Origin of the sequence: Luteolibacter sp. (assembly GCF_039920825.1) — a bacterium.
Lineage (GTDB): Bacteria > Verrucomicrobiota > Verrucomicrobiia > Verrucomicrobiales > Akkermansiaceae > Luteolibacter.
The window spans coordinates 115,344-173,014 of the sequence record NZ_JBDSCX010000042.1; the positions used below are offsets into that span (position 1 = coordinate 115,344).

At 59.2% G+C, this 57,671-nt stretch carries 45 protein-coding genes (2 of these 45 cut by a window edge); 18 read left to right on the top strand and 27 right to left on the bottom strand.

The window, feature by feature from the left end; genetic code table 11:
* From ilvN to ABIQ96_RS12985, 3 genes are all read right to left on the bottom strand, one after another.
* On the bottom strand, window positions 1-456 hold the 5' portion of the coding sequence (ilvN, locus tag ABIQ96_RS12975) for an acetolactate synthase small subunit (RefSeq protein ID WP_348215024.1). 87 nt of this gene lie to the left of the window's left edge; the window shows 456 of its 543 coding nt (coding positions 1-456); the start codon lies at window positions 454-456; the stop codon falls past the left edge of the window.
* Window positions 457-575: 119 nt separating this feature from the next.
* A complete protein-coding gene (gene ilvB, locus ABIQ96_RS12980) occupies window positions 576-2,303 on the bottom strand; it encodes a biosynthetic-type acetolactate synthase large subunit (RefSeq protein WP_348215025.1) in 1,728 nt (575 codons plus the stop codon).
* A 68-nt stretch (window positions 2,304-2,371) separates the two neighbouring features.
* A complete protein-coding gene (locus tag ABIQ96_RS12985; protein ID WP_348215026.1) occupies window positions 2,372-2,566 on the bottom strand; it encodes a hypothetical protein in 195 nt (64 codons plus the stop codon).
* A 111-nt stretch (window positions 2,567-2,677) separates the two neighbouring features.
* Here ABIQ96_RS12985 and ABIQ96_RS12990 point away from each other — a divergent pair, with 111 nt between their 5' ends.
* Complete coding sequence (locus ABIQ96_RS12990) at window positions 2,678-3,994, top strand: TIGR03118 family protein (RefSeq protein ID WP_348215027.1); 1,317 nt, start codon at window positions 2,678-2,680, stop codon at window positions 3,992-3,994.
* Window positions 3,995-4,010: 16 nt separating this feature from the next.
* On the opposite strand, the gene ABIQ96_RS12995 is transcribed toward ABIQ96_RS12990, so the two are convergent.
* Window positions 4,011-4,763 (bottom strand): Rieske (2Fe-2S) protein, encoded by a 753-nt coding sequence (locus ABIQ96_RS12995; RefSeq protein ID WP_348215028.1) that lies wholly within the window; start codon window positions 4,761-4,763, stop codon window positions 4,011-4,013.
* A gap of 272 nt (window positions 4,764-5,035) precedes the next feature.
* On the opposite strand from ABIQ96_RS12995, the gene ABIQ96_RS13000 reads away from it, so the two are divergent.
* Together ABIQ96_RS13000 and ABIQ96_RS13005 are read left to right on the top strand one after the other, a co-directional pair.
* Window positions 5,036-6,940, top strand: coding sequence for a hypothetical protein (locus ABIQ96_RS13000; protein WP_348215029.1), 1,905 nt, complete (start codon window positions 5,036-5,038; stop codon window positions 6,938-6,940).
* A gap of 51 nt (window positions 6,941-6,991) precedes the next feature.
* Window positions 6,992-7,615 (top strand): NF038129 family PEP-CTERM protein, encoded by a 624-nt coding sequence (locus ABIQ96_RS13005; RefSeq protein ID WP_348215030.1) that lies wholly within the window; start codon window positions 6,992-6,994, stop codon window positions 7,613-7,615.
* A 121-nt stretch (window positions 7,616-7,736) separates the two neighbouring features.
* On the opposite strand, the gene ABIQ96_RS13010 is transcribed toward ABIQ96_RS13005, so the two are convergent.
* Window positions 7,737-9,107, bottom strand: a complete 1,371-nt coding sequence (locus ABIQ96_RS13010) for an IS4 family transposase (RefSeq protein ID WP_348215031.1) — start codon at window positions 9,105-9,107, stop codon at window positions 7,737-7,739.
* A 239-nt stretch (window positions 9,108-9,346) separates the two neighbouring features.
* Between ABIQ96_RS13010 and ABIQ96_RS13015 the strand changes: the two genes are divergently transcribed.
* From ABIQ96_RS13015 to ABIQ96_RS13045, 7 genes are all read left to right on the top strand, one after another.
* Window positions 9,347-11,323 (top strand): ankyrin repeat domain-containing protein, encoded by a 1,977-nt coding sequence (locus ABIQ96_RS13015; protein WP_348215032.1) that lies wholly within the window; start codon window positions 9,347-9,349, stop codon window positions 11,321-11,323.
* Window positions 11,320-12,954: a HAMP domain-containing sensor histidine kinase gene (locus ABIQ96_RS13020; protein ID WP_348215033.1), complete on the top strand. Its 1,635-nt coding sequence runs from the start codon at window positions 11,320-11,322 to the stop codon at window positions 12,952-12,954. The genes ABIQ96_RS13015 and ABIQ96_RS13020 overlap by 4 nt, the downstream gene beginning before the upstream one ends.
* A complete protein-coding gene (locus tag ABIQ96_RS13025) occupies window positions 12,951-13,628 on the top strand; it encodes a response regulator transcription factor (protein ID WP_348215034.1) in 678 nt (225 codons plus the stop codon). Before ABIQ96_RS13020 ends, ABIQ96_RS13025 begins: the two co-directional genes overlap by 4 nt.
* Before the next feature lie 77 nt (window positions 13,629-13,705).
* Window positions 13,706-14,788, top strand: coding sequence for a GNAT family N-acetyltransferase (locus ABIQ96_RS13030; protein WP_348215035.1), 1,083 nt, complete (start codon window positions 13,706-13,708; stop codon window positions 14,786-14,788).
* A 28-nt stretch (window positions 14,789-14,816) separates the two neighbouring features.
* Window positions 14,817-16,217: an MBL fold metallo-hydrolase gene (locus tag ABIQ96_RS13035; protein ID WP_348215036.1), complete on the top strand. Its 1,401-nt coding sequence runs from the start codon at window positions 14,817-14,819 to the stop codon at window positions 16,215-16,217.
* 81 nt (window positions 16,218-16,298) lie between these two features.
* Window positions 16,299-16,562 (top strand): phosphopantetheine-binding protein, encoded by a 264-nt coding sequence (locus ABIQ96_RS13040; RefSeq protein ID WP_348215037.1) that lies wholly within the window; start codon window positions 16,299-16,301, stop codon window positions 16,560-16,562.
* Window positions 16,559-17,767, top strand: a complete 1,209-nt coding sequence (locus tag ABIQ96_RS13045; RefSeq protein WP_348215038.1) for an FAD-dependent oxidoreductase — start codon at window positions 16,559-16,561, stop codon at window positions 17,765-17,767. The genes ABIQ96_RS13040 and ABIQ96_RS13045 overlap by 4 nt, the downstream gene beginning before the upstream one ends.
* Here ABIQ96_RS13045 and ABIQ96_RS13050 read toward each other — a convergent pair.
* Together ABIQ96_RS13050 and ABIQ96_RS13055 are read right to left on the bottom strand one after the other, a co-directional pair.
* Window positions 17,748-22,163, bottom strand: coding sequence for an autotransporter-associated beta strand repeat-containing protein (locus tag ABIQ96_RS13050; RefSeq protein ID WP_348215039.1), 4,416 nt, complete (start codon window positions 22,161-22,163; stop codon window positions 17,748-17,750). The two genes, ABIQ96_RS13045 and ABIQ96_RS13050, sit on opposite strands and share 20 nt — an antisense overlap.
* Window positions 22,164-22,291: 128 nt before the next feature.
* Entirely contained in the window at window positions 22,292-23,626 is a 1,335-nt protein-coding gene (locus tag ABIQ96_RS13055; protein WP_348215040.1) for a hypothetical protein, read from the bottom strand.
* A 104-nt stretch (window positions 23,627-23,730) separates the two neighbouring features.
* Here ABIQ96_RS13055 and ABIQ96_RS13060 point away from each other — a divergent pair, with 104 nt between their 5' ends.
* Window positions 23,731-24,066 (top strand): zinc ribbon domain-containing protein, encoded by a 336-nt coding sequence (locus ABIQ96_RS13060; protein ID WP_348215041.1) that lies wholly within the window; start codon window positions 23,731-23,733, stop codon window positions 24,064-24,066.
* A gap of 6 nt (window positions 24,067-24,072) precedes the next feature.
* Here the strand turns inward: ABIQ96_RS13060 and rlmN are convergent, their stop codons facing one another.
* Genes rlmN through rmuC form a run of 4 tightly spaced genes read right to left on the bottom strand, consistent with a single transcriptional unit; the run spans window position 24,073 to window position 27,595 of the window.
* Complete coding sequence (gene rlmN / locus ABIQ96_RS13065) at window positions 24,073-25,179, bottom strand: 23S rRNA (adenine(2503)-C(2))-methyltransferase RlmN (protein ID WP_348215042.1); 1,107 nt, start codon at window positions 25,177-25,179, stop codon at window positions 24,073-24,075.
* Window positions 25,176-25,631 carry a TA system VapC family ribonuclease toxin gene (locus tag ABIQ96_RS13070; protein WP_348215043.1) on the bottom strand — a complete coding sequence of 152 codons (456 nt, stop codon included), beginning with the start codon at window positions 25,629-25,631 and terminating at the stop codon, window positions 25,176-25,178. The genes rlmN and ABIQ96_RS13070 overlap by 4 nt, the downstream gene beginning before the upstream one ends.
* Window positions 25,612-25,908: an antitoxin gene (locus ABIQ96_RS13075; RefSeq protein ID WP_348215044.1), complete on the bottom strand. Its 297-nt coding sequence runs from the start codon at window positions 25,906-25,908 to the stop codon at window positions 25,612-25,614. Before ABIQ96_RS13075 ends, ABIQ96_RS13070 begins: the two co-directional genes overlap by 20 nt.
* A gap of 43 nt (window positions 25,909-25,951) precedes the next feature.
* Window positions 25,952-27,595: a DNA recombination protein RmuC gene (rmuC, locus tag ABIQ96_RS13080; protein WP_348215045.1), complete on the bottom strand. Its 1,644-nt coding sequence runs from the start codon at window positions 27,593-27,595 to the stop codon at window positions 25,952-25,954.
* Window positions 27,596-27,644: 49 nt separating this feature from the next.
* On the opposite strand from rmuC, the gene ABIQ96_RS13085 reads away from it, so the two are divergent.
* Window positions 27,645-28,268, top strand: coding sequence for a superoxide dismutase (locus ABIQ96_RS13085; RefSeq protein WP_348215046.1), 624 nt, complete (start codon window positions 27,645-27,647; stop codon window positions 28,266-28,268).
* Between the two features lie 66 nt (window positions 28,269-28,334).
* Here ABIQ96_RS13085 and ABIQ96_RS13090 read toward each other — a convergent pair whose 3' ends face one another.
* Window positions 28,335-29,972 (bottom strand): alpha/beta hydrolase, encoded by a 1,638-nt coding sequence (locus tag ABIQ96_RS13090; protein ID WP_348215047.1) that lies wholly within the window; start codon window positions 29,970-29,972, stop codon window positions 28,335-28,337.
* A gap of 170 nt (window positions 29,973-30,142) precedes the next feature.
* On the opposite strand from ABIQ96_RS13090, the gene ABIQ96_RS13095 reads away from it, so the two are divergent.
* On the top strand, window positions 30,143-30,955 hold the full coding sequence (locus tag ABIQ96_RS13095; protein WP_348215048.1) for a TIGR00730 family Rossman fold protein: 813 nt from the start codon (window positions 30,143-30,145) through the stop codon (window positions 30,953-30,955).
* A 149-nt stretch (window positions 30,956-31,104) separates the two neighbouring features.
* On the opposite strand, the gene ABIQ96_RS13100 is transcribed toward ABIQ96_RS13095, so the two are convergent.
* Complete coding sequence (locus ABIQ96_RS13100; protein ID WP_348215049.1) at window positions 31,105-31,998, bottom strand: uracil-DNA glycosylase; 894 nt, start codon at window positions 31,996-31,998, stop codon at window positions 31,105-31,107.
* Between the two features lie 128 nt (window positions 31,999-32,126).
* Here ABIQ96_RS13100 and ABIQ96_RS13105 point away from each other — a divergent pair, with 128 nt between their 5' ends.
* Together ABIQ96_RS13105 and ABIQ96_RS13110 are read left to right on the top strand one after the other, a co-directional pair.
* On the top strand, window positions 32,127-32,522 hold the full coding sequence (locus ABIQ96_RS13105; RefSeq protein ID WP_348215050.1) for a YkvA family protein: 396 nt from the start codon (window positions 32,127-32,129) through the stop codon (window positions 32,520-32,522).
* Between the two features lie 47 nt (window positions 32,523-32,569).
* Window positions 32,570-33,364, top strand: a complete 795-nt coding sequence (locus ABIQ96_RS13110) for a hypothetical protein (protein WP_348215051.1) — start codon at window positions 32,570-32,572, stop codon at window positions 33,362-33,364.
* 13 nt (window positions 33,365-33,377) lie between these two features.
* On the opposite strand, the gene xerA is transcribed toward ABIQ96_RS13110, so the two are convergent.
* From xerA to ABIQ96_RS13130, 4 genes are all read right to left on the bottom strand, one after another.
* Entirely contained in the window at window positions 33,378-34,262 is an 885-nt protein-coding gene (gene xerA / locus ABIQ96_RS13115; RefSeq protein ID WP_348215052.1) for a site-specific tyrosine recombinase/integron integrase, read from the bottom strand.
* A 45-nt stretch (window positions 34,263-34,307) separates the two neighbouring features.
* Entirely contained in the window at window positions 34,308-34,880 is a 573-nt protein-coding gene (locus ABIQ96_RS13120; RefSeq protein WP_348215053.1) for an ATP-binding protein, read from the bottom strand.
* A gap of 101 nt (window positions 34,881-34,981) precedes the next feature.
* Entirely contained in the window at window positions 34,982-39,211 is a 4,230-nt protein-coding gene (locus ABIQ96_RS13125) for a LamG-like jellyroll fold domain-containing protein (protein ID WP_348215054.1), read from the bottom strand.
* A 239-nt stretch (window positions 39,212-39,450) separates the two neighbouring features.
* The gene (locus tag ABIQ96_RS13130; protein WP_348215055.1) at window positions 39,451-40,677 is read right to left on the bottom strand and encodes a 6-phosphofructokinase; all 1,227 of its coding nucleotides are present in this window, start codon (window positions 40,675-40,677) and stop codon (window positions 39,451-39,453) included.
* 136 nt (window positions 40,678-40,813) lie between these two features.
* Here ABIQ96_RS13130 and ABIQ96_RS13135 point away from each other — a divergent pair, with 136 nt between their 5' ends.
* Together ABIQ96_RS13135 and ABIQ96_RS13140 are read left to right on the top strand one after the other, a co-directional pair.
* Window positions 40,814-41,374, top strand: a complete 561-nt coding sequence (locus tag ABIQ96_RS13135; protein WP_348215056.1) for a hypothetical protein — start codon at window positions 40,814-40,816, stop codon at window positions 41,372-41,374.
* 34 nt (window positions 41,375-41,408) lie between these two features.
* Window positions 41,409-42,722, top strand: a complete 1,314-nt coding sequence (locus ABIQ96_RS13140; RefSeq protein ID WP_348215057.1) for a hypothetical protein — start codon at window positions 41,409-41,411, stop codon at window positions 42,720-42,722.
* A gap of 24 nt (window positions 42,723-42,746) precedes the next feature.
* Here ABIQ96_RS13140 and ABIQ96_RS13145 read toward each other — a convergent pair whose 3' ends face one another.
* The 5 genes from ABIQ96_RS13145 to ABIQ96_RS13165 are packed head-to-tail and all read right to left on the bottom strand — an operon-like array spanning window position 42,747 to window position 47,717.
* Window positions 42,747-44,147: an efflux transporter outer membrane subunit gene (locus ABIQ96_RS13145; RefSeq protein WP_348215058.1), complete on the bottom strand. Its 1,401-nt coding sequence runs from the start codon at window positions 44,145-44,147 to the stop codon at window positions 42,747-42,749.
* Window positions 44,148-44,150: 3 nt separating this feature from the next.
* Complete coding sequence (locus ABIQ96_RS13150; RefSeq protein WP_348215059.1) at window positions 44,151-44,774, bottom strand: NUDIX hydrolase N-terminal domain-containing protein; 624 nt, start codon at window positions 44,772-44,774, stop codon at window positions 44,151-44,153.
* Entirely contained in the window at window positions 44,771-45,730 is a 960-nt protein-coding gene (locus tag ABIQ96_RS13155; protein ID WP_348215060.1) for an efflux RND transporter periplasmic adaptor subunit, read from the bottom strand. The genes ABIQ96_RS13150 and ABIQ96_RS13155 overlap by 4 nt, the downstream gene beginning before the upstream one ends.
* 9 nt (window positions 45,731-45,739) lie before the next feature.
* Entirely contained in the window at window positions 45,740-46,486 is a 747-nt protein-coding gene (locus ABIQ96_RS13160; RefSeq protein WP_348215061.1) for an ABC transporter ATP-binding protein, read from the bottom strand.
* Entirely contained in the window at window positions 46,479-47,717 is a 1,239-nt protein-coding gene (locus ABIQ96_RS13165) for an ABC transporter permease (RefSeq protein ID WP_348215062.1), read from the bottom strand. The genes ABIQ96_RS13160 and ABIQ96_RS13165 overlap by 8 nt, the downstream gene beginning before the upstream one ends.
* A 436-nt stretch (window positions 47,718-48,153) precedes the next feature.
* On the opposite strand from ABIQ96_RS13165, the gene ABIQ96_RS13170 reads away from it, so the two are divergent.
* Window positions 48,154-48,684 carry a hypothetical protein gene (locus ABIQ96_RS13170; RefSeq protein ID WP_348215063.1) on the top strand — a complete coding sequence of 177 codons (531 nt, stop codon included), beginning with the start codon at window positions 48,154-48,156 and terminating at the stop codon, window positions 48,682-48,684.
* A 5-nt stretch (window positions 48,685-48,689) separates the two neighbouring features.
* Here the strand turns inward: ABIQ96_RS13170 and ABIQ96_RS13175 are convergent, their stop codons facing one another.
* The 5 genes from ABIQ96_RS13175 to ABIQ96_RS13195 all read right to left on the bottom strand — a co-directional run.
* A complete protein-coding gene (locus tag ABIQ96_RS13175; RefSeq protein ID WP_348215064.1) occupies window positions 48,690-49,823 on the bottom strand; it encodes a hypothetical protein in 1,134 nt (377 codons plus the stop codon).
* Between the two features lie 69 nt (window positions 49,824-49,892).
* Entirely contained in the window at window positions 49,893-51,362 is a 1,470-nt protein-coding gene (locus ABIQ96_RS13180) for a PLP-dependent transferase (protein ID WP_348215065.1), read from the bottom strand.
* A gap of 160 nt (window positions 51,363-51,522) precedes the next feature.
* Window positions 51,523-52,569, bottom strand: a complete 1,047-nt coding sequence (locus tag ABIQ96_RS13185) for a SurA N-terminal domain-containing protein (RefSeq protein WP_348215066.1) — start codon at window positions 52,567-52,569, stop codon at window positions 51,523-51,525.
* Between the two features lie 17 nt (window positions 52,570-52,586).
* Window positions 52,587-55,763 (bottom strand): transcription-repair coupling factor, encoded by a 3,177-nt coding sequence (gene mfd, locus ABIQ96_RS13190; protein WP_348215067.1) that lies wholly within the window; start codon window positions 55,761-55,763, stop codon window positions 52,587-52,589.
* A 52-nt stretch (window positions 55,764-55,815) separates the two neighbouring features.
* Window positions 55,816-57,671, bottom strand: partial view of a lamin tail domain-containing protein gene (locus ABIQ96_RS13195; protein ID WP_348215068.1) — the final stretch only. It continues 3,391 nt past the right edge of the window; only the last 1,856 of its 5,247 coding nucleotides appear in the window; the start codon falls outside the window, past its right edge; it ends in the stop codon at window positions 55,816-55,818.

Consider the following 57,671-nt stretch of genomic DNA (forward strand, 5'->3'; position numbering starts at 1 on the left):
AGCGTCGATCTTCGTGGAATTTCCCGAAACAAGCGCGATCATCGAGGTGGGCGTAAGATCGACGGTTTTGCCGCCAAAGTGCTCGATGATCTGGAGCGCTTGGGTGCGTTGTGAATCGTCGGCGAGGAATTTCAGAAGGATCAGTTCCTTGACGACGGCGTCCTCACTGTCGTGCTCCGAGCAATGAATCACATCGATCAGTTTTCCGACCTGCATGATGATTTGCGAAAGGCCTTGAGGATCACCAGAGATACCGATGGTCATGCGGGAAAAATTCGCATTGCGGCCTTCGGAAACGACGAGGGAGTCGATGTTGAAAGCACGGCGCGAGAAGACCTGGCAAATGCGCATGAGCACTCCGGGCTCGTTGTTCACGAGGATGGAGAGGGTGTGCGACGGTCCGCGGGCGATCACAGTTGCTGGAATGGGAGTGTCGGTGGTGACGATGGAAGGCATGGGAGATTGGGGATAGGAGATCGTAGATACGGGATTGAAGTTGATAAGGGGCGGGAACGGGAAAAATCGACCGGCAAACTCTTCGTTTCCGATCCATCATCCCCGATCCGCGATCAAAATCACGTGGAACCGACGGGTTTCGCCATCTTCGTTTTCGGAGCTTCGGTGATCATGTCCTCCAGCGCGGCGCCGGCAGGGATCATCGGGAAAACGTTGTCGGTTTTCACACACTCGGCGTGAATGAGGATCGGGCCGTCGTTGTATTCGAGGGCCTTTTCCAACTGCTTGGTGACATCGGCCGGACGCTTGATATAGACGGACGGGATGCCATAGGCGGCGGCGAGTTTGCAGAAATCGGGGTTGCCAATGAGATCCACACCCGAGGTGCGGTCTTCATAGAAGAGTTCCTGCCACTGGCGAACCATACCGAGGTAGTGGTTGTTGAGCACGACAATCTTGATCGGCAACTTGTGGATCGCGGCTGTGGCGAGTTCGAACAAGGTCATTTGAAATCCGCCGTCGCCGGAAATGGAGATGACGGTTTTGTCCGGGCAGGCAAGCTGCGCGCCGATGGCCGCCGGAAATCCGAAGCCCATCGTGCCCGCACCGCCGGAGGAGAGCCAGTGGTAGGACTCGTGGTTCTTGTAAAACTGCGCCGCCCACATCTGGTGCTGGCCCACGTCGGTCGAGACGATGGCCTTGCCTTCCGTAAGCTGATAGAGCTCGTCGATCACCTGTTGCATGCGGAGACCGCCCTGCTTCTTGTAGGAAAGTGGGAATTTCTTTTTGTAGCCGTCGAGTTTCGCAATCCACTCGGTGGTTTCCAGCGGGCCGATCTTTTCGTTGATCTCGGTAAGGGCGGCTTTCGCGTCGCCGACGATTTCCACGTGGGCTCGGACCATTTTGCCCATTTCCGCAGGGTCGATGTCGATGTGGATGATGTTGGCGGTGGCGCAGAATTTCGAAGGCTGGCCGATGATCCGGTCGTCGAAACGCGAGCCGATGTTGATCAGCAGGTCGCATTCCACCATTGCCTTGTTCGCGTAGGCGGTGCCGTGCATGCCGAGCATGCCGAGCGAAAGCGGGTGGGTTTCCGGGAAAACGCCTTTGCCTAACAACGTGGTGGTCACCGGGCAGTTGAGCGTTTCCGCAAGGTGCATCAGCTCCTTGTCCGCACGGGCGATCATGCAACCCTGACCGGCAAGAATGACCGGGCGCTTCGCCTTCGCGATCAACTCGGCAGCTTGGGAAACGGCCTTGCCACAGATCTGGAAAGCGGTCTCCGGATGATAGCCGGGAAGGTTCACCGGAGGATTCATGTCGCCGGAAAACGGGCCTTGGGAAATATCCTTCGGTACGTCGATCAGCACCGGACCGGGGCGGCCCGTGGTCGCGATGTGATAGGCCTCGCGGGCGATGCGCGGGAGGGAGTTGGTATCCTTCACCAAGTAGTTGTGTTTCACCACCGGGATCGTGATGCCGAAAATGTCAGCTTCCTGAAACGCGTCCTTGCCGAGCATCCAAGTCACCGTCTGGCCGCAGATCACCAGCATTGGCACGGAGTCCATCATCGCGGTCATCAGACCGGTGACGGTATTTCCAGCACCAGGGCCGGAAGTCACAAGCACGGCAGCCGGACGGCCGGTCGCACGAGCATAGCCATCGGCCATATGGACCGCGCCTTGCTCGTGACGGACGAGGATGAACTTCATCTTGGTCTTGACCGTTTCGAGCGCGTCGAAAATCGGAATGGCCGCTCCACCGGAGTAGCCGAAGATGTATTCGATCCCGAGATCATCGAGAGTTTTGATGAGCGCTTGTGCGCCGTCCATTTTTTCTTTGCTCATAAAAATTGGGGCTGAGGGGCAAAACTCACCCAAACTCACGAAACAATCAACCCGAAAATGGCCAAATTTTACACAAAATACCCAATCTCAGAAACCAAACCCAACCAAAAAGGCGATTTTAAAGGCAAAACACCATTTTCAATCCCCTTCCAGATGAAAACCTTAACAAGAGATTCGCCAAATGCCCCACTCACGGCATAAACGTTCGAATTTCCGTGGATGTCCGTAGCACCCCAGCCAGCGACCCCAAGTAAAAATTTCAATCGGACTCCGGAAATTTCGCCTCGCCACGTCCTCCAGCAGCCAATGAAACGAAATCGTTTGCATATAGATCTCGGGGAAATCCCGCGTCGCAGGTTTTTAGCTGCCTTGCCATGCGCCGCTCCTTCTTCCCACTCAATGCCCTTCCCGTGTTCATCGCCAGCGTGACAGGAGTCATCTCCTGCAAGCCTCCCGCCAGTGAAAAACCCGTTGTCGAAACCACACCTGTTAGCACCAGCCGTTTCGACAACACCATCCTGGTCGCCAACCGCCCCGAATTCAAACCCACCGCATTCGTCGATCAGCAACTCGTCAACCCCTGGGGCATCGCACTGCGGCCTCCCGGTGCCGGCGGCCACATCTGGACGAGCAACGCCGGCAATGCCAGCACCTCGCTCTACATCGGCGACGTGAATGGCAAGCCGCTCTCTCAGGACGGATTGAAAATCCTGAGCATGGCCGCGCCGCTCATCTCGTATGAAGACGGGCTCATCAACATCACCGGCCAGGTCTATAACGCCGCAAGCGACATTCCCGGACAGCCGGTGGAATTCTTCATCAAAGGCACCGCCAGCGATCTCACCAGCGGAAAACCGGTATCGATTGGAGAATCCTCCGGTTCCGCGAAATTCGTTTTTGTTACCACGGAAGGCACCATCCATGCGTGGCGCGCAAAGACCGCGGAAAGCATGGACACCGCCATCATCGTCAAGGATTTCTCCGATCATGGAAAGGATCAGGACAAATCCCTGCCCCACCTCGCAGCCTTCACCGGCGTGGCGATGACCACCGACTCTTTCACCAAGGATGCCACCGGCAGGGCAGTGACCGACAACCGCCTCTACGTCACGGATTTCCAGAACAAGCGCATCCTCACGTTCGACAACCAATGGGACGAAATCACTAACAAAACTCCGTTCGCTCGCCCCGCCAATCTTCCGGAAGATTTCAGCCCATACAACGTCCAGTGCATCGGCGACAAACTCTACGTCGTCTATGCCGTCGTCGATCTCGGCGCGGATGAGGCCGCCGTCGATGTCCCCGGCAAGGGTAATGGCCACGTCGCCATCTATGATCGCGACGGCCACCTCCTCCGGGAACTCGCCGACAAGGATCTGCTGGACTCACCCTGGGGCGTTACCATCGCACCGGCAGGCTTCGGCGACTTCGGCGGCGACATTCTGCTCGCCAACTTCGGCGATGGAAGCATCGCCGCATTCAATTCGAAAACCGGAACTTTCCACGACTACCTGCGGGACAACGAAGCCAAGCCGCTGAACCTCGACGGCATCTGGGGCATCGTTTTCGGCAACGGCGTCGGCCTCGGCGATGCGATGTCCCTCTACTACACCGCCGGACCTAACAACGAGCAGGACGGAGTCTTCGGCAAAGTCACGGTGGCGAAGGAACGGGGAGTCGCCTCAAAATAACCGGCGGAAAAAATCCTCAGCCCTCATACTCGGTCACGACCACCGCAATGCTGAAAAACCCCTGCGGCCCGACGGCGTCCACATAGAGTGGAATCAGCGGCGTCGGGTCGTCGGGATTGAAACCAGAATTTCGATAGATTGTCTGCCCGGCATCTCCCGTGGGAGTGAGTGAAAATGGAATGACCTGTGGCGCGTCCGTCAGATTTCGCCGGAAGCTCACCTGATAGGAGGTGAACGACGATGGAAAAAACGTCAGCTTGATCCGCTTGCCGTCACCTTCGTTGCTGACAATGGAAATGTCCCGGGCGGCGAAACTCGCTCCCGTGATGCGAACCGTGATCTCGTCCACACCATCGAAAGTGGTCTCATAGGCCTCCAAGCCTCGCTGCGCCGGACCACCGGCGAGCGAGCCGTCAATGTTGTAAGTCGAGCCGTGACACGGACAGCGGATGAGATGGGTCGAGTCATCGTATTCGCCCACCGTGCAACCGAGGTGGCCGCAGCGGGAGTTCACCGCGTAAAACCCGTTCGCACTTGCCCGGCTGATCACCACCGGCTGGTCAAGTCCCACGTTGAGCCGCACAGATCCGCCGATCGTATTCAGCGCGGGAAATGATTCCGGGCGCAACCTCAGGGTGACCTCGTCCCTAACGGCGGGAGTTTCAACCGCAAGCACGGCTTCCGTCTTCCATGCACCCGCACACCACGAAGCGGAGGAACCCAAAACGAACAACCGGATCAGGCGACGGCGTTTGAGGCATCCTTCCATGCTTGAAAGAAATCAAGTGCCACGGGACATCGCAAATCCTGAATTGCGACACCTTCGACACTTTTATTTGTTAGATAATCAGCGCCGGATGTGACGCGGAAATCACACTGATAGAAAATCCGTGTGACGGAAAAATCAGTGACGAAAAGTTCGTCAAAGAAACCGTGTGGCGGACATGGGAAATCCTCCAGTTTGCGCCGTCGTCGAAATGCGGATCCACCGGATTTAACAGATCCGCCTCCGCGCCTGGCAGACCCAATCCCCTACCAAAAATGAAAAACATCCAGAAAGCATTATCCACCGCCATTGTCATGACCATGGCCCAGGCTGCGAACGCGCAGATCCAGGGGCCGAGCACCGGCTCGACGCCATATGTCCTGCCTCTGCTTCCGGGAACGGAAACCATCTCCATCCTAACAGTTGACAACACGGGGGCCACAGCCGACGACACGGTTCCGAATCTCATCGGTGGCGCGCCCTACGGCATGGCGGGCATTCCCGACGGCATGGGCGCCTTCGACAATGGCGACGGCACCTTCACCCTCGTCGCCAATCACGAGCTCGGCAATACCGTCGGCGTCATCCGTGACCATGGTGCCAAAGGCGCCTACGTTTCCAAATGGATCATCAACAAAAACAACCTCGCCGTGACCGGCGGCACGGACCTCATGAAGCAGGTCTTCGGCTGGAACACCGCCACCCAGTCCGTCGGCACGCCTGTAACCATCGCCCTCAACCGCTTCTGCTCGGCGGATCTGCCCGAAGTCTCCGCATTCTATAACTCCACCACCGGTCTCGGCAGCCAGGAACGCATCTTCATCCACGGCGAGGAAGGCGGCTCCACCGGTTGGCAGATGGCATCCGTCATCACCGGTCCGGATGCAGGGAAAAGCTACCTGCTAGGCAAGTTCAACCTCACCACCAACGGTTCCGGCCTCAGCGGCCTCGGCGCATGGGAAAACGCGCTCGCCTGTCCTTTCGCCCAAGACAAAACCATCGTCATCGGCAACAACGACGGCGGCACCGGCATCATGAGCAATTCGGTCGCCGTCTATGTCGGCACCAAGCAAAGCACCGGCACCGGCACCGAAGTGGACAAGGCCGGCCTAACCAACGGCACCCTGAAATTCGTCGTCGCCGCCGGCAGCACTGTTGAAATCGCCAACACCACCACCCGCGCCACCAACATCACCAACGGCACCGCCTTCTCCCTCAGCGGCACCGCATCCACCACCTTCTCCCGTCCGGAAGACGGCGCGTGGAATCCGCTCAACCCGACTCAATATTACTTCGTCACCACCGATCAGCTAGACACGGTCGCGGACGGACTCGGCTCCCAGATCGGTCGCACCCGCCTCTGGCGCCTGACCTTCAGCGATCTCACCAACCCCAATGCGGGTGGCGTCATCGACCTCCTCATCGACGGCCAAACGGTCGCCGGGCAGAAGGTCGTCATGTTCGACAACATGACCGTCAACAAGGCCACCGGACGCATCATCCTTCAGGAAGACGTCGGCGGTGCCGCACACAATGGCAAGATTTGGGAGTATGACCCGGCCACCTTCACCGGCACGACGAATTCGGGAGCCTTGGTGATGATCGCGAAACATGATGCCGCCCGCTTCGGTGACCGCGTGAACCCAACGACCACCGCCGCCACCGCGCCGTTCAACAACGACGAGGAAGCCTCGGGCATCATCGACATCACCGGCATCATGTCCGGCAGCGCGCTGCACAAGGGCAATCCCGGCGAAGCGTGGTACGTCAGTTCCGACCAGGCCCACTACTCCACCGGCACAACCACCGCCCAGGTGGAAGGCGGCCAGTTCTTCGTGATCCACCAACTCGGCGTGCAACTCACCCGCAGCGGCTATGTCCGTGACCGCCGCACCGGTTTTTACGCCCAGCAGCTCACGCTCAAGAACAGCTCGGCGTTCACCGTTCCCGGACCGTTTAACGTCGCATTGGACAGCCTGACCTTCGGCGTCACCCTCGCTAACAGCACCGGCAACACCGTGAACTCCGCGCCACTCGGCAACCCGTATTTCCTCTTGCCTTCGTCGGACGCCGGAATCGCCGCAGGTGCCACATTGCCCGCGACGCTGCAATTCAGCGATCCGAGCAACACCGCCATCAACTACACCCCGCGCATGCTCAACGGCCCGACGGCTCCCTGATAGAATTCATTCTCCATAAGAATCACAACCTAGGAATCAACAAACCATCTCATGAAAAACAGAACCTTTCTCAAATCCACGCTCGCCGCGGCCTGCGCTTTGCTGGCCGCTTCGTCCGCCCGCGCCTCGGTCACCTACTACGTCAACGTCAACACCTCGGCGTTGGTCGCCAACATCTCCGCGCCCTTCTCGCTGGATTTCCAACTCACCGGCTCCGCGGGAAATACCGCCACCGTCAGCAATTTTAACTTCGGCGGCGGCTCGGCCACACCCGGGACTGAAAATACTTTCGGCGGTGCCTCGGGCAGCGTGGGATCCACCGTGGTGCTCAGCGATGCATCCAACTTCTCCAACGAGTTTTTCCAGGAATTCACCCCGGGCTCCACTCTGAGTTTCACCATCAATTTGGATAGCATCATCGGCAATCCCACTCCGGATGCATTCTCGTTTTCGATTCTGGATGGCACCCTCTCGAATATCACCACGACCGGTCTCGGCGATTCGCTGCTGATGGTGAACATCAACGGAACCTCCTACGGCACACAGACCATGCAAACCGGTTCCGGCACGGGAGCATTCTCGGGGGTCTCGCTCACGGCCGTTCCCGAGCCCAGCGCCGCCCTGCTTGGCGTGATGGGCTGCGGCTTGGCATTCGTTCGCCGCCGTCGCGCATGATCCGGCCGGGGTGAAATAATCATCCTGTCGTTTCACCCCGAACCCACCTCCCCTCGTTCCTGGCGGGCGTGCTCTAACCGGCACGCCCGCTTTTTGGCATTTCCACTTAAGGGCAATGCCTTTAAGGATTCGTGAAGATGATGGTTTTCAGGAGGGGTCTTGAGCTGGCGATTTTTGTCTTGGGCCAGTCTTTGATTGGTTGTCTCAGCGTTCGCGGGCAACTTCGTGGCTTGCGTTTCTGGATCACGGCGCTGGTTTGAAGGTCGTCGAGAATCCGTTCGATCCACTGCGCCAGCGCTTCGGGACCTATCAGATCGCCGCCCACCGCCAATAGTTCGCACAGCGCGGCGGTCTTGTGCAGGACTTTTGCAAAGCTGATCCGCAGGATCTCCACGCCTGCGCGATCGGCCACCACCTCGCGTTGCATCGCCACGAGGGACGCTGCCAGCAGCATCGCCAGCACTTCCTGCGCGGCGGTGCCAGGAGTCTGCGCGTCCAGCTGGTTGTTGCGTCCATGAAGATGGCTTTTGAGTTCGCGGAAAAACAATTCCTCCTCCCAGCGGCAGGCGTAAAGCTCCATCAGGGCGCTTGCGGGGTGTTCCTTTTCATCAAGCAGGGTGGTCCAGAGCCTCATCGCCAAGGGGTTGGCCGCTCCTTCGTAATGAATGTCCGCGTGGATTTCACGCAAGAGAAGGGTCCCGATCTGCTGACGGGTGCCGGGCTTGATCACGGGGACGCGCACCAGCCATGTGCCGTCGGTGAGCTGGCTCACGCGGCTGACCTTGAGGTTGGATTTGACCCGGAAAAGCACGGCTCCGGCGGATTTTTCCAGCAGCGGCATGAGTTCCCAGATCAGCGAGGGGAGACCGAAGAGCCGGTCGGCAAGGATCAGGCAGCCGTCCGGCAGGGCCTGGCGGGAGAAGATCTGACGGGCGAGGGTCAGCTCGCCCTCTCCCTGCCAACCGAAGGCTGCGGCGAGGGGTTGATGAAGGCCGAGTTCGACGAGCACCACGCCCAGCAGATGGGCGAAAGCGGGTACGCCGTCGCCCTTGTTGCCACGCTGTTTGATGGCTTCCGCGTTGATGGCCGGAGTGTTGCGCAGGTTGAAACGGGTGCCGTCGAAGGCCAGCAGACGGTAGCCGCGGTGGAACGCGCCGGGATGACGGGCAGGCTCCGCGAGCGGCCGCAACACCGCCGGCAGGATTTCATCGATGAGCTTCCAGCCGATGGAGAGGGCGCGCTGGCTCAGGGCGCTGTCGGAAATGGCGACTCGGGTGATGGTTTTCACGTTGGCGGAGAAGGTGCCGGATCTGGCGAACTCATGATAGACCCTGGCCATGATCCATTGCCAACGGGTTAGTTTGCTGGTTCCACCGCCGCGCGGGCCGTGGAGGGCGAAAATAAGCTGGCAAGAGGCTTCACTCAACAGTTCGGAGAAACGTCGCGAGAAGTCGCTGAAAAACGGCAGGTGGGAGATGGATGGGTCAGACACCCACCCAATCAAAACATCTGTTTTAAAAGTACCAGTGCAAAACGCGCTGTTAGACAGCTGGTTGAATCCTTAAAGGCATTGCCCTTTAGGGTGTCTTTGGCGCGCGACAATGAAGACACCCTAAAGGGTTGAACTACATACAACCGTTCCAAGTGCTCTTGGGATGACCAGACAAATTTCATGGAAACCATGACGAATCCATGACAATCCCTATCGGGAAAGCGGATTGAATCACGGCCATGCAGACGAACCCATTTTCCCGAACCCTTCGCTGGATCCTTCCGGCCGCGATTTTGTGCAGCCAGGTTCATGCCGAGGAGCCACCCTTGAAGGAACTGTTGCGCGACGGACTTTACGCCGAGGAAGTCACCCGCGATCCCGAGGAGGCGGCCAAACACTACGAGCAAGTCCTCGCCCGCTATGCCGAACAACGTGACTTCGCCGCGTCCGCGTTGTTCCGCCTCGCGGAGGTCCGCCGGAAACAGGACCGCAAGGACGACGCCATCAAGCTCTATCAGCGCCTGCTCGCCGAATTCCCCGGCGCGGCCACGGAAACCAAACTCGCCCGCGAAAACCTCGCCGCCTTGGGTGGGGAACCTCTTACCCACGAGAATCCGGATCAACCTGTCGACGAGGAATCCCTGGAACTCCTCCGGCTGCAGAAGCTCGCCAGGACCAGCCCGGATTTGCTTCGTAAACCGGAAGTTCTCAGGCAAGCCGTAGAAAAGGGATGGGAGCGTCCTGTAGCATTTCTGTTGGATCTTGGAATTCCTGACATGGGAGCGATGTATGATGCCGCCCGGACGGGGCACCTTTCGATCGTGAAAATGCTGATCGCCCGCGGAGGCAAGCCTGAGGGTGGGTTTGGAGCAGGTGTGCTCGAAGGCGCAATAGTCTCCAACAATCTGGAAATCGTGAAGACTCTCCTCGCTGCCGGGGCTCCTCCGAACGGCGTGATTTCAGTCAGCCCGTATGTTTCCACTCCTTTGCTGAAAGCGGTGTATTCCAAGAATCCGGATGCGGCGCGCCTGCTCGTCGAAAACGGCGCGGACGTCAACCTCATGCCAAAGGAGATGAGAATCAGCCTGCCGAGTGATTCACAATACCCTTTTGCGGGAGCCCCCCTGCATGCGGCAATCGTTACCAAGCAACCGGAAATGATCGATCTCCTCCTGGACCATAAGGCCGACGTGAATCTCGCCGAACCACGCGGCGGGATCACGCCGCTTTGGCTTGCTGCCGGCTTCTCCGGGAATGCCCTTGGATTGGTCAAGCGCCTGCTCGACCTCGGTGCCAATCCAGACGTCGAAAGTGTCGATGCTCTGGACAGCGAGGATCAAGGCTGGCGGGGGTATCCCGGGAAAGTCACGCCGCTGGAACTCGCGGTCACGAATGGCTCGGTTGAAACCGTGAAGCTTCTGCTTGAAGCCAAAAAAGCCCGGAAATCCTCTCTCAGCTCGACGATTCTTCACCGTGCCCGCGGAAATTTCGAAATGACCCAACTGCTGTTGGATTATGGTGCCGAGCCGAACCCTCCAAAAATCGAGAATCAATCGATCCTCGAATTCTGGGCGCTCACCGGAAGCAATCGTAGACGCGTTTCTCCCTCGGAGAATCGCCGTGATCCCGAAAAAGTATGGCAAGGCATGGAATTGCTCATTGAGCGGGGTAGCAAGGTGGATGCTGAATGGGACAAGGCCGGATTTTCAGATGCTGACCCGTTGATTCGGGAACGGCTGACACGGAGATACTCCTATCCACGATGGGCAGCGGAGAAATCCATTCGCATCGTTGATTTCGATAGGGATGTTAGGTTTGAACGCATTGCAAAGTCATCACCAGATGAAGTCGCGCCGCCGATGTTGGAAGAGTGGCTGCTGGATGAAGAAATGCGTTCCTTGAATGCGCTAATCAAGGATTTCTCGGAATTCGCTCTTATTCGGAAGACAGAGGCTGGCATGAAGGAAATCGCGATCCTTCGGCTGGACGCGGCCACGGCGTTTCCAAAACTTGAATGGGGTGACATCCTGGAGAAGCGGGGTGTCAAACGCATGGCCAACAACATTACACAGAATTGGAGCCGGGAGGTGAAGGACGCGCTGCAAAAGAGAGTAAAGGCACCCGAGGTTCCGGCGGTCCCGGCAGAACAATTACAAGTGCCCAGACCACGAGTAAGGCCGCCACAGCCTCAACCAGGACCGGTTCCTGCCCAATGAACCTCCGTCCCGGATCCTCCTTGCGCTGGCTCACGCTGGCCGTGCTGCTGCCGTTGCTGGTGTTAGGAGGTCTGGCATGGATCGGCACTCGGGCACAGGTGAAGGCCGCGTGGTCGTCGGCACGGGAGGAGGCTGGTGTCTCCGCCCTGGTGGCGGAGGAAGTTCTTTCCCGTCAACTCGCCTCTGCGGTGGAAATCGCTCGGCTTTTCCCTGATCCTCCAGTGCCGGGCATCGCGTCTCCCGCCGATGCCGTGCTGGAGGGAAAAGATCCCGCCGCCTTGCTGCGATTGCGCGACGATCCTGACGCGGGTCTTTCGCCCGCCGGATTGCCGCGAAGAGTGTTGGCCGGGATTCGTCTCTACGAACTCAATGCCGACCCGGCCGGTGCTCCGGATCTAATCGCTCTAGTCACCACGACCGCTCCGTCCGTTCTCACCGCTCGTATTCTTGGGGATGTCGCCTCGTCTACCGGAGACACAAAAGCACTCGGGCTCTGGTCGGCTGGCGAACGGGCGCGCGCCATTCTCCGGCTGCATCCCGCGGTGGATTCGTTAGGGAAATGGATCGACGCCGACGACGGGACCTGGTGGCTCGCTTCCGATGGTAAGCAACTCAGTTTCCTCGATCCAGCGCACCTGCAACTCTCCATTGCCACCGCCGCCAAGCGGCTCCCGGCTTGGGCCGAGCTCGATCTATCAATCGAAGGGTGGCATGCTGCGAGGCCGCCACCGGCCAACAGTGAAGTCATGGCGTCGCTGCCTGTCCATTTCGCGAAGGATTGCCAATTGAAGATCATCGCCGTCCGCCCCGCACTCTTTGAAGCCGCGGCCCGGCAACAGGCGCAATGGACGCTGGCCTTGCTGGCTTTCGCCGTGGCGATTTCCGCAGGGGCATTGGTGCTGATCCACCGTACCGTCGAACGCGAGCGCCGTCTGAATGCCATGAAAAGCGATTTCGTCGCCAGCGTTTCCCACGAACTCCGCGCGCCTGTCGCTTCCATCCGGTTGATGGCGGACGCCCTGAATGCGGAGAAAATCGAACCCGCCACCGTCCGAGATTTCCACCGCCTCATTTCCCGCGAAGGAGCGCGGCTTTCCACGCTGATAGAAAACGTGCTCGATTTCGCCCGCATCGAGCAAGGGCGGAAGAGCTGGCATTTCGAGCACTGCGATCTCGGCGCATTGGTGGCCGAGACGCTTGAAATCATGAAGCCGCTTGCCGCGGAAAAATCCATCGCTCTTGTTTCCGGTGGTGCGATTCCGCCGGTCGAAGCGAATGTCGATCCTGGGGCCATTCAACAGGCGTTGGTGAACCTATTGGACAACGCGATCAAGTTTTCCCCCGCAAGCTCGCGGGTGGAGATTTCCCTGAGCGGCGATGACACATTGTGGAAACTCCGGATCGCCGACGAAGGTCCCGGCATCCCGTCTGCCGAGCATCAGCGGATCTTCGAGAAATTCCATCGACTCGGCAGCGAGCTCCGCCGCGAAACGCAAGGCACCGGCATCGGCCTGAGTTTGGTGAAAGCGGTGGCCGAGGCGCATGGCGGGAAAGTGAGCTTGGAGATTGCCGTGAAAGGCAGTGTTTTCACCATTACATGTCCTATTAGACCTACAGGACCTATTCCATGAAACTCCTCATCATCGAAGACGAAGTCCCCATGCGCACTGCGCTGGTTGAAACCCTCGCGGCAGAGGGCTATCGCGTGCAATCTGCGGCGGACGGCATCGCTGGTTTGGAAATGGCCTGTACCGGAGACTTCGACCTCATCTTGTTGGACGTGATGATGCCCGGTCTCGACGGATTCGCCGTCTGCAAGGCGCTGCGCCAACGCGGCCGTGATATGCCGGTCCTCATGCTCACCGCCAAGGGCCAGGTGGATGACCGCGTCGAAGGTCTCGACAGCGGCGCGGACGACTATCTGATGAAGCCTTTCAGTCTGAAGGAGCTGTTAGCCAGAATCCGGGCCCTGCTCCGGCGTCGGGAAAGGAATCAGTCCGTCCCGGATCTCCTTGAAATCGGCACCGCCACCATCGACTTCCGCCGTTGCCTTGTCACCCGCGGCGGGCAGGAACATTCTCTATCCGACAAGGAGTCCGGCATGCTCCGTCTTCTCGCTGCGAATTCCGGCGAGGCTGTCAGCCGCGAAAAATTTCTCGATGTCGTCTGGGGGTATCACGCTTATCCCAGCACCCGGACGATCGACAATTTCATCACCACTCTCCGCGCCAAGCTCGAATCCGATTCCGCCAATCCGCGCCACCTTGTTACGGTTCGTGGAATCGGGTATCGGTTGGATCGCTGAAACTTCGGGCGGAATAAATTCCGCGCTCCGGTAGTCCCCGCGCTTGCGGGGGCGCGTGGGTTTGGTAGGAAAAGGCCGTGGCGCAGCAAAGTGACGTTCGGGAGGTTCTCCAATACATTCCTCAATTCCGCGGGAAGATCTTCTTCGTGCTCATCGAGGCTGGCATCCTGCCGGAACCCGCGGTCGCGGAGTCGTTGCTCGACCTTGCGGTGCTTGAGGACCTCGGCGTGAAGCTTGTGCTCGGGGTTCTGGGCGGGGATTTGAAGGATCTCTTTGACTGGACGCTGGAATGCGAAATCATGGCTGCCCGCGTTTCCCACCCGATCACTGATCAGCTTGCGGTGAAGGAGACGATGGAAATCCTGGCCCGCGGTCAGTCGGCGGTGATCGACGCCTCGGCGACCGGGCCGCTGGATTTTCCCGTGGTGGACTTTGCCCGACGCATTGGCGTGGCGAAGATCATCACGTTGCTAGAGGATGCGATCCTCATCGACGGCGCACCTGCCCATGCGATCCGCGCGGCGGATGCGGAGTCGCTCGTGGGCCGGACGGATACCGCCGGAGCCGCTTTGCTGCTCGCCGCGGCGGCGGCCTGCAAACACGGGGTGCCACGGGTGCATGTTCTCAATGGCCGCCAGCAGGGCGTGTTGGTGGACGAACTGTTTTCCAACGAAGGCGTCGGCACGATGATCCACGCCGACAGCTATCGGTTGATCCGCGACCTGCGCGAGGAGGATATTCCGGAGTTGTTAGGAATGATCGGCCGCTCGGTGAGGCGGACGAAACTGGTGGAGCGGACCTACGAGGACATCCAGTCGCGGGTCGAGGATTTTCACGTTATGGCGATCGACGACAACGTGGTGGGCTGCGTGGCGCTCCATGAATATGTCGAGGAAGGTTGTGCGGAAGTCGCCTGCCTGTACGTGAAGCAGGCGCACGAGGGCAGGGGATACGGCATCGATCTGGTCCGGCACGTGGAGAAAATCGCCCGCGAGCGCGGGATTCCCCGAGTTTTCGCGCTGAGCAACCGCGCGGCGGATTTTTTCACCGGGAGACTCGGTTACATCCCGGCAACGGTGGAGGATCTGCCGAGAAAACGTCGCGAACAATTTGAAGCAAGCGGGCGTGACTCTTTGGTTTTTTCGCTTAGGTTAGGGTGATCGAAAGTTCGATTTCACCCTCAAACCCATGAAAATGAAATTCTGCGGTGCCGCCGGCACCACCACCGGTTCGCAGCATCTGCTCGAAGTGAACAGCAAGCGCATCTTGCTCGACTGCGGGCTCTATCAGGGATCCCGCAAGCACGCCTATGATGTGAACTGCTGTTTTCCCTATTTTGATCCGAAATCGATCGACGTCGTGATCCTTTCGCACGCCCACATCGACCACAGCGGAAATCTGCCGAATCTAACGACCAAAGGTTTCACCGGCAACATCTACGCAACCCACGCGACGCGGGATCTTTGCCAGATCATGCTCGCCGACTGCGCGCGCATCCAGGAGAGCGACATCGAATGGGTCAACAAGCACCGGAAGAAGGAGGGCCTCGAACCCGCCGTGCCGCTCTATAACGAGCAGGACGCGGAGCATTGCCTGCGCCAGTTCGTGACGGTCAGCTACGACCGCCCGATCCTTGTTTCCGACGGAGTCACCGTGACTTTCATCGATGCCGGGCACATCCTCGGCAGCGCGCAGGTTTTGCTGGAAATCCACGATCAGGCGGATGGAAAAAACAAGCGGTTCCTCTTTTCCGGCGACGTCGGACGGGGAGGCAACGAAGTCCTGCGCGATCCGGTGGCGGTGAAGGATGTCGACTTCCTGCTGATGGAAAGTACTTACGGCGGACGCGAGCATGAAGCGCCTCCGGGCTATGGCGATCACTTCGGGGAGATCATCCGTCAGGCGGCCGGGCGTGGTGGGAAAATCCTGATCCCGGCGTTCGCCGTCGAACGGACCCAACAATTGCTGTTCGTGCTGCACGAGCTTTTCGAACGCGGGGAAATTCCCGCGCTTCCCGTTTATGTGGACAGTCCGCTGGCGGTCAGCGCGACGGAGATTTACCGATTACATCCCGACGCGTTCAATCAGGAAGTCTACGAATCGTTGTTCGAACGCGACAACCCGTTCGGCTTCGAAAATCTAACATTGGTGCGGTCGGTCAACGGATCGAAGGCGCTCAACGACATCGAAGGGGTGGCGATCATCATTTCCGCATCCGGCATGTGCGAGGCGGGTCGCATTCTGCACCATTTGAAAAACAATATCGGTGACCCGAAGACCACGGTGCTGTTCGTCGGTTACTGCGCGGACAATACGCTCGGCCGCCGCATCCGCGATGGTGAGAAGGAAGTGCCGATCCTTGGCGGGCGCTACAAGGTGCGGGCGAAAATCGAGATCATCGATTCGTTCTCCGGCCATGCGGATCACTCGGAGCTGTTGGACTATTTCCAACGAATGACCGGGCCGAAATCCCGCGTCTGGCTCGTGCATGGCGAGCCGGACAGCGCCGTGAAACTGCGGGACGCACTGGTGCCGCTGCACGACGGATCGATCGAAATCGCGGTGCTCGGCAGCGAGGTGGAGTTCTGAAATCCGGGAGTCGCCTGCAAATCGAATTTTACCCGTCTTTCCGCTTGAAGCGGGTGAAAGCTCATCGCACCGTTTTCGCACATGGCAGTCTCGAAGAATAAGAATTCACCGTCCCCCACGGAATTGATCGATTGGTTGAATGACGAAGGGGTTTTGGAGTTGGACTGGGATTTTCCCGAAGATGGAGATTTGTTTACAGCCGGATTGGATTCGATGGCAGTGATGCAGTTGGTCGTGGCTGTGGAGGATCGCTTCGAGGTCGAGCTCGGGCCTGAGGATCTGACGCGCGCGAATCTCGCGACGCCGACGACCTTGGCGGCGTTGATCGCCGTGAAGACTTCATGAAGTCAGCGCGCGAGACCTTCGACGTTGCGGTCATTGGCGGAGGAAGCGCGGGTCTTGCCGCCGCCGTCACCGCAGCCCGGCAGGGAGCGCGGACACTTTTGATAGAGCGCCACGGTTATCTTGGCGGCATGGGCACGGCTTCTCTCGTGCATTCGTTCTGCGGACTCTACCTGCTGCGCGATGAACCGGGCGCGGTCCTTGCGAATCCCGGTTTTGCCAGCGAAATGGCGGAGCGGATGATCGCCGCAACGGGCATCGGCCCGGTCCGTATGGGACGGGTGGACGTGCTGCCGCAACACCCGGTCGAGTTCGTGCGGATCGCGGACGAATTGATTTCCGCGGAGCCGATGATCGAGCTCCGGTTGCACAGCGAGGTGACTTCCATTTCCCGTGAGTCGGATTGGAATATCGGAATTTCCGGACGGTCTGGAGCGCAATCACTGACCGCCCGCGCCTTGGTCGATGCCTCGGGGGATGCCACTGCGGCTGCAATGTTAGGTCTGGACTCCGCGATGGTGGACGCGCCGCGTTTGCAGCGGCCGGCCTACGTTTTCGGAGTTCACCGACCGGGTGGATTGCTGGGTGACTCGGAGCGATTGGAAACCGCGGGATTGATCACGGAAGGAATCCGCGAGGGCTGCGTGCCGCGGGACGCGATGGGGCTGACCTTCCGTTCTTCGGGTCGCGACAGCGAAATTTTCGGCACGCTGGATCTCTCGGGCGGAGAAAATTATGATCCGTTCGATGCGAGGTGTTTGACGCAGTTGGAAATCCTGGGCCGTTCGATCGCCGCGAAAACGGTGGCGTGGCTTGCCGGCAAATCCGTGATTTGGAATGGATCCTACGTCAGTCAGTGGCCGGTGCGGGCCGGGGTCCGCGAGAGTCGCCGCTGGATCGGAGAATATGTTCTAACCGGATCTGACCTGTTGGCTGGAAATCGCTTCGAGGACGAGGTCGCTTTGGCAACCTGGCCCATGGAATTCCGTGAAACCGCACGCGGTCCGAAGTTGCGTTTTCCCAAGGAAAACCAACCTGCGGGAATCCCCTTGAGATGCCTGAAGCCGGTGGGCATGGATGGACTGTTCGTAGCGGGACGCTGCATTTCCGCGGATCACGAAGCGCAGGCTTCCATCCGCGTGATGGGCACTTGTTTTGCGACCGGCGAAGCGGCCGGGCGTGCGGCGGCTAGTTTTCGGCACCCCTGACTCGGATGAATTTGCGGCTGCCATCGACGGGGACGACCGCTTGCTTCAGCGTGTAGTTCGCGGGGACGCCGGTTTGATCGGGAATGGTCGGAACGACCGGACTAACCGGCCATGTTGTTTCCGAGAGCGTGGAGCTCTCCTGAAGCTGATAGGCCGCGTCGATATTGAGTTCCTTCCACGTGACGATCAGATTTCCGCCGCTGCGGTTGAACTGCGTGAGAGACGGGTCGGGTGAAGTCGCGGCGGTGCCGAAGAGGAATTCTTCAAGATTGGTGAAACCGTCTCCATCCGCATCATCCTGACGGGCCCGTTTGCCTGCGGGAAGCGTGCTTGCCCAGGAATCGAAAGCGGTGGCGAACGTGTCGGTTAGGACGACCAGGCTTCCCGTGGTTCCGGTCAGGCGCGGTGTCTGGATGCCGGGTGTGGCGCTGCCTTGGGGGACGTAGGTGCCGCGCAGGACCTGGACGCCATTCAAAAACAGGCTGCCAATGATGTCGGGCCCGCCGTAGGCGAGTTTCAACGTCGCGCCGGATGCGATGCGGACAGTCGCGGAGTCATTCAGTGAAGCGGTCCCGAGGACGAGTTCTCCGGCCTGGACCTGAGTATCGCCGGTGTAGGTGTTGGCGTTGCCGAGAGTGAGGGTTCCGTTGCCGGATTTGGCGAGACCTCCGTCTTTTGCATTCGCGCCGGCTAGCGTGCTGTGGACCAACGCCTGGGCGATGGTGACATTGGCTCCGTTGGTATCGATGAGTGCGCTCCCGTTGTGGACGTTGGCGGTGTCGAGGCCGGTCATGAACGCGGCGTTGTCGCCGCGGGCCTTGAGGGTGCCGCCATTGAAATTAAAAACGGCGGAGGATCCGGCAGCGGTTGCGATTTTGCTGATCTTTTGGGTGAAAAGCGTGCCGCCGTCCAAGTTGAGAATTCCGGTTCCGGTGCTCCCCGTGGTGGATCCGAAATTCACCCCGGCGGGGCCTGCGATATCGACTGAGCCGCCAGAGAGGTTTACCGTCCCTGGACCTGCGACCGAAACTACGAGACGCTGCGCGACCGTGCCGGTGATGCTCGCCGAGCCGCCAGATACATTCAGGATTCCCTCCGCGACATTGCCGACGACGATGTCACCTACCGAGGTCATGCTGCCACTGGTTAGGTTGAGGGTGCCTTTCACACCGCTCGCGCCGACGAGGATCGCGCCGCCGTTGATCGCCTGCAAAGTGCCGCCCTGAACATTGACCGTGCCCTCGCCGAGGTAGCCGATTTCGATGCGGTTGTTGGTGCAGTCATGGGAAACAATACCGCCGGTGGGAATATTGACGGTGGCATTGTCTCCTGAGACCGCTCCGATGCGGATGCTGTTGGACCCGACGCCGTTTCCGGTGCGCGAGAGTGTTCCGGCGACGTTCACGACCGTGCCATTTCCTGAAACCTGCAGGTTGTTGGTTCCGGTTTTCGCCACCGTCGCGCCTGCCGCGATGTTCAAGGTGCCCGGGCCTCCGATCGTGAAGACGGTGCTGGCGGTGTAGAGAACGGCGAGTGAATTTCCGATGGTCCCATTCTTCCCGGTGGCGACGAGAATCTTGCCGGTGAGGTTGAGGTTTCTGGCACTCGTCGCTGAGAGCGTGTAGCCGGAGTTGGTGAAATTGAGATTGGTCGCGGTGATCCCGTCGGCGGCGACGGTGATCGGGTAGGCGCCAGCCGCGCCATCCGAGCCGCCGAAGTTGGCTTCGATGCCGTTGACCCAGGGGTAGTTAGAAGCTCCACCGTTCCAAGGGATGTTTTGTGCGAGCGTGTTCCAGAGCCCTGCTGCCGGATTGATTGTCGCGCCGTTACCAGTGTTTCCGCTGTCCCAAGTCATGGTGGTGCCGGCGAAATTCGGTGGGCCGTAGAATTTCACCTCGCCAACATTGCAATGGCCGCCGCCGGGTGTGAGGTAGCGGACGTAGCGAAACACGGTCGGATTATTGATCGCGATGGTGGTGTAGATACCTTCCTGCGGTGTCACATCGACGGTGGCCAGCAGCGTCACGCCCGAGCTGAAATCCGCGACGTTGGAACCTTCGAATCTCCCGCCGACCATGCGCGATGACCATCCGGATCTCGGGTAGTAACTGATAGCCCGAACCTCGCGTCCGTTGCCATCGCCTAGGTCAAGTCCCGACCACGCGGTGTTGGCATCGGCGTCGGTGGAGTCGAAGGTGGTGCTGGTGCTGTTGTCGTAAGTCTTGTCACGGGTCGCGGTGCCGCCCCATGTGCCGCTCGTGCCGATATTGGTCGCTCCGGTGAAAGGGCTGTAGGAGGTGATGAAAGGCGCTGTTAGCGGTGGGGCGGCAGGAAGTGTGACGTCCGCGCTGACGGCGTGGGTCGATGCTCCGAAGGTGGGGCTGACCGCCTCGATCTCGATTTTATAAGTAGTTTCCGAGTTGATGCGGCGGCCCGCGGGCAGGAAATAGACATTGTTCAAACAGGCTCCCGCCCATGTCAGCGTGTTGTTCGCGTGGCGGATATAAACGTTGTATTGACGGAGTGCGTCGGGAGAAACGGTCCATTTCAACCGCAGGCTCACTGTATCCACGTCCACGCTGTTCATGGCCTCCACCAACACGTTGGAGGGAGCGGTAGGGACGACCGCCGCGCCGTCGAAAACGGCGAGCCGTCCGAGCTTCATGCTGTAACCGGTGATCGTACTGGCATTGGTGAATCGCAGCGAAATCAGAACGATCTTTTTCCCCGCATACGTGGCTAACGGAAAATTGGTGGTATTCCAGCCGGTGCTGGCCGAGGTGCCGACGTCGAGGTAAACGAACGTCGCCGGCGCGTCTTCGAATGCCAGCCCGACCTGCATGGCCGTTGCTCCCGTGGCTCCGCGTTTGTAGATCAACTGGAGGTTCGTATTGGCGGCGACGCTGAGACTGGTTTGATAGAGTTTGATGTCATTGGTGGCATTCAGATCGCCGGTGATTTTCAATGATGTGCCGCCGTAGTAGGGATCGCTGAAATCGAAGGCGGGGACCAGCTTCGTTCCGGTGCTCACCACGTTCCATTTCCAAGTGGGAAGGACATCCTGCGTGCTGAGATTCGTCCACGGGCCCGACGTGCTGATCGTGCCGTTGACCGCGGCCTGAGTGCCTTGGCCGAGGTTGAAATGGGTGACGAATGGTTTCGCCATGACCGGCGAATTCGCGGGGATGTAGTGGGCGATGCCGGGCCAGCTCGCTGTCGGATAGGCCGCATGGTTGACGGTGATGGCAGGATCGGATGCCGGGCCGCACCAGTAGCGGATTTCGCGTTTGATGGCGTCGGACGGATCCGAGTTGGAGGCATAGTTGAACGTCCACTCCGGTCGATAGATGCCGAGCGACACCCGGTGCGCCTGGCCTTCCGGGAAGACGCGTTCCCAATCCAGCGTGACGTTGTTTGCCTGGTTGGGGTCCGGCACGTAGCCACTGTCACCACGACTCTCCGTATCGATGCCCGCATAGAAGTCGTAGGGATCGAGTCCGAGGCTTTGGGCTAGGGTCCGGGAGTTCGCCAGATTGTTGGAATTCCACCACCAGAAATTCATGAACATCGTGTGGGCGCGCAGGGTTGTCCCCTCCTTCATGTAGCCGTCGTTGGTTGTGGTGAGGGCGTTTTGGAACGAACGGCTGCCGTTTTCCGCCATCGCGTCATACCAGATGATCTTCTGGTTCGCCGGGGCGTTGGCGCGATAGTAGACGATGAAGTCGCGCATGTTCTGCGCGTCGGTGGCGTTGGTCTGATAGTTTTCCTGATTGATGAACCAGCCGTCGAAATTGAAATAAGTCGCCGCCTCGATCATCTTTGCAGCCACGGGGAAAACCTTGTTCGGCGCTGTGCCGGTGTATTGTAGCAAGTCTCTAACGCCTTGCAGCGTGGCGTTGTCCGTGGAGCCGTTCCAGACGAAAAAGACATTGCCCATGATGGGCACCCCGTTGCGATGCGCCGCATCGATGACATGCGCCGGCGGCGCGGCGATGTAGCGGGTACCGGGCCGCGAGCTTCCCCAGTAGGTCATGTTGTCGATGTATTGCCACGACGTCGGCGCGTAATAGCGGGCGGTTCTTGCTCCCTGCGAGGGACATCCATCAAAGGCTACCAGGGGCATCACGCGACCTTCCTTCGTTCTGGCATGTGGATTCAGGTTCAGCGCCGCATTGAGCGCCGCATTTTCTGCGACTGTCGGCGGAGCGAAGCGAGTGGCCAACGGGACGAGGCTGCGATTGTAGGGGGCGTCCGCATCGGTGGCCGAACTCCAGGTGAGAATGCTGGTGGGTGTCCAGTTGGGAGCGCGCGGCTCGACGGCGGCCTGACCGTGGAGCAGGCATAATCCGCCCAAGGCAAGCGAGCCTTGTACCATCATCATCTTCAGAAACGTCATGCGCGGTGGATTTTCAGGCCAGGCCTTCCCGAGGTGGGTTGGAAGGTGGACAGGTAAAATCGCCGGGAAATGCCGATTTGCCTACCTACCTGTTTCAATAGGGAATTGGGCTCTCCGATTGCCGTTCGCTAGTGCCTGAGCTTGGGATCGTCGAGATCGAGACGGTAGAGGATCTGGTTGTAATTGTAGCGCGCCGTCGGTGATGCATGGTCGGCGAACTCGGCGGTATAGGTGCCTTCGAAAAGAATGAACGGGGCGTTTTCCGGAGTCAGGTCGTTTTGGATTTTCGGGTTGTAGAAGGTGTAGTTGTCATGAGTAAGGACTTTCACCGCCGACACCCAAGGGCCAAGTGGGGAATCGGCTTCGGCATACCAGATTTCTCCGAAGGTGGATGGCTTCCCGAAATTCTGGGTAAAAACGGCGATCCAACGCCTGCGGAATGCATTCCACGCGATGGAGCCGCGATGTGCCTGGACTTCGGAGTTGTCGGCGGCGGTGCGGGGATTGTCGGCTTTGGGAATTCTCTCCCAAGTGGCCGGATTTTTCCACGATTCGAAATCGTCCGGGCAACGCGCGGTCGGAAAGGGATCTCCGAAAAGCAGCCAGCTCTTTCCTTCGGGATCTTTCCAACGAACCGGATGTCCCTGGAGCGTGATGGGTTTCTGGCCATCGGATTTTTTCCAAAGAACTTTTTCCGGGAGGAATTTTTGAGAAGCCGCGTCCCACACGCAGAGGCCGGTTTCGTATTCCTCAAGATGGCCTTTGATCTTCGAGTAGGTCGCACCGAGATGGTTGTCGTCGAAGGAAATCATGCCGCCGAGCCAAGTCGGGCCGTCGCCGGGAATCTCAGCCACGCCGCGCGGCTTGCCCTTGTCATCGCGGAAATGGGTGAACGGCATCGCCAGTGGCGGTTCGAATTTTTTCAAGGGTTCCAACGGCACAGTGGCGGCGGTGGAGTTGTAAATGCCGAGCGGATAACCGGGCTGGATGGTGTCACCCCACAGATAGAAAAGTTTGCCGTCGAATTTCGCGGTGAGCACGGAATCGCAGCCGAAGACTCCGGTTTCGGGCAGCAGCGGGGGAATCCCGAGTTTTTCCCCTTCAGCGAAAAGTCCCGCGCCGGTGAGACGGCCGAGGCGTTTGGCGATGTTCCGGCGCTCGACCTCGATCCGGAATTTTCCTCCCGCCTTCAGCGTGGCCCGCACCCCCTCGAACCCGAAACCATCCTTGGACACGCCATAGCCGTGACCTTTTATGGTGAACCAAACCTCACGATCTAGCAGATCCGGATCCTCGATGGCGACCAGCCCGAGATTGTCGCTGACGTGAACCGTGTCGTGGACGCTGCGCAGCTCGACCAGTGGAACCGGCCAGCCATTCTCCTTGTCGACGATTTCAATCCGGCACGGTTCCACCGCGAACGCGGCTAGCGGCAACAGGCAAATGAGGGCAATTTTGAGCATGGCGGAATGAGCCGCTGTTTACGGGACCGAATGCAGAGTTGTATCGCAAAGGATTGGGAATAGATTCCGCCTGCCGACCTCTGAAAAGGGGATCAAACCCAGTCATGAAAAAGTGCCCCTATTGCGCCGAGGAAATCCAGGATGAAGCGATCAAATGCAAACATTGCGGGGAGTTTCTCGATGGTTCAAGACCACCGCAGCAGCAGGAAATCAAGCTTCCTTGGCACTTCAGGCCATCGCCCATCATCATGGTGGCGCTGACCGTGGCTCCTATGGCGCTGCCGATGGTCTGGTGGCATCCGCAGATGAACCGGAATTGGAAAATCGTGGCGACGGTCCTCATCCTGCTGCTGACTTGGGGGCAGATTGCGTTTTTCGTGGCCTTCCTTAAAGCGATCGACGAAGCGGTGAAAATGTTCCCGGGCGGAGGGCTGTCCTGAAGAGATCTAGCGCTTCATCGGTGCCTCGATGATTCCCTCGGCCGTTTCCTGCTTGAGACGGAGCTGGCCGCAGGCGGCGTCGATGTCGTGGCCTTTCTCGAGACGGAGGTTCGCCGTGACGCCGGCGTTCTGAAGGATTTGTTGGAAAGCCTTGCAGTGATTGTTAGGCGGGCGCTTCCACTCCAGTCCCTCGACAGTGTTGTAGGGAATGAGATTGACCTTCGCACCCAGTTTGCGCGCCTTTTTTGCAAGGATCGCAGCCTGTTCGAGCGAGTCGTTGACGTCCTGAATGAGGATGTATTCAAGCGTGAGGTGCTGTTTCTTTTTCGAGTTCCAGTATTCGAGCGCTTCGAACAGCTCGGCGACCGGCCACTTTTTGTTGATCGGCATGATCTGCTCGCGGACGTCATCGGTCGCGCCGTGTAGGGAAATCGCGAGGCGGATTTGCTGGGGGTGCTCAGCGAGTTTCTTGATCTGGGGGACGAGGCCGGAAGTGGAAATCGTGAGGTGGCGGGCGCCGAGGTGGAGTGTCTTTTCGCCGGTGATCAGCGAGATGGCGGCTAACAAATTATCGAGATTGGCCATCGGTTCGCCCATGCCCATGAAGACGAGCGAATCAACGCGCTCGCCGGATAACTGTTCGGCGGCTAACACCTGCCCGGCGATTTCCGATGCATCCAAATTTCGTGCGAAACCCGCGAGACCTGAAGCGCAAAATTTGCAGCCGTAGGCACAACCGACCTGTGAGGAAACACACAGCGTCCGGCGGTCTGACTTCTCTCCATAAAGCGCCGGGTTCGCCGGGATCATTACGCTTTCCACATAGCGGCCGTCATGCAGACGAAAGAGAAATTTGCGCGTGGTATCGGCGGAGCCTTGAGTCGTGCTGTGTTCGAGTGCGGTTAGACGGAACGACTCCGCCAATTTCGCCCGCAGCGCGGCGGGGAGATTCGTCATCGCGTCGTAGGACGTGACCTTCTTTTTCCAAACCCATTCGAGGATCTGGGCGGCGCGGAACGCAGGCTCGCCAGCATCCTTCAGCCAGGCGGCGAGGGATTCGGGAGATTGGCCGGTGAGAGCGGGGAGTGCCGGGTTGGAGAGAGGCGTTTTCAAATGTCTGGTTTGAGGAGTTCGAGCTCGAGTCCGTAGTTCCGATACTGGCTGAAGTCAGAATCGAAGGTAACGAAGCGTAAATTTCCGGAAATGGCAAAGGCGGCGAGGTATGCGTCCATCCAGACTTTGGGCGAGGCGGTGGGGCGATCCGCGAGTTGGAGCCAGAGGGCGCGGGTGCCGGGCGGTTCGTCGATGGTCGTGACGCGGGGATTGGAGAGCCAGAACTCCAAAGTTGCGATGGCGTCGCTGTTGGTGAAAGACGGCGAACCGGAAGATTTCTGGACTGCGGCCGTGGTGATCAGGCGGAGCCAGGAATGTTCGATGGCGCGCGTGATGCAGACGGGGTTGCGGCGAGTTGCCCGGAGTAATTCCGTCTTGGCGGGTTTATGAAATGGATGACCGGCGAAAGTGACCGAAACCCAAATATTCGAATCAAAGAGTGATGCCTGCACGTTGGAGGTCTTCTGCGAGGATGATGTCTTGCTCCATTTGAATGAGCTGTTCCGTAGTCATTTTTGATGCGGGGGCAGTCGGTCCACACTCGACGTAGGGAAAGCCTTCTGGACTTACTTTGATAAACGAAGGCAGCGCTTTTATCGCTGGTGCCGGAGTATTGAAGCCGATGCGAAGTGCGTGCTCCACGATGTCCTTGAGCTTTTTCCCTTCACGGGCGGCGCGAATTTTCGCCTCGCGCATCAGGTCATCGGGTAAATCCAAGGTCGTTTTCATGCCGGAATATTTCCATAAAGCTGGTTTTGTGTCAAATCGACACTCACTCCAACGCCGATCTCAGATCCGCCGCTGCGCTGCGGGCGCTGGCGGGCGGGGAGGGGACGAAGGCCCAGTCGTCTTCCGCAGCGGGTTCGAGGAGCGCATCGGCGATCTCGGTGTTGAGAGTGAGCGTGGCGGGTTCCTGGTGACTGGCGGCGACTTTGCTGGCGCGGGCAAGGGCAGCTAGGGCTGCAGGTGGGGCGCTGCTCGTGGATTGCAGACTGCGCGGGGTGCTGTCGACGGGTTCGAGATTGGTGATGGTCGCGGCTTCCGGGGCGGCTTTGAGTTCCTCGAATTTTCTAGCAGTGGTGAGCACGCGGGTTTCGAACGAGCCGATGGCGTTGTTGTAGTTCTCCACGGCGCTGCCTAACGAACGGCCGAGTTTGGAGAAATGGTCGGCGAGTTTTCCGAGTCGCTCATGGAGAGTGCGGCCGAGTTGGGAAATCTCACGGGCGTTTTCGGCGATGGATTCCTGACGCCAGCCGAATGCGACGGCGCGCAGCAATGCGATCAATGTCGTTGGTGTTGCTAGGATCACGCCTTGATCGACGCCACGCTCGATGAGACCCGGATCGCTTTGGAGAGCGGCGGAGAAGAAGGATTCGCTGGGCAGGAAGAGAACGACAAACTCCGGCGCTTGGGCAAATTGTGCGGAGTAGTTTTTTGAAGAAAGCTGTTGGATATGCGTGCGGACCTGGCGGGCGTGGCGATGAAGCGCTTCCTCGCGGGCGGTGTCTTCGGTGGCTTCTAACGCATCGAGGTAGCCGTCCATCGGTGTCTTGGAATCGACGACGATGGTTTTCCCGCCGGGCAGGCGGACGATGAGGTCGGGACGAAGTTTTTTGCCCTCGTCGGTGGTCGAGTTGTGTTGGATTTCGAAATCGCAGTGTTCCTGCATGCCGGCGAGCTCGACCACGCGGCGGAGCTGCATTTCGCCCCATTGACCGCGGCCGGTGGGTTGGCGCAGGGCTTTGACGAGCGAGGCGGTTTCACGTTGAAGGCCGAGCTGGCCCTCGCCGAGGGCGCGCACCTGCTCGCGGAGTTCGGAGTAGGCGCCTTCGCGGGATTTTTCGATTTCACCGATGCGCAGCTCGAATTTTCCGAGTGACTCGGCGACAGGTTTCACGAATGCCTCGATGGCGATCTTGCGCTTCTCGATCTCGCTCTTCGCTTCCTCGGTCTGAGTGGCGAGCGACGATTTGGCGAGGTGGAGAAATTGCTCGGAGCTGGACTTGAGGGCATCTGCGGACAGGGCTTTGAACGTGTCGGACAGCTTGATTTCCGCGCGTTCGAGCAGCGCTTGTTTTTCGGCGGCGGCCTTGAGTTCGGTTTCAAGACGGGACCGGATTTCGGTGAGCTGGTTGCGGAAAGTCTGGGCGTCCTGCTCGTTGCGCTCGGACTCGGCGTTGGAGTGGGCGAGGCGGGCTTCGATTTCCGCCGCGCGACGTTCCTCCGCCTTCAATCGTTCGGCTCCGGCGGCAATTTTTCCGGAAGCTGCGAGGCGGGTGAAAAGCCAGCCGAAGAAGAGACTGACGACGGCGGTGATGATTTCGGGAAGGTAAGGCTTAAGTTCTGGAGGAATCATGGTTTTGTCCTTGCGGCTGGCGGCTGGCTCGGTTTCGTAGAGAGCGTCGCCAATTTCCATCGTGGTAACGAACGGTCAGGCGATACGCAAACCAAACTCCTCAACTCCCATGGCATTCACACTTCCCGAACTCGGTTACGCCTACGACGCGCTCGAACCCCACATCGACGCAAAGACGATGGAAATCCATCACTCAAAGCATCACCAAGCGTATATCACCAACGTCAACAACGCTCTTGCCGGAAAACCGGAACTCGAAGCCAAGTCGCTTTGCGAACTTATCGGCGATCTCGCCTCCGTGCCCGACGACATCCGCGGCGCGGTCCGTAACAACGGCGGCGGTCACGCGAACCACAGCTTCTTCTGGAAAGTCATCGCTCCCGGTGGTGCGAAAGCTCCATCCGGCGATCTCGCAGCAGCCATCGACAAGGCATTCGGCTCGTTCGATGCCTTCAAAGAAGCATTCGCCAAAGCCGGTGCCACCCGCTTCGGCTCCGGCTGGGCGTGGCTCGTGAAAAAGGACGACGGCTCGCTCGCCGTTTGCTCCACCGCGAACCAAGACTGCCCGTGCATGGGCGCGGCCATCGCCGGCTGCGACGGCAAGCCAATCCTCGGACTCGACGTCTGGGAGCACGCCTACTACCTCAACTATCAGAACCGCCGTCCCGACTACATCACCGCGTTTTGGAGCGTGGTGAACTGGGATGTCGTCGCGGAAAACTTCGCGAAGTGAGGCTCCGATAGTCTTCTTGATCTCAATGATTCCAACAGCCGCCGGGGAAACTCCGCGGCTGTTTTTTCATCGCGATGCGTGGGCTTTGAGAATGCCCAGCACTTCGTTGATTGCCTCGGGATTTTGGTGGGCGCTGTGGTCGGAGGGAACGATGCGCTCGCTCTGGGATCCGTTCATGTGGGAACTCGAATAAGGCACGACGCCGTCGCTGGAGTTCGGCGAATCGCCACGGCCGCGGTCTCCGATGATGGTGTGATAGGGCACGCCGGGAGTGAGCGGCAGGGTGTTGATGGCCTTCACGAAACGGCTTTCGGGCGTGAGGGTATCCACGCTGTTGGCTCGGCGCCTGGGTTTGAGTTCGCTGGCAAGTCCTTGGGTGTGATTGAGCATTTCGCTGCTGGCGTCAGCGGCGAGGCGGGCGGGCCGGATGATGTAGCTGCAAAGGTGGCCGAACCAGCTCCTGGCGAGGTCGCAGCCACGCAACGGTGAAGCGATGAAAATCACCCGGCCGATCTCAGGCCGATGGGTGAAAACCAACTCGTCGCGGAAGTATTCGCGGGTGTGCGGCGAGAGTGGCACTTCATCGAGTGGTTTGCCGAAAATTTGTTTGGCGAGCTGATCGCCACTGTCGGTGAGCAACAGCCGGCTGATGCAGCCGCCCATGCTGTGGCCGATGACTACCATCGGTTTGCGTGCTGGGTAGCGCTTTTCGACTTCGTCTAACTGATGGCGCAGGATCGCGGCGGAATAGGGATAGGGGTATCCGCTGGGATAGCTGTAAAACCAGAACTGATAGTTTTTGCGGATCACCGGATCGCCACGCAGCTTGTTGATCATCGGCGTCCAAGTGGCCTGCGAATCCATCAGCCCGTGGACAACTAACACAATAGTCTTGTCCGGATCGTAGGGTTGGAGGCGCTCGATGGTGGCGGTGTGCGCGTATTTTTCCGGGTTGATGACGCGCCAGAATTCGGTTTTCGCCGGATCGGTCTCTTGGAGCATCACCGCGAGCGGCACGGTGAAATCCGCGGCGAGCGGAAACGTGTGTCCGTCGAACCTTACTGTTTCCTCGTCGAGCGGGTCGTGAAACGTGAGCACACATCGCCGGCCCTGGAAGCGGGCGACCGGGGTTACGCAGCGGAAGATGCGTGACGGCACGAAGTTCTCCCGGCGGCCTTCTGTTTTCGACACGCGTTCCGCCGCCACGAGCGGTGCGCCGAGGCCGGCGCGCGTGGTGCGCTCGGTGACGTATCTGCCGTTGACGTCGAACTGGTCCGCCGGCGTGAAGTCGTAGAGGGCGGGGTTCCACTCCGGGCGCGGATCGGGTTTTGCCGAGAGTAGATAGTCGCCGTGCTCGCTCGGGATTGTGAGCGGCTTCGACCACGCGTCGATCTTCGCGTTTTTGATGATCTCGAAAATGCGGCTCAACGCGAAATTGTAGTCGCGCCGCGCGGTGGCGTTCGCGGGGTCTCGGTGCAATTCACGCGAAGCGATGTCGAGCGCCTCCACGCAATCGCCGAGTGCCACGAGCGGTTTTGAGTGATCTCCTTGCAGCGCGCGCTGGATTTCGTTTTCCGCGGAAGCGAGCGCACCAATCCCCGGAGGACCTTGGAGAGTTGCAACTTTCATTTTGACCTCGGCGTACTGCTGGGCGCAATTGGCGAGGGTCAGGATTGCGGAGATGGCAACCGATCGAAAGAGCATGGCGGAACAGGTCAGTTTTAGAAAATCGTCGCGGTCAAACGCTTCCGCACGAGAGGTTGATTAGTAGGAAAGACCGTGGGGACCTCAAGTTGCTTTGCCAATCTTCGAATCCGTGGCGACCGGGATTTTTCGTTTTTCCCATGGGAGGAAATCGGTGTTAACAGTCATCCGTGAGTTCACCCGAATGCCCGAAACTGCCGGAGGTTGGCGCAGAGCAGAAGATTACCGAGAAGGATGTCCGCGAGCAGGAAATCTTCGAGCTGGAGAACCCGGACCGCTCGTTGCTATCAGGACCGAGTTCGCGACTGCACAATTTATCAACGATCTTCCATGTCGCGATGGACCTTCTCCGCGGCTTCCGCGCGCTGCATTTCGCCGGGCCGTGCGTGACGATTTTCGGTTCCGCCCGAACCAGACCGGGCAGCCGTTATTATGAGATGGCGAAAAACATGGGAGCTGCCAGCGCGAGGTTGGGATTTACGGTGGTGACCGGCGGTGGACCGGGAATCATGCAGGCGGCCAATCAAGGGGCCTTCGAGGCGGGCGGACGATCCATCGGTGTGAACATCGAGCTGCCGTTCGAGCAGGCGCTCAATCCCTACGTTCAGGGCTCGGTCACCATGCGTTACTTTTTCACCCGCAAGGTGGTCCTCGTGAAATACTCATATGCCTTCATCGTCCTCCCCGGAGGCGCGGGGACAATGGATGAAATGTTCGAAACGATGACCCTCATCCAGACGGGTAAATTGAAGGTTTTTCCCATCGTTCTGATGGGAAAGGACTACTGGCAGCCGCTGATGGATTTCGTTTATCGGATGGCGGAGGAAGGGACTATCAACCCGGACGATCCGGAACTCATTTTCTTCACGGATGATGTTGAGGATGCCGTCGCGCATTTGCAACGGCATGCGGTCAGGCAGTTCGGCCTGCGGAGGAAAAAGCATCCGCATCCGATCAAGATGCTGGGAGAAAAGGCGCTTTGACCTTGGACTGCGTGCAGCCTGCTGCCGCTTTGTGCCCGCAGCCTGCTGCGGCACTTGTGAAGGACATGAATCGTTTGTGAAGGACTACCGCACTCCCCGCAGCAGGCTGCAAATGCTTAAAGCGGCAGCAGGCTGCACGCAGTACAAGGTCACGGCTTCGGCAGGAAATACCCGCGCTGCTTGTCGGAAATCGGCAGGCCGATCTTTTCCATCACCGCGAGCATGTCCTCCCACACCTGGCGTTTCACGTTATTACTGCCGCCGCTCTGGAGCAGGTAGCTCGGGTGATAGGTCACCCGCACCGGAGTTCCTTCGAAATCATGCCACGGTCCGCGCATCGATGTCACCGTGCCTTCCAGTCCTAACAATCCCTCCGCCGCCGTGCCGCCGAGGGCGATGACGCACTCCGGTTTCACGATGCCGATCTCCGCTCTAACGAACGGCATGCACGCCGCCATTTCCTCGGGCGTCGGTTTGCGGTTGTTCGTCGTTTGCTTGGGCGTCGCGGGGCGGAATTTGACGATGTTGGAAATGTAAACTTGTTCGCGGGAAATCCCCATCGCCTTGAGAATGTCGTTCAGCTTCTGGCCGGCGGGTCCGACGAACGGCTCGCGCTCGCGTTCCTCCTGATAGCCCGGTGCCTCGCCGACGAGCATCACCCGCGCATCGGGATTTCCCGTGGCGAACACCATCGTTTCCCGCAGCGATCCGAGCGACTTGGCAGGTCCCCAGTTTTCCGCCTGCTGCCGGAGCGATGCCAGTTGCTCCGCTTTCGTCGAACCCGCGATGGACAACGATTTCGAAACGACGACCGGTTTCGGCTCCTCATTCAAGGTGATCGTCGGTAAGGGCTCGCGAACCGCCGGAACTGCGGCGGACACCGTCACAGGCTCCACGGCTGCAGGCGCGGCTCCACCGGTTTTCGCCCGATTGAAAATGTCGCGCAGCACCTCGCGCGCGCCATCGTCCAGATGCACGTGCGACACCCCGCGGGCTTTTTCAGCTTCGAGAAATTCCAGCAGCACATCGACAGGGCGAATCACGCGGCGACGCTAGCGAGTTGCCCCGCGCGGTGCAACTGCTGGATTCCCGGTCCGGTCCTTCTCCTTGCCGGGTGGGGGGAATTGGGCCATCTTCCGCCGCGCCCGCCCGCAGCGACGTTCATCCGACCATGTCAAAATTCCCGAAATTTCCCGCCACCCTCTCCGCACCGACTTGGTATTCGGCTCCGCGGTTGTGGCGGACTTTGAGCAAAGCGGCGCTCAGTGCCGGTCGGAAAACCCTGCTCACCGCGCTCACGCTTTTCTACTGCCTGCAGGATCGCGACACCCCGACTTGGGCGAAGGGTGTCATCGTCGGAGCCTTGGGATACCTCGTTTTACCCACCGATTTGATCCCGGACATCATTCCCGGCATCGGCTATGGCGACGACTGGGGCGCTCTGGTTGCGGCGCTTGGCACGGTCGCCGCTTACATCAAGGATGAGCACAAATCGAAGGCCCTCGCCCAAGTGGAGCGCCTTTTCGGTTCGCCGAATCCAGCCCCGCCGCCGGAATTCATCGAATAAAACGCCCGCCAATTCAGTATCACCGGGCGCTTGCCGTCCATTTCACCATGAAACCGACTCTCCTTCTTCTCTTCGCCCTGTTTTCCTCACTCGTCGCGGCCTTCGCCGGGGTCGGCGTCGATCAGGATGAATTCGCGAAAAACCTGGGTGGCTGGAAAAAGCCCGGGAAATACGTCGATTACGAGCTCTCCGGTGCCAACTACCGGACCTACAAGCCCGAATCCAGCCCCACTCCCGATGGCGGGATCTTTGTTTCGATCCGCATCGACTACCTCCGCGGCTGGCTCGCCTCCGACGACCACGCCACTCTCGAAATCACGGTCAGCTCGAAGGGGGCCATCGTCGCCGCCCAATCGACCATCGCCATCCAAGGGCAGTCGATTGCCAGTGACGTCATCGTCGGCTCCAGCGAGGCAGGTAAGGAAATCATCAATCCCAACCGCACCGTTCAAATCGGCACCGACCTGGTCTCGAACCTAACGGCGAAACTGCTTCTTGAAAATATCGTTGAAGCCGGCCGCGTGTCGTTTCCCGCTGTCATCCGCCACAACTACAACCGCATCTTCCAAGCCATCAGGGTCGAGGGCATCGCAGTCATGACGGCTGTAGCCATTCCTGACGAACCGATCGTTCTTCCTCCCGTGCCGCCCCCCGCACCTCCAGCGGTGACCCCTCCTGTGGCACCGGTTTTGCCAACCACACCGGCTGTAACACCGGCACCGGTCGCACCGGCAACGCCACCGATCACTCCAGCCTCACCCACGCCAACCCTGCCGGTCACTCCTGCGGCTCCCGATCCCGCGAAGCCGGCCACCGTGCCGCTGGAGATCAAGCAATACTAACATCGGTGAGCGTTTATCCTCGCGGATGAAATTTCTTGTGCACCGATTTCAACCGCTGCCGATCGACGTGAGTGTAAATCTGGGTCGTGGAAATATCCGCGTGGCCTAGCAGTTCCTGGATCACTCGCAGATCCGCGCCGCCTTCCAGCAGATGCGTGGCGAAGGAATGCCGCAGCAGGTGGGGGTAAATATTCTGATCGATCCCCGCCATTTTCGCCCGTTCCTTCACGATCTGCCGCACCCGGTCCGGTGATAGCGGTCCGCCCCGCACGCTGATGAAAAGGTGCGACGACGTCTTCTTTGTCACCAACTCGGGCCGCTCGTTGGTCAGGTAGCTGGCAATTGCCTCGCGCGCCTTGTTGCCCACCCTCACGATGCGAGTCTTGCCACCCTTGCCGGTGACGCGGATGAAACCTTCCTCGAAATCCATCATCTCCATTCGCAGCTTGCACAGCTCCGACAGCCGAAGCCCCGACGAGTAGAACAATTCCAGAATCGCCAGATCCCGTCGCCCTAACGGCTGCGCCGGATCGATGGACTCCAACAGTGTCACCAACTGCGACGCATGCAGTGTTTCCGGCAACGTCATGTCCGGCTTCGGCGCCAGCAGCGGCTCCGCCGGATCCATCTCCAGCTTCTCCTTCCCCGCCAGCCAGCGGAAAAACACTTTCAGGTGCACCGTGGTGATCCGCAGCGATGCCGCATTCAGCCCCTCCGCTTTCCTTTGCGTGAGAAATGCAGCGAGCTCGTCGGTTCCCACATCCCGCAGGGAAATTCCTTTCTTCCCCAGCCACCCCGCCAACGCGTCCAAAGTCTGCCGCACCGATGCCTGATAGGCATCGGATAGTCCGCGCTCGGTTGCCAGAAACCGGATGAATCGATCGGCGTTTGCTTCCATCACTCGGCTCCGACCATCGCCCCCGTGCCTCAGCGAGTAAAGGCACTAAGATGAGCACTCCAGAGAAGAATCATCGCCAAATTTGATGCGCTCGACGACCTTCGTGTAATCGATGGTGCTGATTTCCGTCGTATCCAACTCGACAAGCAAACCCGGAAGGGCGAGGGGCTGCGGATTGCTGCTGAAGATCCGGTGGTGGGCCTCGTCAAGATTCTCAGCGTCCACATGGCCGGGATGACGCTCCCCGGAGAGCGCGCGTTCCTGAAATCTCTTCCACTGGCAATCCGCGCTGGCAGTGCAGAACACCTGTGTCGTTTCGACACCGTACTTCCGGGCCAGTTCTCCGAGAGTCGCACCAGCTCGTTCTGAAAAGTTCGCTTCAAGCACCAGACAAGGAATCTGTGAGTGGAAGAATTCTTCCGCGAGTGCGAACAAAAGGTCATAGCTCGCGGAACCAAGTTGGACAGACCATTTGCGGTCCGAATGTCCGAGCGAATCAAATAGGGTTTCCTTGATCGTGTCGCGGGCAAGGAGCGGAACACGCATTTCCTCCGCCAGATACCTTCCAAGGTGGGTCTTCCCCGTAGCCGGTGCCCCGCTGATGATGATGGCCTTCATTTGATCTGTTGGACGCCATCTTTCATGTCCTTAGCCAGCGCAGATAACGCTTCCGGTGGCAAGGTAGAAGCCTCCAAATCAGTGTGACGACTTCTCTTGATTTACTCGTTCACCAGCGTCAGGCGCATGAAGGCCTTTCCGTCCGGAGAATCCTCCATCGCCGTCGCGCAATAGTAAGTGAAGACGTCGAACGCCCCGTCGCTCGCAGGAGCTCCTGCCTGGATTACGTTGGCGGCGGCACCGGGTGCGGATAGACCGGCAATGGTGGCGGCGGCTTGCGGGACGAGCGTTACCCCGCTGCGGTCTTTGCGGACGCGGGCCTGGAAGCTGAGGTAGTGTTTGTTAGGTGATCCGGACAAACCAATGGCGCTGCCCAATTTCATCTCGCCCTTCGGCAGGAGGTTGGGATTCGGGGTGAGGGGATTGGTGTCGAACAGGTATTCGAGGAGGTTGGAAATGCCGTCGCCATCGGGATCCGAGTTGATTCCGCTTTGGCCGTTAGGGAGGGTGTATTGGAATGCCCACGAAGCGAAGGGGATGGTGGCGGGAATGATGCCGCCGCTGGCGACGCCGATGTTGGGAATCGCCAAGGCGGAAACTTCCGCGGCGGTGAGGACGCGGTTGTAGATACGAAAATCGTCGATGGTGCCGTTGAAAAGCGGATCCGCCGCATATTGGCTTTTGCCGAGGTAGTTGAGGCTGGGATTGAAGTTTGCGGGAGTGATGGTGATGGCCGCAGTGCTGGCGAGGGCGCCATTGATATAGAGGCTCCCGGTGTTCGCACCGAGGGTGACGGCGATGTGAACCCACTCGCCCACGGGCAATGCCGCGGTGTCCAAAGTCTGCTCCGCACCGCCATTCTTGATGGCGAAACGGCCGTTGGGAGCGAAGAAAAGATATTGCGAGGTGCCGGTGCCGAAATCGAAAACGCGCTGCCAGTTTGCACCACCGTTCCATTTCACGCGAGCGGCGACGGTGATGGTGCTGTAGCTGGCGACAGTGGTCGGGAGGGTGACGAAATCATCGATCGAATCGAAAACCAGGGCCTTGTCATAGCGTCCGTTTCCATAGACGGGTCCACCGGTGCCGCTGCCATGCTGGGTGCCGGTGCTGTCCAGCAGGTTCGTATTCAGTTCGTAGGTATCCATCAGCCCGGTGACTCCGGTGACGTTGATATTTAGCAGCGCATCGTCGGTCGAGTTGCGGCTGTCGGTGACGCGGACGACGAAACGGTTGGCTCCGGTGTTTCCAGCGTCGGGCGTTCCTGATAGGGCACCGTTGGGCGCGACATAAAGCCAGGCGGGACCAGAGACCTTGCTGTAGGTCAGCGTATCGCCGGCATCGGCGTCGGTCGCGGAGCCGATGATCGAGTTGTAGTAAATCTGGCCAGCGGTCGCGTTGGGCCTAGTGATCGGATCCGAGATGAATTGCGGCGGCTTGCTGTTCATCAACAGGATGATCTGGGCGTCGGTCAGCGCGGTGTTATAAATACAGAACTCGTCGATGCGGCCGTTAAACAGCGCGTCCGGCCATTGGCTCTTGCCGATGTAGTTGGTGGCGGCGCGGAAGTCGCTGGGATTGATGGTGATGCTGTTGTCTGTGTCCACGACGGCACCGTTGATGTAGAGCTTTCCAGTATTGCCGTTGAGCGTGACGGCGACGTGCGTCCAGACTCCCACCGGGATGGGCGGTCCATCCATCACCTGTTCGGTTCCACCATTTTTGATGGCGAAGGTGGTGCGCGCAGTACCGCCGGACGATGGTGTGAGGAACAAATTTTCCGCCGTGCCGCTGCCGAAATCGAAGAGGCGCTGCCAGATCGGCCCGCCGTCCCAGTTGACCCACGCGGCCACGGTGATGTCGGTTGAGCTGGCGACATCGGATGGCAGCGTGACGAAATCATCGACGCCGTCGAGATCGATGGCCTGACCTTGTTTGCCCGCGACGTAAACCGGCCCTCCGGTGGTGATGCCGTTGGCGGTGCCCGCGCTGGCGTTCGCATTTCCATCGAAGGCATAGCGCTGCTCGTTGCCAGTTAGATCCTTCACGTTGATTGTGACAATTGTCACCGCGATCGCTCCGACGGGGTCGGTGACGGTGACCGTAAAGGTATTGATTCCGGTGTCGTTCAATGACGGGATACCGGTAAATTTCCCGTCGCTGGCGATGTTCAACCAAGCGGGGCCGGCGAGTTTGGCGAACTTGAGAACCGATCCGGCGTTCGCATCGGACGCATCACCCGCCAGGGTTCCGCTATAAGGCTGGAGCTTCACCGCGTCCGCCTTGGCCAGCGGATTGGCGGTGAACTGCGGGGCGATGTTGTTATAGTTCGCCAGCACCTGTGCGTCGGTTAGTGCGGAGTTGTAGAATCGGATGTCATCCATCCGTCCATTGAACAGGGGATCCGTCGCGAACTGCCCCTTGCCGAGATAGTTCCAAACCGTTGCGACATTCACGGGATCGATGGTCATCGCGGTGTTGGTGCCGACGAGGGCTCCGTTGACGAAAAGCTTTCCAGTAGTTCCGGTGAGTGTCACCGCGACGTGGGTCCATGCTCCGACGGGCAGCGCAGCGGTGGAATCAAGGCGTTGTTCGCCACCCGTCGCGTCGGCCACCGCGCCGTTTTTCATGACGAACCGCAGCTTGGAGGTGTCTCCGGTTTTCGGAACCATGGCGACGAATTTATCGGTTCCATCGCCGAGGTCGAAAACGCGCTGCCAATTTCCGCCGCCGTTCCAGTAGACCCATCCGGTGAAACTGAAGTCCGTGCTGTCGCCCAGCTTGGATGAGAGCCGGATATAATCGCTGGTGCCATCGAAGCTGATCGACTGGCTGGACTTGCCCGTGGCGTAAGACGGCGTGCCCATGACGATGCCGTTATGGCCGTTGCCGGAGCTGTCGTTGGCATTTCCCTCGAACAGAAAACTGGCGTTCACCGCCGTCGCCGTTTCTGGAAAAGCCTGCACCTGAGAAGGGGAGGAAATCTGGTTCTGATAGACCGGACCCGCGGTGGTGAGCCAGCCGCCGTCCCAGACCATGCGGCGGTTGTCGCCCACCCAGTTGAAAATCGCATAGCGTTCGACGTAGGGGGCCCAGCCGTCCATCATGTCGATGAACTCGTTGATCCGCGTGGCGTTTTGCTCCTGGGTGGGATTATTGGAGCTGTCGTTCCAACTGGCGCCGTTGTTGAACTCCGTCAGCCAGACAGGGCGCTTGGTCCGTTCGGAAATGGTGCGGAGCAGCTCATGCAGACCCCAGGCGTCGTAGTTGGCCCCGTAGAAATGAACAGCGACGAAGTCGACCCGATAGCCGAGCTGGTCGCAGCGGTCGATAAACGGATAGAGCCAGCTGTTCAGTCCGCCCTCGGTCACCGCGGGCGAGCCAAGACGCAGCCCGGATTTCATAAGCTCCGGCCATTGCGCGATCGCCTGATCCACGGTTTGAGGTGTTTGCGCCGTGTCCCACGTGTTGTCGGGCTCGTTGTAGCCGAGAAGGTGGGTGACATTCTGCTTCGCGTTGATTTCGTCAAATCCCGGCCAGTAGGGACCATGCCGCATGGGGACGTAATCGGAATCCAGGTTATTGCTGTCACCACCGGCATCCCAGCCGTAGTTCCAGTAGTGATTCATTTGCCAGCCATCGCCGCCGCCCCAGCCTTTTTTCAAAACCCAGCGCCATGGGAAGACGCGCACATAGCGAATGTTGTTGTTCAGCGCCGCAGGTAGAACGCTGACTTCAAGGTCTCCGTCCTGGGCAATGTAAACCTTGCTGGAACCCATGCCTGTATTCTGTTGGGCGACGGTGCACATGTAGCCGCGCTTCAATTTGAACGAACTGGTCGCGGCTGATAGAATCCCGAGACTCGCCTCATTGTAATACGTGTAAAGCCCCAGCGATTTCGACGGACCGGTGAAATGGGTGCCGTCGAAAATCTGCAACGGCTTGTAGGTCGGGCCATGAGGGATGACGACGGTGCCGGCTTCATACTGCACGATCCTCACATTGCTGTTGAGCACCGCCGCCGCACCGTTCACCCGGAGTCGGCCGAGAAACGTCGAGTTCACCACCGACGGGCGGATGTTTCGCATGAAGAACCACGAGTCCGTCGAATTCAAATTGACGATGCAGCCGGGAATCGGATCGCCGGTGCCGGTGATGTTCAGCTCCGCGCGTCCCGTCATGGTGACGGTGGTGTTGGTCAGAGTCGCCGCTGTTTGAACATCATTAGCGATATTGAGCGCTTGGGCGTTGGCTGCCACCGAAAGGACGACGGACACCGCCGTCGCGAGGAGCCGGGGAAATGGGATTTGGAAAGAAAAGGCTCGGTTCATGAACTTGGATTTTTCACATGGAAACTTAGGCGAAGCGGTTTCGGGTTTAAACCGCCCCGTTCGGGGGGAAGTCAAAAAACACGCCGTCTCCCATTTTACAAAATGGCGGCATGCAGATCATAAACCGGAGTTACTAAGCCGCAAGATTTTAAATATTCGCGGATATATTTAAATCCGCAAAGAAAAGCCGGAGAAGCGCTAGGCTCCTCCGGCTGGTGAATCGGGACGGGTTTCGGAAGTTACTTGTGCAGGATCTTCGCCACCTTCGGCGCACGCAGGCGGTGCGGTTCAGGCAGGTTCGATCCGAGCAGCGGACGGCAATAGTTCCGGAAATCATCCGTTACGCCGTTACCTTCCGCATTGATGAAATTGTCCGGCATGTGGCGTGTTTTCCCGGCGACTTTGCGGATGTCCACGAGTTGATAATCCACGCTGTAGTTGAGCACCGGGCGCTTGATCGCCACCGAGCCGTCAACATTGTCCCACATCGCGAACTGCACGGCTTTCTCGCCGACTTCGCGGGCCTCGCGGGCGTCGCGGTCCGACTGGATGCCCATGAACGAACGTTGCAGGTAGCCGAAGGTATCGGAACGCACGCGCTTGATGCCGAGTCCCTTGCGGATTTCGTTGGAAAGCAGGTCGCCGAGGGCGCCGGTGCCGGAAAGCTGGACGTTGCCGTGGGAGTCGCGCTCTTCGACGCCGAGAAGTTTGACGATCATCGGCGTGTTGTCGGGATCGGAGATGCCTTCGGACACGGCGATGGTGCAAAGGCCGTGTTTTTGATAGACGCGATCCACGTCGGCGAGGAAGTTTTCCATCACGAAATGGCGTTCCGGCACGTAAATGAGGTGCGGTCCGTCATCGACGTATTTTTGTGCCAGCGAAGAAGCAGCGGTAAGGAAACCTGCGTGGCGACCCATTACGACACCGATGTAAACGCCCTGAAGCGCGCGGTTGTCGAGATTCACGCCCGAGAATGCCTGAGCCACGAAACGCGCCGCCGAGCCGAAGCCCGGGCAGTGGTCGTTTTCCTCAAGGTCGTTGTCGATCGTCTTCGGAATGTGGATCGCGCGCAGTTCGTAGTTCGCTTCCTTCGCCTGCTCGTTGACGATGCGGACGGTGTCGGACGAGTCATTTCCACCGACATAGAAAAAGTAGCGGATGTCGTGCGCCTGCATGACTTTGAACATGCGTTGGCAATACTCTTCATCCGGTTTGTCGCGGGTGGAAAGCAGGCCGGACGATGGAGTGCCGGCGACTTGCTCCAGGTTGTGGGTGGTCTCGCGGGTGAGATCGACGAAGTTTTCATCGACGATCCCGCGGACGCCGTGGACAGCTCCATAAATGGAGGTCACCTGGCTGAATTTGCGGGCTTCGAGGGCAACGCCGACGACGCTTTGGTTGATCACGGGAGTGGGGCCACCACCCTGGGCGACCAAGACTTTTCCTTCTAGGCGGTTACTCATGCGGGCGGGAGAATTGACGATCCGGTGGCAGATGCAAGCCCGGAAAAATGACGGAATCGTCCGGGGAAGTCGTTGGAAAACAGTTGGGAATTCCATTATTCCACCAGCGGGCCAGAATATAGGTTCTGTAAGGCCTATGAGTCCTATTCCTCCTTTTCCCTGCCCGCACCTCCCGGAAATTTCCGGAGCGCACGACTTCACGCTGACCCGCCGTCACGGCGATGCGAAAGGCACGGAGTTCTATCTGGACGCCTTGCGCTACGCTCAATCCCAATGGATTTCTGGAAAACCCGCGCAGGCAATCCTCCAACTCAACAAAGCCTGGATGGCCGATCTCACCGGAGACGAGCCTGTTTTAAAAACGCATCCATCGCCGTACCGCGCGCTCGTTTGGATCATGGAAACCGCTTCCAACGGCGATTATGGCTACATGGGAAATCCCGTCCGCCATTTCCAACACCTCGCCAGCCGCATGTCCGGCCCGCGTGCCGGGATCCGTTCTTGGCGCGCGTGGCTCTGCTTTCACCTGGCCGAGCGGCTTCTTGATTCTGATAGGTTTCCCCGCGATGGCGAACAAATCGCTCGGGAGGGGTTGTGGATTCCGGGGTTTCAACGCGCATTCCAAGAAGTCTCTGCCTGGGGATGGTCGGGCGAGTTAAGTTCCTTTCCGAACCTCGGACCGATCAATCGAGCGTAAGATCCACCGTCCGGCCGTCGTTGCATTTTTTCACATGAACCCACCGGGAAATTTCATCCGTTCAGTGCTCTATCAGTCGATCGTGCTCATGGGCGCTCTTCATGCTGCGGAGCCGGTCCGTCCGCTGATGCGGGATTTCATCGGGCTCAATGGTCATACGGTTCAGTTCAAGCCGGAACTCTATCAGCCTGTATGCCGGCTCGTCCGCGACTATCATCCGGTCGCGTGGGATCTGGAAAAGCAGACCGCCACGCTCCCGCCGTTTCCATCCGCGAAGAACAAGGTGGACTGGAACCAGGTTTACGGATCGTGGAAATCCAAAGGCTGGATCACCGACGCCTGCCTGATGTTCGAGTCCGTGGATCATGCCGACTGGACTGATCTCGATAAGGATGCGCGGAGTTACGGTGCTGCGTTTTCCAAGGAGTTTGGACCCTCCGGAAAAAGCCGGGTCGTCAGCTCGGTGGAAATCGGCAACGAACCGGGATCTTGGAGTGACGCCGACTATTCACGGATGTTCCGGGCCATGGCCACCGGCATCCGGGCGGGTGATCCGAAGATGACGATCGCCTCCTGCAATCTAACTTCCGGGGCGAGTGGGAAATACGAGAAGAGCGTCTCGTGCATCGCGGACATGCCCGAACTCGTGGACGTTCTCACCATTCACAGCTACGCGGAACTAACCGGTTGGCCGTCGTGGAAGCGGAGTTTTCCCGAAGATCCGGCTCTGCCGAAATACCTGAAGGACATCGAGAACCTATGCGTTTGGCGCGACCAACACATGCCGGGAAAGCCGGTTTGGATCACTGAGTTCGGCTACGACAGCACCACCCAGCCGAATGAAAAAACCGGCGATTTCGCAAAATGGGAGGGCGTTACGGATGAACAACAAGCGCAATGGATTGTCCGCTCGCTGCTGGTTTTCTCCTCGATGCCGGTCGAGCGTGCCTATCTCTATTTTTTCAATGACGAGGACAAGGCAAGCGTCCATGCCAGCGCCGGACTCACCCGGCACTTCAAACCCAAACCCTCGTTTTACGCCGTTCGCCACCTCCAGCAGACGCTGGGAGACTTTCGCTTCCGGAGGATTCCGACCAACGATCCCGGAAAACTCAGAATCCAGGAATATGAAAGCGAAGGAAAAACCATCTGGGCGGTTTGGTCTCCTACCGGTGATTCCCGCACCAGCAAGATGGCGCTCGATCATATCCCCGGTAAACTCGAGTCTTCCTCGCGTATGCCGCTCACCGATGCACCTGCTGTTTCCGGAGAAGCCCGACAGACGGCATCCGGCAGCGTCGAACTGGAAGTCGGAGGCAGTCCTGTCTATCTGACTTTCGAAAAATGAGCGGCTTGCGGGATTCTTGAAACCCTATTTCCCGCTCCATCCGCCGCCTAACGCCTTGGCGAGGGCAGCGAGGGTGATTCGTTGCTGGGCTTCCACCTGGCTGAGGGCGAGGCGGGTTTGGAGGACGCCGCGCTCGGCATCGACGACGTCGAGGTAGTTGGTCAGGCCCTTGTCGTAGCGTTCCTGGGCGAGTTGTTGGGTATCCTTCGCGCTTGTCACCGCGCGCTCGAGCGAGGCACGCGAATGGGCGAGACCCTTGAGATCGACGAGAGCATCCTCCACTTCACGCAGGGCCACGAGCAGGGTCTGGCGGTATTTTGCGAGGGCTTCGTCGTAGCGGCTGCGCGCTGCCTGATAGTTGGCTTTGTTCGTTCCGCCGTCGAAGATCGGAGCGGCGACATTGGCACCGAGCGACAGCACGCGGTTTTCCCAATTGAGGAATCGCTTCGCATCCACCGATTCGAATCCACCGCCGGCACTGAGGCTGAAATTCGGATAGAACGCGGCTTCCGCCACGCCGATTTGCGCGTTCGCGGCACGCAGTTGTTGTTCGGCCGCACGGACGTCCGGGCGGCGCATCAGAACTTCGGCGGGAAGTCCGGCGCGGATCGACGGCAACGTGCTGATAGGTGTGCGGGCGGCGACGCTGAAGTCGGAAGGAGTGACACCGCACAGCACGGCCAGCGCGTGTTCCGCGGAGCCTCGCTGGCGTTGGACGAGCGCGAGATCGTTGTCGGCGAGTTCCACTTCGGTGCGGGCGCGGCTGAAGGCGAGACCGTCGGTGAGTCCGGCATCCATCTTGGATTTCTGGATGTCGAGCGCCTCGCGACGGCTCTTCAAGGTGTCGTCCAAAACCGCTTCCTGCGCATCGAGTCCGCGCAGCAGGAAATACTGGCGGGCGACTTCGGCGGCGACGCCTAACCGTTGCGAGTCCAACAGGGCCTCGCTGGCGGCGGCTTGTGCGGAGGAGGCTTCGATCAGCCGCTTGTTTCGCCCCCACAAGTCGGGATCGTAGGCAAGATCGAAGCTGCTGCGGTAGTGTTGCGATTCCAGATCCACGTCGACCCCGGAAGGAATATTTCCCCGCAATACGTCCGAGGAACTGCGGGAAATCCCCGCGCTGCCCATCAGATCGAGTGTGGGAAACATCCGGGCCTGATCCACGGCGACCAGCGCACGCGAAGTATCGACACGTGCCTTGGCGGCGGCGAGATCGTTGTTGGCTGCTAGGGAATGATCGATCAGCCGGTTCAGTTCGCTGTCGTTGAAAAGACGCCACCAGTTGTCGGGAAGCCGCGCCGCCGGTGTGGCCGCGCCTTCTTTCCATTTCGTGCCGCCGGTCACACCGGGAAGTTGGAAATCCGGGCCGAGCGTGCAGGAGGCAAGCGCGATTGAGGCGGGCAATATCAGATAGCGGTGTTTCATGACTCAGTCGAAAGCGGTGGGAAGTGATGGATTCGCGGCGTGTTGCCAGGCGAGGTCGAGGTAATGTCTGGCTGCCCGGTGCGGACACAGCGGCGGCAGCCCGTCGGCGGAAAAGAAATCGGCACCGGAAGTTTCGTGGCTGGTAGCTAGATTTCCACCGATGATGCGGCAGAGGAAAACGAGTTTGTAAACATGCTCCGGCTGGCGCGGATGCCCTTGCTTGTCCTTGTCCCAACAGGCGATGAGTTTCATCACCTCCACCTCGATGCCGGATTCCTCACGGACTTCCTTTACGGCGTTCTCGGCGGGGCTGCCATTGAGATCGGCCCAGCCTCCCGGAAGCGTCCACTCGCCGGAGGATGCTTCCTGCACCAGTAGGATGCGGTCGTTTTCATCAAACACCGCCGCGCGAACATCCACCTTCGGGGTCGCGTAGCCAAATTCCTGCGGCCATTTGAAATCAGGAGCTACAGCCTGCATCGGCAACGAGGAAATTTCGTGCAGGCGCAGATAGCGCTCGCGGTCGTAAGGACCTTCCGAGTAACGCAGGCCAGCCTCGGCGATGGACTTGAGCTCGCGGCTCAAGGCGATCCAATCCGGTGGTGCTATCAGGTCGGGAGGGTTCATTTTCTTTCCGGTGCTTCGATGAAGACATCCACTTGCTGGCCGACGTATAACGGAAGATCCGCCGGGCGGACGAGCGAGTAAATCACCTGCAGCACGCGGGTGTCCACCCGTTCGGTGCTTGATCCGGTGAGCGAAACCTTGGGAATCACGTAAGGCTCCACGCGGATGAATTCGAGCGGGAAGGTGATCGTGGGATCGCCTTTCAGATAGCCGTAGGCCTTCTGTCCCTCGCGGATGCGGGTCGCGTTCTGCTCGTCGATGTCGGCACGGACCTGGAGTTTGTTGGTTTCGCCGAGGATCATCGCCGGAGTCTTGGGCGAGGTGGCCGCGTATTCGCCGGCGCGGACGTTGAGCTGGATGATGGTGCCGTCACGCGGGGCTCTAACGGTCAATCGTTCGATCAACATGGCGATCCGTTTCAAAGACGTTTCCGACGAGACAAGCTGCGCCTTGGCTGCGGCGACTTGCGCTTGGGAAACGGTGACGTCCTGTTTGCGGTTCTCCAAGTCGTCGCGGCTGACGGCGCGGGTATCGCTAACAGCAGTGAGCCGCGCGAGCTGTCCTTCGAGTTTGCCGAGTTGCGCCTCGCTGACCGTGATCTGCGCGCGTGAAATTTCCTGTTGGGCCTGGGTGGAGAGTTGCTCGGCGATGAGATCCCGGTCATCGAGTTTCAAGAGCGGCTGACCATTTTTCACGGCATCGTTCACCTTCACGAAAACCTCGGTAACGAGGCCGGGCAGGGGAACACCGATAGCAACATTTTCACTCAGTGCCTCAAGAATTCCGGTCGCGGCGACTGCGTGGACATAGGGTTTCTGCGGAGGCATGACCGGCGGATCGCCAGGGGGCGGCATCGCGCGCTCGGCCTGGAGGTTTGAGACCCTCACGATCATCACCACGCCGAAGATGGCGGCGAGGATCGATCCGTAACGGACGGTTTTCGACATGAAGTTCATGATGGAATGTTAGGTGGCGTGTTCGTGCTCGAAATGAGGTTGCTGCTGCTGTTCCTTGACCTCGACGATCTCGCCGTCGTCCATGCGGGCGATCCGGTCGGCGTAGGAGAAAATGCGATTGTCGTGCGTCACTATGATTACCGCACGCTCCGGCGAGCGGGCGACCTGGCGGAAAAGATCGAGGACGATTTCGCCGTTCTGCGCGTCGAGTGCGGCGGTCGGTTCGTCGCAGATTACCAGCGGCGGCTCGTGGACGAGAGCGCGGGCGATGGCGACGCGTTGCTGTTGTCCGCCGGAGAGTTTGTTAGGCCGCTCCTTCCAGCGAGGGCCGAGTCCGACGCGTTCGAGGACCTCCCGCGAGCGCTTGAGCGCCTTGCTGCTGGAAACGCCTTGAATGAGCAGCGGCACGCCGACGTTTTCCGCGATGCTCAGCGTGGGGATGAGATTGAACTGTTGGAAAATGAAACCGATGTTCTCCGCCCGAAAACGGGTGAGCGCCGCACCGGACATTTTCTCAAGGTGATTTCCGAAAACCTCGATCTCGCCACTCTCCACGCGCATCGTTCCGGCGATGGCGCTGAGCAGCGTTGTTTTTCCGCAACCGGATGGCCCGACGAGCATCATGATCTCGCCGGTGCGCGCCTGGAGGTTCACTTGCTTGAGCACGTGGATCTTGTCCGGCCCGTCGCCGAAACTTTTTTCGACAGCGCGGACATCGACGACGATGCGGTGAGTGGATGGAGATGTGTTAGGCACGGAAGACCATGGCGGGTTCGTAGAGACTCAGGCGGATGATTCCCATCAGGGCGGCAAGCATGCAGATCAGCTGGATGACGCAGAACGCCACCACCGGGATCTGCCACGGCATGACAAACGGTGGCTGGCCTTTTTCAAGCGCTCCCATTGCGAAACCGGACGTCGCTAACAGACCGAGTCCGAAGCCGATCAGCCCTACGGTCAGCGCTTGGAAAATCAACATCATGCTCAGCCGGAAATTCGACATGCCCATCGCCTTGAGCGCGCCGAGGTGTTTCAAATTATCCAAAACAAAGGCATAAAACGTCTGACAGGCGATCGCCACTCCCACGATGAATCCGATGATCACGGTCGTGCCGAAGGAAATCGGGATGCCGGTGTTTTTCACATACCACCACACCGTGGAGGTGCTGAAATCCTTGGTGCCTTTCCCGAATTCCCCGTTCACATAGGCCCGCAGTCCGGTCTGTTTCTCGATCTCTATCACCGCGTCGTCCACGGAGACGCCCTCGATCGGCGCTGCGATCACGGCGGAGAGCATTTTCCGCTGTGGCGGCGCGTATTGCAGCGCCCGCTCGTAGGTTGTCCAAATGTAGGGACCGCCGGTGAACGAGCGCATCGCCTTGCAGATTCCCACGACCCGCGCTTCGACGTCGTTGATTTCGAAAATCGAGCCAACTCCGACGGGATGCTCCTTATCCAGAGAAAGCCGTTCCACTGCAAGTTCGTCGATGATCACCGTATTCGGCAGCCGCAAATCCTCGAGCCTTCCTTTTCCCGGCACCATCCTCCCCGGAGCGCCTGCTAGCGACGCCGCGTCGATTCCCACGAGTTGCACGGTTTTGAACGCGCCGTTAGACAACCGCACCCGCTGGATGCCCGAGTAAAGCGGCATCGCCCAACGCACTGCGGATACCGAGCGCACCCGCGCCACATCGGTATCGCGCATTGGGTTCGTTTCGTTGATCTGTTCCACGCGTTCCTCCACCACATAAATCGGAGCCGCCACGTTTTTCAAAGTCGCCGTGGTCCACATCATCAGTCCGCAAAACACCGACGCCTGTTGGACGATCAGAAACGTGGCGAAAAACAGACCGGCCACCAGCATGAGATACTTGGCTGTGTCGCCGAAGAGCATTTTGAGAGCGAGGCCGATCATGCAGGAAATGGGAGGAACAACCTCCCGCAGGCGGATCTTAGCGATGGCTCGCGACCGCGCAACCCGTGACATGCAATTCCGTGAAATCGTGATGCACTTGTTTGAAACGTGGCGTTTTAGGCTCTTTTGGGAAGAGTGGCCTGAATTCCTGCTAGGTCCCCAGAGACGAATTGGCTGGGAGGGAAATGAACGATGATGAAAGGCAAACGACCTGTTTCCCCGGGCAAAATACCGAGGTCGTTGGGCTGGCGACCTAGGTCGTTTGCGAAACGACCTGGGTATTTCATGAAGCGACGCGGGTCGTTTAAGCGAGAACCGAGGTCGTTTTGAGCGGGGAACGGGTCGTGGGCAGGGCGGGAGAGGTCGCGGGGAAGCGGACTGGGGTCGTTTTTGAAAGTTACCTCGATTGTTTGGGAAACGACCCGGGTTGTCGGCCAGACAGCGGGCTGCCGCAGTCCGAGGGGGATTTTTCTGGATGCGGCGGAGACGGGGATTTTATGCTCCCTCCATGCGTTCGATGGACGAATGGTTGGTGTCGGAGGAAACCGGCGAGGCGTTTACGCACTGCCTTTGCTGCAAGGTCCCGCTGGTGGAGATCGATGCGGTCTGGCTGGTCAACAAGGAGTTTGTCCGTGGCGAGTGCGTCCTCGAATACGCAATCTGTCAGCCGTGCCGTGATGCGGTGACCGATCAACTTTCAGAAGACTCGAAAGAATCGGTGCGGAGTTTCCTCGAACGGGAAATCGATTGGGACGGGCGGATGAAGGAATTCATGTTGTCCCACGATTTGAGGGAACGCTTCGATGCCTGCATCGCGTGTCGCACGCCGCGGAAAAGTCTGGAGGGATTCGGGATTTCCGCGCTATTCGATTCCAGCGGTTCGCTGGTCACCGGGCCGCTGCCGCTGATGATCTGCCGGCCGTGCATCTCGCGGATGACGGCGGGTCTATCCGAACAGAGTCGCGAGATCTGGCGAAATTTTCTCGCCGACCATTTTACGGGACCGCCGAATGATTCGGGCTTTCCCGGATTTCTCTGACGGATTCAGCCTTTGATGAAATCCAGTTGGCAAAGCGATAACGCCGCGTTCAGCCTGCCGTTTTTCAAGTGGCTGGTCAGATCCGTCAACCGCTTGAGATACAGTTCCGCATCTTGCTGATAGGCTTCCTGAAGGTGTTCTTTTTCGATGGGCGAGAGTTTTCCGTCGAAGGCCGCGGCGACAGTTAGTAGATCGAGCAGGAAATTCCGCTCCTGCTCGCTGACCTCGCGAAGTGTTTCGAGAAACAGCTCCCAATCGTCATAACGATCTTCCTCCTCGACCTGGAACAGGTCCTTGAAGCGGAGCAACAGGATGATCATGTTGGGATGGTAGTTCTGCGTCATCACCACGGCGTTGCCGATGGCGCGCAGGCAGCCTTTTTTCGCTTCCGGCGAAAGGATTTCCAGATAGCCGTCGGCCGCAACGGAGTCCGCGATCTTGTTGGCAAGTGCGTAACCGAACAGCCTCAGCCGGGCCTCGCGGATCACTTTGAGGATGACAAGGCCGTTCCAGAACATTTCCACCGGAATGGCAGCATAAAGGATGGGGACTCCTAGCAGACGGCTGCCAACGGTGAAACGCAGGCTGTATTTCAGCAGGAGATTCGAGACGATGATCTTGCCTTTGTATAACAGCCCGAGGACGAAGAGGTTCTTCTTCGAGATCCTCTTGAAGGGATCGATGCCCAGGATTTTCAGCTCCGGATCATTGATCTCCAGCGCGGTGCGGGCGAGGATGTTCTTCACGCCGAAGATCCCGTCTTCGAGCGATTCATGCATCACGTGCTCCAGATGGATGAGTTCGCTGACCTTGTGAACCGCTTTGAGGGAAATATAAAACAGGCAGTAAAACTCGATGGCGGTGGCAACCACGGTGACGGCAATCAGCCAGCCGTAGTGGACCCAGGCGGATGCATTGGTGAACCGCACATCCACATAGATGATGGGAAATACGCAAATCATGCCCACCAGGCAGGATAGGACCACCCCCTTCACGCTGATGCGGTTTACCTGCCGCGTCAGTTCCTCATCCGGTATTTCAAACGCGGTCTCACCGGTGTTCTCCCGCTCGAACCGTTCGAGGTGATAGAGGCCGAAGCGTTCGAATCTCGAAGGCAATGCGGTGGTTGGCTCGTTCATCGGTCGTGGTGGCGGAACAACCCATTAGCCGAACCCGGCGCTTTCCGCCAGCCAATTGGCGTTTCGGGATCAGCCGTGAGAAAGCGCTTCCTCGAAGGCGGCGATGATCGTTTCTATCGGTTCAAGCCCGCACGAAACCCGTAGCAGGTTTGGAGAAACTCCGCAGCCTTCCGCCCATTCCAGTTCGTGGTAATGGGCCAGCATCGTGTAGGGGCAAACCAAGGTGAATGCCGTTCCGAAACTCGGACCCTTGCTCAGGCGCAGCGCGTCGTAAACTTTCGGCGTTTTCTTCGGCATTTTCAGGACGAACGAAAGCAGGCCGCCGTAGCCGCCGCCCTTGCGCATGACCTTGTCGTAGTTTTCCCGTTGGGTGAGGGAAGGATGCCAGACTTCCGCGACCGCGGGATGATTGGCGAGCCAGGAGGCGAGTGCGAGTCCGTTGGCATTCACGGTTTTCATCCGCTTGGAATAGCCTTTGAGGTTGGAAAGCAGCACTTCCGCATCGCCGATGTAGAGCGGTGCGGTGTCGGCGGAATCGACTTTCAGAGACTCGCGCAAGGCATCGGCGACCGGCGAGTCCGCCCGTACCGCCGCCATTCCGGCCATCACGTCGCCTTCTCCCGAAATCCATTTTGTCAGACTGCCTGTGACCACGTCGGCGTATTTCAGCGAATCCACGTTCAGCGGACCGGCGGTGGAATCGTCGATGATCAACGGCGTGCTGCTGTCCTCACAGGCTTTCGCCACGCGGTGCAGATCGACGGTGCGGAGCAGGGGATTGCTCGGGACCTCGGTAAACACGCCGGCGAATTCGCCCTGGCGGATGCGTTGCAGGGCTTCGTCGAAGGATTCACCGGACGCATCATTCAGATAGACGACCCCGTGGCCGAAATACTCCTGCACCTTGAGGCTGTCCACGTAGGGAAATTCCAACTGCAGCGTCTTCTTGCCTTCGCGCACGCCGGGAAGCGCGCGCAGAACGGCGGTCACTGCTGCCATGCCACTGGAAAAAATGAAAATGTCCTCAGGCGCCGCGCCGTTGAATTTTGAGAGGGATCTGGAAATCAAATGCGACTTCGAGCCCGTGCGCATGTTGCCATCGAGGAAATCCGTTGCCTGCCGGCTGCTGACGACTTCACCGGTGAAACGCCAGTAAGCATTCGCATCCGCCTTGGCCTTGGTCGGCACGACCAGCACCTGCAAGCCATGCAGGCTCGTGATTCTAACGGCTGTTTCCGCCCGCAGCTCCACCCAGCGGTGGGCGCGTGTCACGGAGTTCCGAGTCGGCAGGACGATCACTTCCTCATGCTCGCTGGCGACTTCCGATTTCGCGGCGGCGAACAACCGCTCCACGGCCGGGTGCTTGAAAAACCGGGGATAGCCGGTCCGCATCCGTTTCACGACTTTCTCGCGGCCTTCCTCGTAGCCGACGATCGCATCCCATGTCGGCAGGCAAACCGAGCACGCGTGGGTGGAATCCGGAAGCGGCAGCCCCAGATCCTGTTCCTGCCAGGCCGGGTTGGCTGATAGGTCACGCATCACGCCCCCTCCATGCCTCGCCAGTGGACTTTGGGCAAGCCGGATCAACGACAAATCCTGAAGAAATCCGAACCAAACTCTCGATTATCCCCGAATTTCAACGATCCGTGAGACTCCCGGACCGGTGATTCCAGCCTGTTTCAGCCCCGAAACACCGCGATCAGGGATTGATCACGACCATCGCCCGCTTGCGCTTGCTTTCGATCCAGTGCTCGTATTGGGCGGAAGTCTTCTTGCGGCTGACCTGTTGTTCGACCATCTGCCGGACTTCATTGTCGAGCGGTGGCGAAGGACCGAAATCGATCGTGATCGGCTTGACGATGGTAAAGCCTTGAGGATCCAGCAGCGGCCCGGCGACCTTGCCGACCGGAGTTTCGAAAACGATCGATGCGAATTCCGGCGACAAGTCAGCGCGTGGCACATCCTTTTGGATCCCGCCATCCGCGGCGAAGGCATCTTTGGAAAACTGCTTGGCGAGCTCGGTGAAATCCTTCCCGTCGGAAATTTGCTTTGCGACGTCTTCAGCGACGGCGAGTTGCGTTTCCGGAGTGTTCAGCGGGTTCTGCGGATCAGAGGCTGGGATGAAAATCTTCTGAAAGGTGATCTTGTCTTTGGAGACATCACGCAAGGTGAGCTTGATCTCGTCATACTCCTTTTGGATTTCATTCGGGAGCGGCGGCGGGGCGTCCGCGAACTGCTGGGCGCGCATTGCTTGGACGACCATTTTCTCGCGGGTCATTTCGCGATAGCCTTCCATCGTCAGCCGGCTGTTCTTGAGCTCCTGGCGGAATTTCGCCTCGTCGCCGTTGTAGAGTTCGCGCATCTGGCGCTTGATCTCCTCGTCGATGAGATTCGGTTTGATGAACGCTCCGAGCTGTTTGAACTCGTCGAGGATGATCTGGCGGTCGATGAGCTCCTGGATGATCTTGCTTTTGGACTCCTTGAATTTCGTCTCGAACTGAGGTCCGCGGCGCGGGAACTGTGTCACCAACTGTGCGTAAACCGGAGCCAGCATGAAGGAAACCTGGTTCTTGGTGATCACCCGGCCGTTGACCTTGGCGGCGATGCCATTGACCTCGATAGGGCCCGATGGACGTTGCTGCGGTGGTTGCGGAGGTGCCACTTGCGCGGAAATTCCTGACCCTGAGAAAATGGCTCCGGAAATTGCCATTGCCAAAATCGGAGCGAAACCGAGACGCGAATTCATGGAGGTCATTTAAGGGATCAGAAGTTTTGAAGCAGGGTAACGGCTTCGGCGAGCTTTCCCTGCGGCGTGGCGGATTGCAAGCGGGGAAACCTGCGGCCTTCGAGGAGGATGTAGTCGCCATTCCGGTGAAGCATCAGGCGCTGGCCTTGGATTTCCACCGAGGAGATGCCTTCCCCGGCGGCGAGGGCTTTGATACGGGTGATTTCGATGAGTCTTGCAGCCGCGTCCGGGATTCGGCCGAAGCGGTCGCGCCAGGATTTTTCGAGCGCATCGAGGGCCCTCTCGGTCCCGGCCTCGGAAATTTCCCGGTAGGCGGTGATGCGGACTTTCGTTTCCTCCAGCCAGGAGGCCGGCAAAAACGCGGGGAGCACGAGCTTCGGATCTTCCCGAGAGTAGGCGGTCTCGCTGAAGCAGATGAAATCCGCCTTGAAACTCGTCTCGTCGCGCGGCGCGTCCTTGCGGCCCTTGAGCCGGTCCACGGATTGGCGGAGGAGCTGGCAATACAACTCGAAGCCGATCTGCGAGATGTGGCCGGACTGCTTCGTTCCTAACAAATTTCCAGCACCGCGGATCTCCAGGTCCTTCATCGCGATTTTGAATCCGGAGCCGAGCGCGGTGTATTCCTTGATCGCGTTGATCCGTTTCCGCGCGTCGCCCTGAGTCATCATGTCGCGGGGCAGCAGCAGGATGGCATAGGCTTTTTCTCCCGCCCGGCCGACGCGGCCCCGGAGCTGATAGAGATCCGCGAGACCGAAACGGTCGGCGCGATCAATGAGGATGGTGTTCGCGTTCGGGATGTCGATGCCGGTTTCGATAATAGTCGTCGCTAACAAAACATCCGCCTCGCCCTTCACGAAAGTATGCATCACCACTTCCAGGTCGTCCTTGTCCATCTGGCCGTGGCCGATAAGGATGCGCGCCTCCGGAACCAACTCGCGGATTTTCGATGCCATCATGTCGATGGTCTTCACCCGGTTGTGCAGGAAAAAGGTCTGCCCGCCGCGCTTCATCTCGCGGCGGATGGCATCGCGGATGATCCGCTCATCGTAGGCGCAGACAGTCGTGGAAACCGGCACCCGGTTCGGCGGCGGGGTGTCGATGGTGGACATGTCGCGCGCGCCCATCAGCGCCATGTAAAGCGTCCTAGGAATCGGCGTCGCGGAAAGCGTCAGCACATCGACTTGCCGGAAGAGCTGCTTGAATTTTTCCTTATGCGCCACGCCGAAGCGCTGCTCTTCATCGACGACGACCAGCCCGAGATCCTTGAAATGAACATCACCGGAAACCAGCCGGTGCGTGCCGATCACAATGTCCACGGATCCATCTTCCAGACCGGCGATGGTATCCCGCACCTCGGCGGCGGTGCGGAAACGGTTGAGCAGGTCGATTCTAACGGGGTAATCCGACATCCGCTCCCGGAAGGTCCGCCAGTGTTGCTCGGCGAGCACCGTGGTCGGCACCAGAATGGCGACCTGTTTGCCACTTGTCACCGCTTTGAACGCGCCACGGATCGCGACTTCGGTTTTGCCGAATCCCACGTCGCCGCAGATCAAGCGGTCCATCGGGCGGGTGGATTCGAGGTCGAGCTTGGTTTCCTCGATCGCCCGGCGCTGGTCGGTCGTTTCGGTGTAGTGGAAGGAGCGCTCGAACTCCCACATCCACCGCGAATCCGGCGGATGGGCGAAGCCTTCCTCAGACTGCCGCTCGGCCTGCACGCGGAGAAGCTGAGCTGCGTAATCGAGGATGGATTTCTCCGCCGCCTTGCGCGCGGTTTTCCAGGCGGTGCCGCCGAGCTTGTTGAGTTCCGGCGTCTTGCCGCCGAGGCCTACATATTTCCCGACGAGGTGGGCCTGTTCCAGCGGCACGCCTAACAATGATCCGTCGCGGTATTCCAAAACCAGTTCGTCGCCCTCATCGCCTTGTTGGATGCCTTTAAAACGGCCGATGCCATATTCATAGTGGACGACGAGGTCACCCTCTTCCATTTCATCGACGGTGGCGCGGGCTCTCGACGCACGCGCTTTTTCCAACAGCGAACGCCGCTGCGTGCCGGGCGTGCGGTAGCGGCCGAAAAGCTCCGATGACGAAAGCACCGCCAGTTTGGAAACCGGCACGGTGAAACCGGCTAACAGCTCGCCGCGGATCGGGATGAGTCCGAGATCACGTTCCAGATCCTTGCCCGCGAGTTCGGAGAAGCGTTCCTCCTCGCCCTTGTTGCCGAAGACCATCGCGATGTCCCAGCCACCGCGTTTCCAGTCGTTGAGCTGCCGGAAAAAATTTTCACGCCGCGTTTCCTCCAGCACGAAATCACCTGCCTCGAAGGTTCCTAACGGACTGCCGAAACAAGCGAGGGTGAAATCCTCCTCGCTGTTGAATTCCGCGGCGTCTTCGAGGATTCGCACATCCGGTTGGACGATCTCCGCGCCGAAGGAAATGATGAGATCGGTTTTTCTCCGATAGTCGGCGACGGTGGCTTCGGACGATGGCTCGGCCAGCAGCAGGTCGGATTCGATCAGCTTGTTCGTCGATGCCTGCGAATCCAGGTCGAACTCGCGAATCGATTCGAGATCGGTGTCGAAAAATTCCAAGCGCAGCGGTTTCGCCGCCTGCCATGCGAACAAATCGAGGATGCCGCCACGCACCGCGAACTGGCCGCGGCCGGTGACGGTCGGGACGCGCTCGTAGCCGTGGTCGGTTAGAGATTTCGCGAGTTCTGCGGGATCGAGCGCCGTTCCTGGTTTGAGCGGAGTCCGGCTGGCTCGCAGTGCGTTGGGCGAAGGAGCCTTGCCATCGAACGCGTCGCTGCCGCAAATGACGACGCAGCTTTCCGAACGCGCGAGGATTTCCAAAACCGCGAACCACTCGGCAGCGGACTCGGGATCGGCGATCGTGCCATCGCCCGTTTCGACAGGACCTTCCGGCAAGACCAGCCCGGTCACGCCCCACAGCTCCAGCTCCGATGCCAGCCGCTCGCGATGCCGCGGCATGTCGGAAATCAGCCACAGCCGCGTTTTTTTCCGATCTTTCGCCGCCTGAACCACCACCGCCGAGAGGAATGCGTGGGCGGACTCGGCGGAGTGATCGAGCACGACTTCGCGATCACCTTTGGCCAAAGGGGCCAGGCGCGCGGCGAAATCAGGCTGGGTCACGGCCCGGCGCAGCCAGTCGTGAGCGGAATCGTCCTTCTTGGACACGCCGCACCCTTGGACGGATTTCGCCCCACCGCAAGCACGGGAATTTTCGACCCTAGGGTTTCTGACTCACACCGAGGCGGTAGAAGCGTTTGATCATTCCGGACGTGGATTCCTGATAGGTGCGCGTCTGTAGGTTTCCGGAAACGGAGACGGGCGCGGCATCGACCCGGGTCCACTGCTGGAGATTCGATGAGGCTTCGAGGTAGTAATCGAGGTCCGAGGTGAGTCCGGACACCTGATAGCTCGAGGAGGTCCAGCCGGGATGCACAGTGACGGCGGGAACCGAAACGGGCGAGCTCGAATGCGGATCGGTTCCGAGCGCATACTCCATCAGATTGCTCAGGCCATCATGGTCATCATCCGCCGTGGTGGCTCCGGCACTGTTGGAGGAGGCCCAGGTGGCGTAGCGGGAACCGGGAGTGGCCGCTCCTGGAGAGGCACCGGCGGAGATCCAGTTGATGTAATCATTGCCATAGTCCTTTTCCGACATTTTGGAAAGAGAGGGACCATTGCCATCCGGCGCGGTGAACCACGGGAACTCGTCATCGTAGTTGACCCGATCCATTCTGACATACTGCAGGATGTTCGCGGAATCGACGGGGCCGGGTTGGTCGAGTTGCAGGTTTTCCCCGGCGTTGCTGAGACTTCCGGTGATCCATTCAAAAACCTTGGTGCCTGCGGGCAGGATGGTGCCGAACGACGTGTTGAAACGCGTGAGGCTTTTCGTGAGGATGACGCGTTCGCCGGCGGCGATAGTTAGAGGGCTGACTGCGGGGAATTCGTAGTCGATGCCATCGCTGATGCGCCAGGCTTTGGCTTTGGCCGGATCATAGAGTGTGACCGGCGCATTGCTGACGTTAAGCAGTTCGATGTATTCGGCATCCCCGTTGCCGGCGGGATTATACATGATTTCCGAAATCACGATGGGACCGACCCGCGGGCCGCTGTTCGCTGATCCGGGAGTGGTAGATTTCATGGCGATGAAATTGTAGGAATCCGAACTGGGCTTGTAATAGGATCCCAATGTCTCGCCTTCGTTGCTCGGACCGAAGTCCTCCTTCGTCTGATAGTCGGTCAGCTCGTCGTTGACGGCGGAACTCAGATAGACGGTTTCTCCGGCATCGCTCAGGGCGAACGGGGTGACCTTGTTGGTATCGACGCTGGTGGTGCCGAAGTTCGTGTCCTCATGATAGACGAGGTAGCCGCCCGCAGGAATGATGGTGCCTGCCGGAATGCGGTATTTCGAGAGATCCGCGGAGCTGTCGCTGAGGAACCAGCCGCCGATGTTGACGGCGGCGGCGGTGCGGTTGTGCAGTTCGATCCAATCACTGGCGGAGCCGGAGTTCGCCAGCAATTCGTTCACCACGATGGTCTCGCCGATGGTGTAAGGGTAGTCGAGCGCGCTATAGGTATAACGGGCACCGCGATCGACGATGGTGGCGTCCGGATCCAAGGCGTGTGCCGGATCGCCGGAGTTGATGGCGGGGGAGGTGGGCTGGAGTTGGAAATTGAGAATCACAGGATCGACGAACAACGGATCAGCCAGAATGTTGTTGGTTCCCGCAAGCGCCGCGGTATCGCTGAGGCTGTATGAAACAGTCGCGCTGGAGAAGGAATCCACGGTGACCGGTGGAGTGCTGGGCTTGGAAATGATGCTGTTGGTGATCAACGCCGATCCACCGCCGGAGCCGAAGTTTTTCTCATAAATCGCCACGCCGGTCCCGCACGAGGCGAAGGTGCATTGATCGATGGTCGCGGCGGAACCCAAGTCCTTGATGCCGACGCCCAGGGTGCAACCAACGACCAGAAGCTTGCGCAGCGTGACGGTGGAGCCCTGGCCGACGGAGACGCCTTTGTCGGAATTGTAATAAATCTGGGTGCCTTGGATAAGGACGTTCGAGCACGCCT

Coding starts and splice junctions, on each gene's coding strand:
- ABIQ96_RS13150 (WP_348215059.1), bottom strand. CDS start 44,774: ATGAACCCTCCCGACCTGATAGCACCACCGGATTGGATCGCCTTGAGC.
- ABIQ96_RS13110 (WP_348215051.1), top strand. CDS start 32,570: ATGAAACCGACTCTCCTTCTTCTCTTCGCCCTGTTTTCCTCACTCGTC.
- rmuC (WP_348215045.1), bottom strand. CDS start 27,595: ATGGAAATTGGCGACGCTCTCTACGAAACCGAGCCAGCCGCCAGCCGC.
- ABIQ96_RS13055 (WP_348215040.1), bottom strand. CDS start 23,626: ATGCTCAAAATTGCCCTCATTTGCCTGTTGCCGCTAGCCGCGTTCGCG.
- ABIQ96_RS13120 (WP_348215053.1), bottom strand. CDS start 34,880: ATGAAGGCCATCATCATCAGCGGGGCACCGGCTACGGGGAAGACCCAC.
- ABIQ96_RS13165 (WP_348215062.1), bottom strand. CDS start 47,717: ATGTCACGGGTTGCGCGGTCGCGAGCCATCGCTAAGATCCGCCTGCGG.
- ilvB (WP_348215025.1), bottom strand. CDS start 2,303: ATGAGCAAAGAAAAAATGGACGGCGCACAAGCGCTCATCAAAACTCTC.
- ABIQ96_RS13090 (WP_348215047.1), bottom strand. CDS start 29,972: ATGCTCTTTCGATCGGTTGCCATCTCCGCAATCCTGACCCTCGCCAAT.
- ABIQ96_RS13185 (WP_348215066.1), bottom strand. CDS start 52,569: ATGAATTCGCGTCTCGGTTTCGCTCCGATTTTGGCAATGGCAATTTCC.
- ABIQ96_RS12995 (WP_348215028.1), bottom strand. CDS start 4,763: ATGGAAGGATGCCTCAAACGCCGTCGCCTGATCCGGTTGTTCGTTTTG.
- ABIQ96_RS13135 (WP_348215056.1), top strand. CDS start 40,814: ATGAGTCCTATTCCTCCTTTTCCCTGCCCGCACCTCCCGGAAATTTCC.
- ABIQ96_RS13130 (WP_348215055.1), bottom strand. CDS start 40,677: ATGAGTAACCGCCTAGAAGGAAAAGTCTTGGTCGCCCAGGGTGGTGGC.
- ABIQ96_RS13005 (WP_348215030.1), top strand. CDS start 6,992: ATGAAAAACAGAACCTTTCTCAAATCCACGCTCGCCGCGGCCTGCGCT.
- ABIQ96_RS13140 (WP_348215057.1), top strand. CDS start 41,409: ATGAACCCACCGGGAAATTTCATCCGTTCAGTGCTCTATCAGTCGATC.
- ABIQ96_RS13045 (WP_348215038.1), top strand. CDS start 16,559: ATGAAGTCAGCGCGCGAGACCTTCGACGTTGCGGTCATTGGCGGAGGA.
- ABIQ96_RS13125 (WP_348215054.1), bottom strand. CDS start 39,211: ATGAACCGAGCCTTTTCTTTCCAAATCCCATTTCCCCGGCTCCTCGCG.
- ABIQ96_RS13040 (WP_348215037.1), top strand. CDS start 16,299: ATGGCAGTCTCGAAGAATAAGAATTCACCGTCCCCCACGGAATTGATC.
- ABIQ96_RS13000 (WP_348215029.1), top strand. CDS start 5,036: ATGAAAAACATCCAGAAAGCATTATCCACCGCCATTGTCATGACCATG.
- ABIQ96_RS13170 (WP_348215063.1), top strand. CDS start 48,154: ATGCGTTCGATGGACGAATGGTTGGTGTCGGAGGAAACCGGCGAGGCG.
- ABIQ96_RS13060 (WP_348215041.1), top strand. CDS start 23,731: ATGAAAAAGTGCCCCTATTGCGCCGAGGAAATCCAGGATGAAGCGATC.
- ABIQ96_RS12990 (WP_348215027.1), top strand. CDS start 2,678: ATGCGCCGCTCCTTCTTCCCACTCAATGCCCTTCCCGTGTTCATCGCC.
- ABIQ96_RS13050 (WP_348215039.1), bottom strand. CDS start 22,163: ATGACGTTTCTGAAGATGATGATGGTACAAGGCTCGCTTGCCTTGGGC.
- ABIQ96_RS13035 (WP_348215036.1), top strand. CDS start 14,817: ATGAAAATGAAATTCTGCGGTGCCGCCGGCACCACCACCGGTTCGCAG.
- ABIQ96_RS13155 (WP_348215060.1), bottom strand. CDS start 45,730: ATGAACTTCATGTCGAAAACCGTCCGTTACGGATCGATCCTCGCCGCC.
- ABIQ96_RS13015 (WP_348215032.1), top strand. CDS start 9,347: ATGCAGACGAACCCATTTTCCCGAACCCTTCGCTGGATCCTTCCGGCC.
- ABIQ96_RS13020 (WP_348215033.1), top strand. CDS start 11,320: ATGAACCTCCGTCCCGGATCCTCCTTGCGCTGGCTCACGCTGGCCGTG.
- ABIQ96_RS13145 (WP_348215058.1), bottom strand. CDS start 44,147: ATGAAACACCGCTATCTGATATTGCCCGCCTCAATCGCGCTTGCCTCC.
- ABIQ96_RS13075 (WP_348215044.1), bottom strand. CDS start 25,908: ATGAAAACGACCTTGGATTTACCCGATGACCTGATGCGCGAGGCGAAA.
- ABIQ96_RS13025 (WP_348215034.1), top strand. CDS start 12,951: ATGAAACTCCTCATCATCGAAGACGAAGTCCCCATGCGCACTGCGCTG.
- ABIQ96_RS13180 (WP_348215065.1), bottom strand. CDS start 51,362: ATGCGTGACCTATCAGCCAACCCGGCCTGGCAGGAACAGGATCTGGGG.
- xerA (WP_348215052.1), bottom strand. CDS start 34,262: ATGGAAGCAAACGCCGATCGATTCATCCGGTTTCTGGCAACCGAGCGC.
- ABIQ96_RS13175 (WP_348215064.1), bottom strand. CDS start 49,823: ATGAACGAGCCAACCACCGCATTGCCTTCGAGATTCGAACGCTTCGGC.
- ABIQ96_RS13085 (WP_348215046.1), top strand. CDS start 27,645: ATGGCATTCACACTTCCCGAACTCGGTTACGCCTACGACGCGCTCGAA.
- ABIQ96_RS13105 (WP_348215050.1), top strand. CDS start 32,127: ATGTCAAAATTCCCGAAATTTCCCGCCACCCTCTCCGCACCGACTTGG.